At 52.4% G+C, this 55,928-nt stretch carries 46 protein-coding genes and 1 tRNA gene (1 of these 47 only partly in view); 29 read left to right on the top strand and 18 right to left on the bottom strand.

From position 1 onward, the window contains the following. The first annotated feature begins 29 nt into the window (after positions 1–29). From FH603_RS17605 to FH603_RS17535, 16 genes are all read left to right on the top strand, one after another. On the top strand, positions 30–626 hold the full coding sequence (locus FH603_RS17605; protein WP_186738892.1) for an RloB domain-containing protein: 597 nt from the start codon (positions 30–32) through the stop codon (positions 624–626). Between the two features lie 63 nt (positions 627–689). Then, on the top strand, positions 690–1,823 hold the full coding sequence (locus FH603_RS17600; protein WP_186738891.1) for an amidohydrolase family protein: 1,134 nt from the start codon (positions 690–692) through the stop codon (positions 1,821–1,823). A gap of 79 nt (positions 1,824–1,902) precedes the next feature. Beyond that, positions 1,903–2,610, top strand: coding sequence for a thioredoxin domain-containing protein (locus FH603_RS17595; protein ID WP_186738890.1), 708 nt, complete (start codon positions 1,903–1,905; stop codon positions 2,608–2,610). A gap of 10 nt (positions 2,611–2,620) precedes the next feature. After that, complete coding sequence (locus tag FH603_RS17590; protein WP_186738889.1) at positions 2,621–3,733, top strand: mandelate racemase/muconate lactonizing enzyme family protein; 1,113 nt, start codon at positions 2,621–2,623, stop codon at positions 3,731–3,733. Continuing rightward, a complete protein-coding gene (locus FH603_RS17585) occupies positions 3,730–4,410 on the top strand; it encodes a lysoplasmalogenase (protein ID WP_186738888.1) in 681 nt (226 codons plus the stop codon). Before FH603_RS17590 ends, FH603_RS17585 begins: the two co-directional genes overlap by 4 nt. Further along, positions 4,407–4,967 carry a GNAT family N-acetyltransferase gene (locus tag FH603_RS17580; RefSeq protein ID WP_186738887.1) on the top strand — a complete coding sequence of 187 codons (561 nt, stop codon included), beginning with the start codon at positions 4,407–4,409 and terminating at the stop codon, positions 4,965–4,967. Before FH603_RS17585 ends, FH603_RS17580 begins: the two co-directional genes overlap by 4 nt. Positions 4,968–5,024: 57 nt before the next feature. Then, positions 5,025–5,996, top strand: a complete 972-nt coding sequence (locus tag FH603_RS17575) for a serine hydrolase domain-containing protein (RefSeq protein ID WP_262891289.1) — start codon at positions 5,025–5,027, stop codon at positions 5,994–5,996. Next, a complete protein-coding gene (locus FH603_RS28970) occupies positions 5,890–6,297 on the top strand; it encodes a serine hydrolase domain-containing protein (RefSeq protein WP_262891290.1) in 408 nt (135 codons plus the stop codon). Before FH603_RS17575 ends, FH603_RS28970 begins: the two co-directional genes overlap by 107 nt. 282 nt (positions 6,298–6,579) lie before the next feature. After that, positions 6,580–7,356 carry an FHA domain-containing protein gene (locus tag FH603_RS17570; RefSeq protein WP_186738886.1) on the top strand — a complete coding sequence of 259 codons (777 nt, stop codon included), beginning with the start codon at positions 6,580–6,582 and terminating at the stop codon, positions 7,354–7,356. A 75-nt stretch (positions 7,357–7,431) separates the two neighbouring features. After that, positions 7,432–8,397: a hypothetical protein gene (locus tag FH603_RS17565; protein ID WP_186738885.1), complete on the top strand. Its 966-nt coding sequence runs from the start codon at positions 7,432–7,434 to the stop codon at positions 8,395–8,397. Between the two features lie 6 nt (positions 8,398–8,403). Further along, complete coding sequence (locus FH603_RS17560; protein WP_186738884.1) at positions 8,404–9,006, top strand: FHA domain-containing protein; 603 nt, start codon at positions 8,404–8,406, stop codon at positions 9,004–9,006. Between the two features lie 3 nt (positions 9,007–9,009). Continuing rightward, positions 9,010–9,816 (top strand): PP2C family protein-serine/threonine phosphatase, encoded by an 807-nt coding sequence (locus tag FH603_RS17555; protein ID WP_186738883.1) that lies wholly within the window; start codon positions 9,010–9,012, stop codon positions 9,814–9,816. Positions 9,817–9,826: 10 nt separating this feature from the next. Next, on the top strand, positions 9,827–10,609 hold the full coding sequence (locus tag FH603_RS17550; RefSeq protein WP_186738882.1) for a caspase family protein: 783 nt from the start codon (positions 9,827–9,829) through the stop codon (positions 10,607–10,609). A 31-nt stretch (positions 10,610–10,640) separates the two neighbouring features. Further along, entirely contained in the window at positions 10,641–12,866 is a 2,226-nt protein-coding gene (locus tag FH603_RS17545; RefSeq protein WP_186738881.1) for a serine/threonine-protein kinase, read from the top strand. A 14-nt stretch (positions 12,867–12,880) separates the two neighbouring features. Further along, positions 12,881–13,780, top strand: coding sequence for a tetratricopeptide repeat protein (locus FH603_RS17540; protein ID WP_186738880.1), 900 nt, complete (start codon positions 12,881–12,883; stop codon positions 13,778–13,780). Between the two features lie 48 nt (positions 13,781–13,828). Next, positions 13,829–15,490, top strand: a complete 1,662-nt coding sequence (locus FH603_RS17535; RefSeq protein WP_186738879.1) for a LamG-like jellyroll fold domain-containing protein — start codon at positions 13,829–13,831, stop codon at positions 15,488–15,490. Between the two features lie 8 nt (positions 15,491–15,498). Here the strand turns inward: FH603_RS17535 and FH603_RS17530 are convergent, their stop codons facing one another. Beyond that, the gene (locus FH603_RS17530; RefSeq protein ID WP_186738878.1) at positions 15,499–16,272 is read right to left on the bottom strand and encodes a hypothetical protein; all 774 of its coding nucleotides are present in this window, start codon (positions 16,270–16,272) and stop codon (positions 15,499–15,501) included. Next, a complete protein-coding gene (locus FH603_RS17525; RefSeq protein ID WP_186738877.1) occupies positions 16,269–16,856 on the bottom strand; it encodes an RNA polymerase sigma factor in 588 nt (195 codons plus the stop codon). Before FH603_RS17525 ends, FH603_RS17530 begins: the two co-directional genes overlap by 4 nt. Positions 16,857–17,205: 349 nt before the next feature. Between FH603_RS17525 and FH603_RS17520 the strand changes: the two genes are divergently transcribed. Both FH603_RS17520 and FH603_RS17515 read left to right on the top strand, forming a co-directional pair. Beyond that, positions 17,206–18,252, top strand: coding sequence for an aminopeptidase (locus FH603_RS17520; RefSeq protein ID WP_186738876.1), 1,047 nt, complete (start codon positions 17,206–17,208; stop codon positions 18,250–18,252). A gap of 29 nt (positions 18,253–18,281) precedes the next feature. Continuing rightward, on the top strand, positions 18,282–19,070 hold the full coding sequence (locus tag FH603_RS17515) for a DUF3108 domain-containing protein (protein WP_186738875.1): 789 nt from the start codon (positions 18,282–18,284) through the stop codon (positions 19,068–19,070). Positions 19,071–19,129: 59 nt separating this feature from the next. Here the strand turns inward: FH603_RS17515 and FH603_RS17510 are convergent, their stop codons facing one another. Continuing rightward, positions 19,130–20,107: a GNAT family N-acetyltransferase gene (locus FH603_RS17510; RefSeq protein ID WP_244968015.1), complete on the bottom strand. Its 978-nt coding sequence runs from the start codon at positions 20,105–20,107 to the stop codon at positions 19,130–19,132. A 31-nt stretch (positions 20,108–20,138) separates the two neighbouring features. After that, positions 20,139–21,548, bottom strand: a complete 1,410-nt coding sequence (gene dnaA / locus FH603_RS17505) for a chromosomal replication initiator protein DnaA (RefSeq protein WP_186738903.1) — start codon at positions 21,546–21,548, stop codon at positions 20,139–20,141. A gap of 411 nt (positions 21,549–21,959) precedes the next feature. Here dnaA and FH603_RS17500 point away from each other — a divergent pair, with 411 nt between their 5' ends. From FH603_RS17500 to FH603_RS17480, 5 genes are all read left to right on the top strand, one after another. Continuing rightward, complete coding sequence (locus FH603_RS17500) at positions 21,960–23,318, top strand: methylmalonyl-CoA mutase family protein (RefSeq protein ID WP_186738874.1); 1,359 nt, start codon at positions 21,960–21,962, stop codon at positions 23,316–23,318. A gap of 187 nt (positions 23,319–23,505) precedes the next feature. Continuing rightward, a complete protein-coding gene (gene scpA, locus FH603_RS17495; protein ID WP_186738873.1) occupies positions 23,506–25,701 on the top strand; it encodes a methylmalonyl-CoA mutase in 2,196 nt (731 codons plus the stop codon). Between the two features lie 170 nt (positions 25,702–25,871). Beyond that, complete coding sequence (locus tag FH603_RS17490; protein ID WP_186738872.1) at positions 25,872–28,532, top strand: TonB-dependent receptor; 2,661 nt, start codon at positions 25,872–25,874, stop codon at positions 28,530–28,532. Positions 28,533–28,673: 141 nt separating this feature from the next. Then, positions 28,674–29,402, top strand: a complete 729-nt coding sequence (locus FH603_RS17485; RefSeq protein WP_186738871.1) for a DUF4405 domain-containing protein — start codon at positions 28,674–28,676, stop codon at positions 29,400–29,402. 290 nt (positions 29,403–29,692) lie between these two features. Beyond that, positions 29,693–32,227, top strand: coding sequence for a DUF5686 family protein (locus FH603_RS17480; RefSeq protein ID WP_186738870.1), 2,535 nt, complete (start codon positions 29,693–29,695; stop codon positions 32,225–32,227). A 22-nt stretch (positions 32,228–32,249) separates the two neighbouring features. Here FH603_RS17480 and FH603_RS17475 read toward each other — a convergent pair whose 3' ends face one another. The 11 genes from FH603_RS17475 to FH603_RS17425 form a co-directional block, all read right to left on the bottom strand. Continuing rightward, a complete protein-coding gene (locus FH603_RS17475; protein ID WP_186738869.1) occupies positions 32,250–34,001 on the bottom strand; it encodes a HAMP domain-containing sensor histidine kinase in 1,752 nt (583 codons plus the stop codon). 46 nt (positions 34,002–34,047) lie between these two features. Further along, a complete protein-coding gene (locus FH603_RS17470) occupies positions 34,048–35,172 on the bottom strand; it encodes a sensor protein KdpD (protein WP_186738902.1) in 1,125 nt (374 codons plus the stop codon). Between the two features lie 32 nt (positions 35,173–35,204). Beyond that, positions 35,205–36,335 (bottom strand): porin, encoded by a 1,131-nt coding sequence (locus tag FH603_RS17465; RefSeq protein WP_186738868.1) that lies wholly within the window; start codon positions 36,333–36,335, stop codon positions 35,205–35,207. A 139-nt stretch (positions 36,336–36,474) separates the two neighbouring features. After that, on the bottom strand, positions 36,475–37,038 hold the full coding sequence (locus FH603_RS17460; protein ID WP_186738867.1) for a K(+)-transporting ATPase subunit C: 564 nt from the start codon (positions 37,036–37,038) through the stop codon (positions 36,475–36,477). Between the two features lie 58 nt (positions 37,039–37,096). After that, positions 37,097–39,151: a potassium-transporting ATPase subunit KdpB gene (gene kdpB, locus FH603_RS17455; protein WP_186738866.1), complete on the bottom strand. Its 2,055-nt coding sequence runs from the start codon at positions 39,149–39,151 to the stop codon at positions 37,097–37,099. Between the two features lie 50 nt (positions 39,152–39,201). Next, positions 39,202–40,920: a potassium-transporting ATPase subunit KdpA gene (gene kdpA / locus FH603_RS17450; protein WP_186738865.1), complete on the bottom strand. Its 1,719-nt coding sequence runs from the start codon at positions 40,918–40,920 to the stop codon at positions 39,202–39,204. 14 nt (positions 40,921–40,934) lie between these two features. After that, entirely contained in the window at positions 40,935–41,015 is an 81-nt protein-coding gene (locus FH603_RS28965) for a potassium-transporting ATPase subunit F (protein ID WP_186738901.1), read from the bottom strand. A 306-nt stretch (positions 41,016–41,321) separates the two neighbouring features. Continuing rightward, complete coding sequence (locus FH603_RS17440; protein WP_186738864.1) at positions 41,322–42,677, bottom strand: sigma-54-dependent transcriptional regulator; 1,356 nt, start codon at positions 42,675–42,677, stop codon at positions 41,322–41,324. A gap of 5 nt (positions 42,678–42,682) precedes the next feature. Further along, on the bottom strand, positions 42,683–43,339 hold the full coding sequence (gene pgmB / locus FH603_RS17435; RefSeq protein WP_186738863.1) for a beta-phosphoglucomutase: 657 nt from the start codon (positions 43,337–43,339) through the stop codon (positions 42,683–42,685). A gap of 85 nt (positions 43,340–43,424) precedes the next feature. Then, complete coding sequence (locus FH603_RS17430) at positions 43,425–44,975, bottom strand: sensor histidine kinase (RefSeq protein ID WP_244968014.1); 1,551 nt, start codon at positions 44,973–44,975, stop codon at positions 43,425–43,427. A 132-nt stretch (positions 44,976–45,107) separates the two neighbouring features. Next, positions 45,108–46,982, bottom strand: coding sequence for a glycoside hydrolase family 13 protein (locus FH603_RS17425; RefSeq protein ID WP_186738861.1), 1,875 nt, complete (start codon positions 46,980–46,982; stop codon positions 45,108–45,110). Between the two features lie 156 nt (positions 46,983–47,138). Between FH603_RS17425 and FH603_RS17420 the strand changes: the two genes are divergently transcribed. Genes FH603_RS17420 through FH603_RS17410 form a run of 3 tightly spaced genes read left to right on the top strand, consistent with a single transcriptional unit; the run spans position 47,139 to position 50,361 of the window. Beyond that, positions 47,139–48,866, top strand: a complete 1,728-nt coding sequence (locus FH603_RS17420) for an alpha-amylase family protein (protein ID WP_186738860.1) — start codon at positions 47,139–47,141, stop codon at positions 48,864–48,866. A gap of 20 nt (positions 48,867–48,886) precedes the next feature. After that, positions 48,887–49,750, top strand: a complete 864-nt coding sequence (locus tag FH603_RS17415; protein ID WP_186738859.1) for an N-acetylmuramoyl-L-alanine amidase-like domain-containing protein — start codon at positions 48,887–48,889, stop codon at positions 49,748–49,750. A gap of 32 nt (positions 49,751–49,782) precedes the next feature. Beyond that, a complete protein-coding gene (locus FH603_RS17410) occupies positions 49,783–50,361 on the top strand; it encodes a hypothetical protein (protein ID WP_186738858.1) in 579 nt (192 codons plus the stop codon). Positions 50,362–50,552: 191 nt separating this feature from the next. On the opposite strand, the gene FH603_RS17405 is transcribed toward FH603_RS17410, so the two are convergent. Beyond that, positions 50,553–50,816, bottom strand: coding sequence for a hypothetical protein (locus tag FH603_RS17405; RefSeq protein ID WP_186738857.1), 264 nt, complete (start codon positions 50,814–50,816; stop codon positions 50,553–50,555). Between the two features lie 640 nt (positions 50,817–51,456). Between FH603_RS17405 and FH603_RS17400 the strand changes: the two genes are divergently transcribed. Next, positions 51,457–51,666, top strand: coding sequence for a hypothetical protein (locus tag FH603_RS17400; RefSeq protein WP_186738856.1), 210 nt, complete (start codon positions 51,457–51,459; stop codon positions 51,664–51,666). A gap of 169 nt (positions 51,667–51,835) precedes the next feature. Further along, entirely contained in the window at positions 51,836–52,114 is a 279-nt protein-coding gene (locus tag FH603_RS17395) for a hypothetical protein (protein ID WP_186738855.1), read from the top strand. A 548-nt stretch (positions 52,115–52,662) separates the two neighbouring features. On the opposite strand, the gene FH603_RS17390 is transcribed toward FH603_RS17395, so the two are convergent. Both FH603_RS17390 and FH603_RS17385 read right to left on the bottom strand, forming a co-directional pair. Beyond that, positions 52,663–52,746: transfer RNA gene (locus FH603_RS17390), tRNA-Thr, on the bottom strand. A 126-nt stretch (positions 52,747–52,872) separates the two neighbouring features. Beyond that, positions 52,873–55,203, bottom strand: coding sequence for a DUF349 domain-containing protein (locus tag FH603_RS17385; RefSeq protein WP_186738854.1), 2,331 nt, complete (start codon positions 55,201–55,203; stop codon positions 52,873–52,875). Positions 55,204–55,296: 93 nt separating this feature from the next. On the opposite strand from FH603_RS17385, the gene pdxH reads away from it, so the two are divergent. Beyond that, positions 55,297–55,928, top strand: partial view of a pyridoxamine 5'-phosphate oxidase gene (gene pdxH / locus FH603_RS17380; protein WP_186738853.1) — the 5' portion only. The gene runs 10 nt beyond the window's last position; only the first 632 of its 642 coding nucleotides appear in the window; its start codon is at positions 55,297–55,299; its stop codon lies beyond the right edge, outside the window.

Genomic DNA, 55,928 nt, shown 5'->3' with positions numbered 1-55,928 from the left:
TTGACGGCAAGCAGTAGTTTGGCCAAACAGTGGATGGAGGACATTTTGTTAAGGGCATTACCACCCAAAAGTGCAATCAGTTTTTGCAAACCTTTTTCTTGACATCTATAATTGAAGTAACCATCGAGGGTACTGGTCGGAATACACTCGGCGTGATTGATAAAGCACTCAAGGTCAAAAGCCAGCTTGAGAAGCAACCGGGGCGGGTGGTCGATGAAGTGTGGGCTGTCTTCGACCGTGATAGCTTCCCCAATCAAGATTTCGATAATGCTATTGCCAAAGCGCGCGAACTGGCAGTACATTGTGCCTGGAGCAACGAAGCCTTTGAACTCTGGTATCTTCTCCACTTTCAAAACTTCGAAAACGCCATGAGTCGGCATGACTATAAGAAGCTACTGGAACGAGAACTAAGTCGATGTATCGGCAAACCGTATCAGTACGAAAAAAGTGACCATACTGTTTTTGATTTACTTATTCAGCACGGAAATGAAGAGCAGGCAATCAAGCGGGCAAAACAGTTGGAAGAACAATTTGCAGGCCGGACTGACTACGCCAGTCATAATCCCTGTACAAGAGTTTACGTGCTGGTTGAGAAGCTTCGCTTGCAGTCTCCACCTAATGCCTAATTGATACCCTGAACTCACTAGTAATAACCGGATTAAACAATACCGTACTCACAGTGCCGAGCAATGATTAAACAAACGACTATCTTCTTTCTGGCAACCAGCATTGCCATCACCTCAGCCTGTGGTCAGCCGAAACCGACCCAACCCGCCGAGCCATTGGGCTTCGAAGAATACGATCCTGTTTCGACGCTGAAAGTACCGGAGCATAAGTTGAGCCGGTCGAAGTATCCATTCATCGACGTACACAATCACCAGTGGAATATGGACAACGCCAGTCTGCGCCCGCTCCTGAGCCAGATGGATAGCCTGAATATGGGGATCATGATTAATCTTAGCGGCCGGGGATGGGGAAGCGTAGCCGAAGGAACGAAGTTCTTCGACAACTCGCTGGCTAACATCAGCAAGAATGACGCCAAGCGACTTGTACTCTTCACCAACATTAACTTCGACGATATCGGGCGCAAAGGCTGGACCGAAGAGGCCGTCAGCCTTCTCGCAGCCGACGTCAAAAAAGGGGCGAAAGGGCTAAAGATCTATAAATCGCTGGGTATCAACAATAAAGACGATAAAGGACAGCGGATTCAGGTCGATGACCCGCGCCTTGACCCCATCTGGGCCAAATGTGGTGAACTGGGCATTCCCGTGCTGATTCACACCGCCGACCCCAAGTCGTTCTGGGACCCGATGGACCGCTACAACGAACGCTGGCTGGAACTTAAGCTTCACGGTGGCCGCAAACGGGCCGCTAATGACCCGGTCCCCTGGGAGAAGCTCATTGCCGAACAGCATAATGTGTTCCGGAAGCACAAAAAAACAACCTTTATTGCGGCCCATATGGACTGGTTCCCAAACGACCTGACCAAACTCGACAGCCTGATGCAGGTATTCCCGAATATGAACGTCGAGATTGGTGCCGTTATCGCCGAGTTGGGCCGTCAGCCTAAAGCATCACGAACGTTCTTCGAGAAATACCAGGACCGGATCCTGTTTGGCAAAGACAGCTGGGTACCCAGTGAGTATGCCACCTACTTCCGGGTGCTGGAAACAGATGATGAATACTTTCCGTACCACAAAAAATACCACGCGTTCTGGCGGATGTACGGGATGGCGCTGCCCGACGAGGTTCTGAAAAAAGTTTATTATAAAAACGCCCTTCGTCTTATTCCGGGGCTGGATAAAAGTCAATTTCCAAACTAAGGCCCTTGGCGCGAAACGGTCGATTACCGATCAGACAGCGCTGCCTCTATCCTGTCACATATCCTAAAACACCCTGTGTATGCAGTTGCTTCGCCATCTTTTTGTCTATTCACTGCTCATCGCCGGAGCCTTGTCGGCTGGGGCACAAAGCCTTACTGCCGATGCCTTTGAGCAACAGGTAAAGCAGTTGCCAGCGGGACAACTCCTGGATGTCAGGACACCCGGCGAGTTTGGCGGAGGACACCTGCCCGGTGCCAAAAATTTGGATTTCCGGAACCCTGATTTCGGAAAGAACCTGGCGAGTCTCGATAAGAAAAAGCCGGTTTATGTTTATTGCCTGTCGGGTGGGCGCTCAACAGAAGCGGCCAAACTGATGCGTGAGCAAGGCTTTACGTCGGTTTACGAGTTGCAGGGCGGTTATCTCAAATGGACTACCAGGATGAAACCCATCGAAGGGGCCCAGACCAAATCGTCGGCCAAAGCGGTTACGCCCGCTGAGTTACAGACATGGGCCGCTAGTAATCGCCTGGTGCTTGTCGACTTTTATGCGCCCTGGTGTGCGCCCTGCCAGAAAATGATGCCGATTATTGATCAGTTGCAGACCCAGTATGCCGGTAAGGTACTCGTGGTGAAAGCCGATGCCGACGCGAGTAAGGCCCTGATGCAGGCCTACCAGATCGACGAAATACCAACGCTGTTGGTTATCAAGCAGGGTAAACTGTCCGAGCGCCTGATTGGCCTGCAAACCACGGCCTACCTCACCGAACTGCTCGACAAAAACCTGTGACATCTTTCCAATGACCATCACCCAAATTAATTTATACCGGTACGATATTGCGCTCAAAGCGCCCATTGCCATTTCTCTCGGCACCATTGAGCACGCCCGTAACCTGCTGGTTGAGATTCAGACAGAGGCCGGAATCACGGGCTGGGGCGAAGGGTCGCCCTTCTGGATGATCGTAGGCGAAACCCAGGCATCGGGCCTGGCTGCTGCCGGGGACATGGCCCGACTGCTGCTCAACCGGGATCCACTCGATATTGAAGGGTGCCTGAACACCCTGGTACGTTACCTGCCCGGTCACCCCACCACGCGCTCGGCCTTCGACATGGCCCTGTATGATATTGCTGCCAAGGCCGCCAATATGCCGCTCTACCAGTTCCTGGGTGGCAGTAAGCAATCACTCGTCACCGACGAAACGATCTACATCAACGCCCCCGAACGCATGGCAGAGGATGCCCTGCGCATCCAGGCGAATGGGGCTGAAGCCATAAAAGTCAAACTCGGGACGAATGCCCGGGACGATATCCGGCGCGTCGAAGCGATTCGAAACGCCCTCGGCGACACGATGCCCATCCGGACCGACGCCAATCAGGGTTGGGACGTTATTACGGCGCAGACGGTGTTACGCGCCATCGGTGGCTGGAACGTGCAGTATTGTGAGCAACCCATTCGACGCCATGACATTGCCGGGCTGCGTCAAATTCGCCAGTCGTCGACGGTGCCGATCATGGCCGACGAAAGCCTGTTCGATGCCACCGACGCGATTCGATTGATTCGGGAAGAAGCAGTCGATTACTTTAATATCAAGCTCTCCAAGAGCGGGGGGATTTTCGAAGCCCTTAAAATCAATGCGATTGCCGAAGCCGCCGGAGTGCCGTGCATGATTGGCTGCATGTCGGAGTCGCGCCTGGGGTTAACGGCCAACGCTCACTTTGCTTCGGCCCGGCAAAACATCCGTTTCTACGATCTGGATGGGTGTTTCGAACACGCCAGCGACCCAGTCCAGGGCGGTATTGTATATGATAAGTACCAAATTACGCTGCCGGATGCGCCCGGCATTGGCGCGGAGGTCGATCCTTCCTTTTTGAACGGGCTGGACAAGGTCTCTATTCACCGGTCGGCAGCATGAATACCCAGCCGCCCACTCGCCTGTTCAGGGCGGTATTTGTGGTCGTTACGCTGCTGGAAATTGCAGGCGATATGGGGCAACGTCAATGGCTGCATTATGGCACTAAGCCGCTGATCGTCGGCATGCTGCTGGTTTGGGCCTGGCGTCATCGGACGGTGGGTGGCCGTCCAATGATGATACTGCGCATCGGCCTGGTTTTCGCGTTGCTGGGCGATATTTTTCTCATGATTCAGGAAGTCGACCTGTTTGGACCGGGTTTGGCATCGTTTCTATTTATGCAGTTATGCTATTGCGCCGTCTTCGGTATGCGCGGTGCCTTCCAGTCCATTTCACTGGCCATGTTTGGGCTGATTAGCCTTCCGTTTGCGCTCTACGCGGGCGTTTTCCTGATGATTCTCTATCCTGCTTTTACAGCAAACCCCGCCCTGCAGGGGCTTTGGATTCCGGTGATCGTTTATGTCGGCTGCATCAGTACGATGGGGCTGCTGGCCGCCCTGCGCCGGGGTAATGCGGGTTATGGGCACGTACTGACCGGTGCGCTGTTGTTCATACTCTCCGACTCGGCCATTGCAGTCAATGGCTTTTTATCGCCCTTTCCCGGCTCAACGCCCCTGATTATGAGCACTTATGCAGCCGCTCAATACCTGATTGTTAGTTACATACATCCCAGACAATGACCATTATTACTACGGCTCAGACCGACGATGATTTACGCGGCATCCTCGCCCTGCAGGAGCAAAACCTGCGTCGCTTGATACCCGCTTCAGTAGCCGCCGACCAGGGGTTTGTGACGCTCCAGTACACGCTCGACCAGATGCGTCAGATGCACCAGGCGGGGCCAAGCGTTATTGCTAAAGATGGCGATGTTGTAGTTGGCTATGTTATTACCACACTCCCTGAAACCCGACAGTTCGTACCGGAGTTAGGCAACCTCTTCGATCAAATTGACGTGATCACCTATGAAGGTCATCCCCTGTCGACCTATACCTACTATGTGGCCGGGCAGGTTTGTGTGGCCTCCGGCTACCGGGGCCAGGCCCTGCTGGACCGGATGTACCAACACCACCGTCATCTGTATGCCGATCGGTTCCAGTTATTCATCACCGACATTTCGGCCCTGAATACCCGTTCCCTGCGTGTCCATGAGCGAATTGGTTTTTACCCCCTACAACGCTTCTACGAACCGACAGCGGGCGAAGAATGGATCGTGGTTGTTTGGGACTGGAAAAAGTAGACAGGTGAAATAATGCGCTTCTTCCGTTGTCGTCAGCTACTCCCAACTCTATTTTCCATGCGTTTACTTTTCCTGCTTTTTGTCAGTACGGCTACCCTGCTTGCCCAACCCGGACCGCAAACCTTTACACCAGCAAAATCAGTTACCGGTGCAGGTTTTTCGGCCGACCGGCTGAAGCGGCTCGATACGTTTCTACAGGGTCTGATCGATCAGGGGATAGCGCCCAATGCTGTCACGTTTGTAGCCCACCGGGGTCAGGTTGTGCATTACAAAGCGTTTGGCTATAGCAATCTCGAGAAGAAAACACCCTTGAAGCGCGACGACATCTACCGCATTGCCTCGCAGTCGAAAGCCATCACGACCACGACGCTGATGACCCTGTTCGAGGAAGAAAAATTCCTGCTCGATGACCCTATCAGCCAGTACATCCCGGCCTTTAAAAACCCGACCGTGCTGGTAAGTTATGACAGGAAAGACCCGGCAGGCGGTAGTTTCAAGACCCGACCGGCAAAAGGCGAAATCACCATCCGGCAACTCCTGAGTCATAACGCCGGTATTCCTTACGAACACCCGCTCGATCAGCGACCTGAGTTTATGTTGCCCTTCTTTAACTCGACGAAGCCCGACAAGCTCGAAGACGTTATCAATAAACTGGCAAAACGGCCGCTGTTGCGCGACCCTGGCACCGATTCGACCGGTGCCGGTTTTACCTACGGGTTGAACACCGATGTCATTGGGCGGCTGGTAGAGATTCTGTCGGGCAAGCCTCTCGATGTGGCCATGCGCGAACGGGTTCTCGATCCGCTCGGGATGACCGATACTCATTTTTACCTGCCCGCCAGCAAAACCAGCCGACTTGTCGAACTGTATAGCAAAACCAATGGGCCACTGTCCCTTCACCAGAACACAGATTATAGAAACTATGCGATATCGGGCGCAAAAACCTACTTCTCTGGCGGGGCTGGTGAGCACCGTCGAAGATTATGCCCGTCTCTGCCAGATGTTACTGAACGGCGGCACGTTCAATAACCGCCGAATACTGGGCCGGAAAACCATTGAGATGATGACCCGCAACCAGATCGGCACCGCCGATGTGTGGGACCGCCAGGACAAATTCGGATTGGGTTTTGAGTTGATTACCGCTAACTCACACTATGGCGACCAGGCTACGCCGGGTGCCTACACCTGGGGCGGCATGTACTGCTCGGAGTTCACCATCGATCCCAAAGAAGAGCTTATCATGCTGGTGTTTACCAACGTTCAGCCGTATTCATACTACAGCGATTTCGTCCGGAAATTTCGTATGGCCGTGTATCAGGCGCTGGAATAATCCAGCCGCGCAGTGTGATGAGCCTAGCGGCCGAACAGGTATCAACTTATTGCATCGACAAACACGGGAACTCTTCTTATAGCGATTAGAAGTAACATTACTTCCTATCACTAATTAATAAGGTTAGGCCAGAACGGATAGCCGATTACCAGGCAGCTAAACAAGCACAACCGAATAATAGATTAAGTAACTACTCATGAACTCCCGGGTGGTTGCTTAATCTATCGTTCGTATATTGCTTGTCTATTAGATTAGTAGTCTAAGTTAGTAGTCCGTCACACCATGTCTTTTTCTGCGTTATCTGCTCCCGATGATCAGTTAGATGAATTGATCAATCGACTGAGTCAGCTTCCTACCCATACGATTGGTCGACGGACAGATAACGTGATCGTTATTTCACATGGGAAAGTGAGTGGTCAACACGCCCGGCTGATTCTATGTACTCCCAGCAGTTTCGTTCTGGAAGATCTCGATAGCAAGAACGGGACGTTTGTGAACGGCGTACGAATTACCCGCAAGGTTATCGGTCAGCAGGATCACATTCAGCTGGCAGACTTTACGTACACAGTGGCTCAGCTTCTCGATCTAAGCAAGGAATCAGTCATAAAACCGGTTACTGCTTCTACCAATCAGTTGCCGCCTGCCGCTCTTCCGGCTCAAAAAGCATCACTTGATTTCACAAACCAATTCGCCGATCTACAACGGGTCTTTGACCAATACCCGAAACTCCGCAAGAACTGCCGTAACCGCGAAAAAATGATTCGCACGGGCAGCGTCATCCTCTCATCTATTGTTGGCATCAGTACTGCCCTATCGACTGGGGGCGGGGCGCTACCTGTCCTTCAACTTATGTCAGGCGCGGGGCTTAGTATGCTGGTGCCTACTCTCTGCTCAACACTTTTATCGACGGAAGAAAAGCTAGAGATTATTGACAAAGAATATCGGGAACAATACCGGTGTCCCAACCCGGCTTGTCGTGATCCCTTTGGCACACGTGAGTGGGAATTGCTGGCCCAGCAAAAGACGTGTAGACGGTGTCAGGCCATTTGGGTAAACTAATCTCAATTTTCAGACTCACATTTCTGACACTCGTTCGATTCATTCACATCATTCAACCCTTATTGCTTTACTATCATGACACAACTTCCCAAACAGGCTGATCTTGAATCGACCGACATGTTCGTACCTGTTCAAGAGACGACCCCTTCTTCACCTAAACCAGCCCTCATCACGAACAAAAAAAAGATGCTGGGCATCTCTGCCGCTACCGTACTGCTCGGTGGAGCAGTTGGTCTGGCGATAGCCAACAATGTTGGCGAAGGGGAAGAAACATTACCTTCAGGCACGGCGAACCTACCTTCTCCCACAGAGATAGAAACTGGCAGGCTGCCTCAGGATATTGATGTCGCCGGTAAAGTAACGGATGACATGTCGTTCGAGCAGGCCTTTAAAGCTGCTCGTGATGAGGTTGGCGAAGTGGGGGTCTTCAATTGGCACGGCCTCTGGTACAATACGTTTGAGAAAGAAGAATGGAGTGAGCTATCGCTGGAACAGCGTCAGGAATTTGTAGAAGCCGTTACTGGCGAGAAACTGCCGGTCAAACTTTACTCCCCCCAACAGACTACCCATGATACTACCTCGAAGATCCAGGAACAGCAGCTTGAGCCAACGATCATCGAAGGGTATCTTAATGGCCAGCGCGTGATGGGCCTTGATTTCAATCAGGACGGTGTTATCGATACATTGGTAATGGATGGACAGGACGGCAGCACCTATCGGGTAGTTGATGCGACTGGTGATGACGGGTTAGACACCGTGTATCGCTACGATTCCCTGAACGGTGACCTAACCGGCGTTGTTGGCCTCGGCCAGCCGTTTGTATTATCGAATGATGACTTCAGCCAGCAATTAGAGAACTCTATGTCGCAGGAAGTAATTGATTCGATTTTAGAACCGGAAACGACTGTAGCTTCCCCAATTCTAATGGCCGATCTGCCTACCGAAGCACCCGAGGAAGACCCCGATGAGTACGTAGCCAGTTCGAGCGAGCCAGACGACACTTACATCAACAATGGAGATGTACACGACATGGAAGACTAGGTGGCTATGAATAACTTCAAAACTACGCTTATCAATTGCCAACAGTGCGGCCGTCGGATTATGGTGCGGGCAACCGATGCTGAACGAGGATCGATCACCTGCTCGCATGTTGGTTGCGGTGCAGTTAATACGTTACAAACAGTTTTTCAATACGACGAAGCTATTGCCAATGGCCTGCCAGACATTGGACAGTTAGTCTACTTAGAGCAACCAGAAATAGTGTATCCGCTTCGTTTCGGGCCAAACGTAGTTGGTACGGGTGAGGGCTCCACTATCCGCGTCAATCGATTCGAACATGGTGGTCGTTGCTATATCAGCCGATGGCACTGCACCCTAACCGTTACGTTCGACAAATGGACCGGTCGTCTGCGTTACCATATTCAGGATGGAGCTGTTGAACCCGGTTCCGAGTCGGTCCGATTTAGCTTGAACGGAACCATGTTAAATGGCACTCCCCTGCTGAAGACTGAAATAATAGACGTGGCTGACGGTGATGTTATCACGCTGGGTGGTGCAGATCGTTTTCGTCTGACCCATGCGATTATCAACCCAGCCATGCTTGAAACGTATAAAATCGATCTGGCCTTCAACCCCGACCGTACCCAGTAATTCATGTATATCGAACCGACGTTACCGCTGGCTTTTTCACACATTGGCCAACGCGCTATCAACCAGGATAGCCTATTCCCTACGGTTGGAGCGGCCACGGAGCAGACCGGTCTTTTTGTCGTTTGCGATGGTATGGGTGGTGCTGATAAGGGCGAAATAGCCAGTCAGCTCCTATGCGATACGATCACAGAATATGCTCATTGCTTTAATTACCCAGCCTTTGATCTGGTCCATCTGCGAACGGCGCTCGGACTAACACTGGACAAATACCAATCTTACCTGCGCCAGCATCCCCTTGTTGGCCGGATGGGATCTACACTGGCCATCCTGCAATTTCATGAGTACGGCGCTACTGTAGCCCACATCGGAGACAGCCGAATTTATCAGCTGCGAGCGGGGAAAATTATCTTTCAAACGAAAGACCACAAGCAGGTAAACGATATGGTTGATGCGGGCATTATAACCGCCACACAAGCGTTAACCCATCCGTGGCGTAATCGGTTGAGCCGCGCCGTTGTTGTCGAGCCAGGTCATAACCCCGGGCAACCGACGCTACCTATACCAGACCTCACCGTCCTGACTGATATTCAGAAGGGCGACTATTTCTTCATGTGTACAGATGGCGTCCTTGAACAATTAGATGACTACGCACTGGAAACCCTGCTGGCAGGCAACATTCCGGATCAGGCTAAAGTACAATCGTTGGTAGCGTTGTGTGATGGTCAGACGAGAGACAATTACTCTGGCTACCTGATTGGCATTAGCCAGGTGCAGCAAATTACTACCGTTCCATTGACCGCACTTTCTTAGACAAACACATATGGTACTGATACTGCGTGTACTGATTGGACTGCACCTTGTAATTATCACCCCGACGATCGTTCGTGCTCAGCAACAAACCTACGCAGTGTTGGTTGGTGTCTCTGACTACAAAAACCTTTCTGATAAGACCGGGGATTTACAATTTGCCGACCGGGATGCGAAACAGGTACTGGCATTTCTAAGAAGTAAAATTGGCGGTAATGTACCCGCCGGTAACATACAACTTCTCACAAACCAACAGGCGACCCGGTCACGTATTGAAAAAGCCGTTATGTCATTTGGTAAGGCTAAATCGGGGGATCGGGTGCTCTTTTATTTTTCAGGCCACGGGCTTACCAATAGCTTCGCCCCCTATGACGCCCAATCCGGACGTGTATCTACGATGCTGACTCATCAGGATATCAAAACTGCGTTTCGGCACTCTTCGGCCTCAACCAAGCTATGTATTGTAGATGCCTGCCTGTCGGGCAGTATGACCCGGCCAAAGCAGGGTACGCCAACCCGGCTAAGTTCAACAACCGATAAAGGCAATGTGGCTATGTTGCTGGCCAGTCGCTCAACCCAGTATGCTATTGAGAGCCGACGCCTGACGGGAGGAACCTTTACTCACTACCTGCTGCTGGGGCTGGGAGGGCGCGCCGACCGCAATGATGACCAGATAGTAACTATCCATGAATTACATCAGTACGTAGCTCCTCAAGTGCGCCGGGCTACAAAAGGTCGACAAACGCCTGTTTTCTACGGACGATTTTCGGATAACCTAGCTTTAACGTATCTTTGAAAGAACTATTCGGTTACAACATACCGGCGTTATGAATCAATCGTTTACTTCTTTTCCTGACTTTAAAAGACGTTATCCAATACGTCCTAACGACGAAAGTTCCCTATTGGGGAGTGGCTCTTACGGTCGTGTATTTAAGGTTGAAGATCAGCTCGAAACCGAATGGGTCGCTATTAAAATCAGTGAGTTCAAAGGGAACGAAGCCAAATCGTTGAAAGCCGAAGTCGATCTGGCGCAACGCGTACCCCGGCAAGCTAATATTGCCCGTTACGATGCTTGTTATCGACTCGAAACAGATACCAGCGTCAGCGATTTCGCGATCATGAAGTACTACCCGGATGGCAATCTGGCAGACTTACTTCAACATAACTCATTGACTCCACCCCAGATTTATGATATCACGCAAGGTATCTTGCTGGGACTACAGCACCTGCACCGCCATCGTATCGTTCACCGTGACTTCAAACCAGCTAACATTCTCATTTCACGTGATAATGCGGGTCGGTTCATCCCTAAAATTGCTGATTTCGGTTTAAGCAAACTGGTTACCAGCGATGAGCTGGATAATTCTGATTTTGATCTCAGCGATGGTCGCGGTACCCCCTCGTATAAAGCTCCGGAACAGATTGAAGGGAGCCGGGTTAGTTTCAATCTTGACTTGTGGGCATTTGGCGTCATTTTGTACGAAATCCTGACAGGCGAGAAACCTTTTCGGGCCGATTTACGCAATAGTAGCGAACAGTCGGCACGACGTGAAATTGAAAAGAAAATCATAACCGTCACCTTACCGGAGCGTATCAATCAGGTTGCCGAGCCCTACGCCAGCATGATTCGACGCTGCCTGGTTCGTGACATTCACGAGCGGGTACGTCGGGAAGACGAATTATTGGATTTACTCGACGAAATTCCAACGCTACTGGCTGATGCCCGAAAATTAGTTAGTCAGCGTAAATACGAGCAGGCCATATCCCTGTTCGGGCAAATACTCATCAAACGGGAACACCATACCGAAGCGGAGAAGGAATTAGCTCAATGCCAACTGGATATAAAGCGCCAGCAACTAACTCAGTTGTTAACGAAAGCCAATGACCACGTAACAAGGCGACAATTTGAACAAGCAAAAAGCTATTACGAGCAGGCGTTGCAGGTAGACCCTACTCATTCAACAGCCATACAGGGATTAGCTCTGTGTGTGAATAAACTCCGGCCAGAACCGGCGGTCATTTCCAGAGTTGGGCATGTCTCAGACAAAACGGATGTGTATGAGGAACGCACTGACGTATATCATCCTCCTATCAAGCCAGCGGCTGTTCAAAACCGTCCGGTTATTGTAGATAAGACCATTTCTGTTCGTACCCCGAAGACCTCGGTATCAGGCACTGTTGAACAAACCGTCATCAATCAGCCGATTAAGGCGGCCGTAACACGCACCATTCCCTGGCGTATATTGGCCCCCGTAGCGATAGGGCTGGGCGGCTTGATTTTGTATTACAGTTATGGGCCTGAAAAGGTCGAGAAACTTACTAACAATGAATCGGGCGTTGCTGCCACGGAACAAAAGGCAGAAATCCTGCCCGCCCCTTCTATTAAAGCTGTCACTAAACCAACAACGCCAACGCTAACGAAAGTAACGAAGCCAGACCCAACACCACCTGTAGCCGTACCGTTTAACGCTAACTCCCTTAATAAGCGAATCGATGTTGCGATGGACAAAGCGCGGTTGGCTTACGAACGTAAAGACTATGCACTTGCGGTGGTGCTTTGCAAAAGTGCACTTCAACTCGATCCTGCCCGTCCGGACGTTATCGGCTTTCTAAATTCATCGATCAAGGCTAGCCAGCGCGCTGCATTGGCCGAAACTATTTCTCCAGTGGCATCGCTAAAAGAACCAGCCAAGAGCGCAGAGCCAACAAAAGTAGCGGTACCCGTAGTGGACGAGAAAGAGAAGGCACTTAAAGAAAAGCAGGAAGCCCAGACTGCCTATGACCAATTGATCGAAGAGGGAATCAAAGCAATCAGCAGTAGCAATAACAAAGTGAAAGCTATCGCGGAGTTTGGCAAAGCTTCTTCACTCGCTAAAGAACACAATCTGAGTACGGTCAAAGCCGAGGGTGCATACACAACCTATCTGACCAAGGCCAATAGAATCTTTGACAGTGAAGAATATGAGGGAGCGAAGGGCTGGTACAAGGTGGCTCAGGCCCTGAAAGACACCCCGGAGGTCCGAACAAAAATCAAACAATGCACGAATCAATAAACCATCTAGCTTATATGGATCGATTACTACGTCAGCTTATTTTTTCTCTTTTTCTTCTTGTTCCCTTAACCCCAGCGCTGGCTATCCATCGAGCCCCATCGGCCATTGTAATCGACGACGAATACGATGCATACAAAAAAAAGGGTGATGATTTCTTCAGATCAGGTAGATACCCTGAAGCCCGTCGGCAGTATCAGAACTGCCTGGAAGTACCTGGTTTTGAAAACGATCCGTATGCCAAAGCTCAACTCGACAAATGCGCTACGGCATTGGCGCTGCGGCAACAGGCCGATGATGCCCTAAAACAGGAAAAGGGGCAGGATGCACTCAACCTGTATGGCAAAATTCTTGCAATTAACCCCGATGACGCCATTACCAAATCCCAACTTGCTGACTATTACGAGCAAGAAGGCAATAAGCTCTACAACCAGCAAAAGTATGCTCAGGCCAAAGCCCGCTATGAGCAGGCACTCCCCTACTCGACCCGCCAGGAAACCCTGCGTCTTCAGATCCGGAACAGCGAAAAAAATTTAGTACCAGTCGTACGGAATCGGGTTGGCTTAAAAGTAGTGACAGGTGTGGTGGCTGTGGGAGCTGGTGCCTACGCCTTGCTGCTCCGTAACGATTTTCAAACCAAGCAATCAGCCCTGAATCAACTAAGCCAATCTACCGACCCTTCCGGCACAGGCATTATAGCCAATCCTGATTCATATCGGCAATGGAGTGAAGCGTATGATGCGGCTGAATCAGCTCAACAAAAGAACGGGCTGTATAAGGCCTGTATCGGGGTAGCCGCCGTTGCTACAGTAGCTGAGCTATACTTGCTGATCCACAAGCCCAAACCGCGTCTTCGCGCAATCAACTGGCATCCATCTTCTACCTCATGGGGCCTTGCCGTTTCGCTTGCCCTCTAATATATCCACACACTTAGGCGCACAGGGCGTCAATTACAGATATTCGTCATGAAAAAAAATATACTCTCTTACCTGATTGGGCTAAGCCTGATCTGTCTTGGTAGCCAACTACTGGTTAGTTGTGAATCCTGGGAGTTGCCCTCCCGAAAAACACAGCGAAACTGCGTTAAACCGACCGGAACGCTGAATGCAATAATCAATCAGAAGAAAGTCGACTTTTCGATCGGTAATACCGGCGGAACCATCGATCAGGTGAGTTGGGATTTTGGTAATGGCAGCACCACGATTACGAGTGGCATGACGGTAACCTACACGTACCCTACCTCCAGCACCTACACAGTAAGAGCAACCCTGTCGAATGCCTGCGATACAGAAACAACCCTGTTACGTACCATTTCTGTCAATGATGCGGTATCGCCCACAGTAAGCCTACAGGCAATCACTACCGTTTCGTTGAACGCGGCCACGGCAACTATGGCTGTGAGTTCTAATGGCAACGCCACCATAACCCGTTACGGCATCTGCTATTCGCGTATTAATCAGATGCCGACAATAGATACCGACCTGAATCAGACACTGACGGGTGCCCCAGCCATTAACACGCCGATTTCAATTGAGTTAAAAGACCTGCTGCCCAACACTACCTATTATGCTCGCAGTTACGCGGTCAACGGATCAGATCCAGGCTACAGCACTGTACAAACGTTCAGAACGGGACAAAGTCCGGCGGTTACAACCAGCGGCTCAACTAACGTAGCTATAACCACAACGACCGTTAATTTTGTTGTTAGTAGCCCGGGCAATCCGGCTGCGGTAGCCTATGGCATTTGTTACTCATCGACCACCAATTTGCCAGACATAACAAATAGTACTGCGGTAAACGTATCGAGCCCTACGGTGGGGGCTAATACGGCGGTTAACCTAACCAATCTCACGCCAAATACGACATATTATTATCGGGCTTATGCTAAACCGCCAGTGGGGGAGCCTATTTATGGACCGATTCTGTCCTTTACAACGCAGGTCGATGCTGTTACGCAGGACCTAATTGCATCGGTGTCATTCACGAACCGATCGACCCAGGACGCCAGTGGAAATAATAACCACGCTATTGTAGTCGATAGTCCGACGTTCACAAATGACCGGAAAGGAAACGCTAATTCAGCGATTCAGCTGGACGGAGTGAATGACTATTTCTACATGGCAGATAACAATACGCTACGTCCCGACGCCCTTTCGATCAGCGTCTGGATCAAACCTGCTGCGATTAATAACAATTCGAACCGGATACAGATCTACAATAAATCGCGCTGGAACGACAGTTCAGCAGAAATGTACAGTTCTCTGATCAAGCTGAACGAAAATGGTCCGGGATTAACGTTCATGACCAACATAAAACAGAATAGTAACTGTCAGGTGGCTGTTGGATGGCAGAACTTTGAATTCAGCAGCAACTTCCAGCTTAACACCTGGCACCACCTGGTATTTACCTACTCAGGTCGATCTGTCCGCATGTATTTTGATAATGTACTGGTAGATCAACGGGATAATCTACCGGCCAATGCAATCGATAGTTGCCCGGGTGGAGAATTGAAGTTTGGCGCTCAGCTCAGAGACTACCCAAATTATTTCAACGGGGCCATGGATGACATTCGGATATACCGCCGGGCCATTTCTGCCGATGAAGTAAGAACGTTGTACAACCAATAGAAAACACTTCAACTAATTTTCCGTAGCACCCGCTGGGCCAGCGATTGAAACGGGTTAGCCCTGTCTGCACTGATTCGCTTCAGTATAGGCAGGGCTTTTTCGTTTTGATTATTCTTCACATACGCTAGTGCCAATGACCACTCCGCTTTCTGATGAAGCGCCACCGAGGGAGTAGCCAGCGACTGGCTCAAAAACGGAATGGATACCGCTGGCTGACGGTTAGCCAGGTGGCTCAATCCCAATAAATAATTCTTGTAATGTACTGTTTGCTTATCGGCAGGAAGTGTTTTCAACCGCTCGATAACCACATCGTACTTGCCAGCCTTATAGTTCGTAAGCGCATCCATAAACTGGGTACGTATTTCTGGAGATAAGTTATCAGCCGGAAATCCTTTGGTCAGTTCCTCCGGCATGGTATCGGCATAAGCAATATCGGGTCGTTGCCCTACCGTCTGCCGATAAGTAACGTAACCAAGGCTCAACACAATTGCTATCGACGCGGCTATGGCTAGGTAGCGCCAGACGGGAAGCGACCGAACAACAGTTGGCTGCCTGATCTCCGCTACTGGTACTGTCATTTTGTAGTGTGCCTTTGCCCGTTCCAGAGCCCTTTCAATACCAATAGCCCGTAATCCAAGCCGAAGTTCACGTTGCCGGTTTACTTCCGTTTTTAGTTCGGCATCTGCCTGCATATCGGCTTCGAACAACGCCCGATCCGATACCGACAGCTCACTTTTGAGATAAGCCTCAATTAATTCATACTGTTCTTCTGTCAGTTTCATAGTCCTTGCCTGTGGGCGGTCTCCTGATAAAATGCCTTTAATTTTTCGGCACAGCTGTACCGTTTCGACCGAGCCGATGACTCTTTCATGCCTAACCGTTCGGCAATTTCCCGTAACGACAGTTCGTCCACGTAAAACCATTCAATCAGCTGCCGACAGTCGTCTTTGAGTTGTCCCAGCGACTTACGAACGGTGTTAACTACCTCCTGACGTTCCAAATCTTCGACAACGTCTGCCGTATCTGCCACATCGATAACTTCAGGCATAGCCCCGTGCATTCGTAACCGAGCTGATTTCAATTCGGTCAGCCAAACCCGTTTGCCATACTCAAAAATGACCGTTGTAACGCGGGTTCCTGGCTGATATTGATATTTCCCGGTTTCTATATTGAGTAAAAAACTCAGCATTCCTTTCTGAAAAGCATCTTCAGCGTCCATCTCCGACGCACTATTGTTCAGCATCCAATAGCGAAATGACGGGAACGTTTCAGTGTACAAGTGTTGATATGCCCGCTCATCGCGCTGCCTCAGTGCTGTATATAAATCCTGATCGGTAGGGTATGGACGTAGGTTCTGGTGTTGCATAAGGGCATAAGCTGAGCGAATATATACCCTGCCACACATAACTCCCCCCCGTTCAATCGGTATAGTACAAAGATGAATAGGAGATAACCAAGAAAGGTCAGTTCGTGGTAGTTAAAAATCCTTCTACTCCCTATTACCGACATGCTTATAAGCAAGTAATCCCTGTACTAGCAAGCTCAATCGTTTGTATCGTTAAAGCTGACCATTAGGCAACTAAATTAGCATTATAAGGTACATTTATGATGATTTTGTTAAATTTTGTAATCCTGTCAAAAACTACGTCCGGTCTACAGCCGTGAGTCGGGTATACCGTTGTAGGTTTGTAAGTAACGATTTTTGATTCCAACCAATGATCAAAAAAATTGCTCTTGTCATCGTAGGGGTGCTGGCGTTCCTGGTTGTCTGGCAATGGGAGTGGGTGAGCTACGGCTATATGCAGGCAAAAGGCCAGCTCAGGATTATGCTCAACACCCAGCCAGTTAGTGACGTTTTGAACGATCCGGCGTATCCCGACTCGCTGAAACGGAAGATAAAGCTTATCGGAGAAATCAAGCGATTTGCTATCGATTCGCTGAAGCTGGATCCGTCGGGTAGTTATGAAACGTTTTACGATCTGAAAGGCAAGCCATTGATGTGGGTACTGATCGGTTCTGAGAAATACAGGCTCGTACCAGTCGAGTATAAAGTGCCCATTTTGGGTGCATTTCCGTATAAGGGTTTTTTTGACGAGACCCGGTTGCAACAGGCCGATACGTTATTGCAACAACAGGGATTCGATACTCGTATCAACGAAGTAGCCGCTTATTCAACACTGGGCTTTTTCAGTGAACCGATCCTGTCGAATATGCTGAAGCGGTCTGAAGGCCAACTGGCGGAGCTGATAATTCATGAGTTAACCCATGGGACGTTGTTTATAAAGAACAGCCTGGAGTACAACGAAAATCTGGCTGACTTTGTCGGTGATTACGGCGCATTGCGGTTTTTGGCACAGAAATATGGAGAGTCGTCGGTAGCTTACCGTGACTTTTTAGCGGCAAAAGCGTTTTATGAACGATATGATCAGCACATCCTGCGTGGCACCAGCGTACTCAAGCATTTATATGAGACGTTTAAACCTGACACGCCCATTGCCATCAAAGATTCGTTGAAGTGGCAAACGATCGCCCAAATCGTTACTTCATCGGATACGATTACCGATGAACGTAGTACAACGGGGGCACGTTTAGTAAAAAAGCGACGGTTCAACAAACTAAACTTACCTAATAATGCGTACTTTATAGGCTATCTGACGTATAGGAACCAGCAAAACCAATTTCGTCAGGAATTTGAAAATCGGTTTCATGGCAACTTCAGGAAGTACCTGACATACCTCAAGCAAACCTATCCATCGCTATAAACGAGGCCCGATAAACGGGCGGATGTTGTATGAAGAAGTATTTGATTGGTCTGGGCGTTATTACTATTCTGGGCTCTGGATTCTCAGCGCTGAATACCTACCGCCGTGTGGTCAACACCAGTTTCGGGCCGGGCGAACACCTCGAATACCGCGTTCATTACGGCTTCCTGAACGCGGCCGAAGCCATTGTCGATGTGAGCCCAACGCTGTATAAAGTCAATGAGCGCCCCTGCTACCGCGTTAATGTCGACGGACGGACGGTTGGCGCCTTCGACCTCGTTACGCGTGTTCGTGACACCTGGCGTTCGTATATCGACACGTCAGCTATTCTGCCCCAGAAGTTTTATTCCAACATTCAGGAAAACAGTTACCGAAAAGAAGAGAATATTACGTTCAATCATAACGCCAATACCGTAAAAGCGGAAGAGCGTACCGAGCGGGATATCTTTAAAGTGCCAGACGACGTACACGATTTCATTAGCGGTTATTATTTCCTGCGCACAATCGATTTCAGTCACCTTAGCAATGGACAGGTCATTGAAGTCCCCGCGTTCTACGATGACACGGTCTATAACATGAAGGTGCGCTATCGGGGTAAGGACGTAGTTAAAACCAAAAGCGGTAAGCTCAATGTGATTCGGCTTCACCCGGTTCTGCCCCAGAACAAACTGTTCAAGGAAGAAGAGTCGATCCGTATCTTCGTTTCCGATGATGCCAACAAGATTCCGGTCAAAGTCGAAGTCGACCTTTTTGTTGGTTCGATGGTGATGGATCTTAAGCGAAATAACAACCTGAAACAACCACTCCGGTATTTCTAACTGATGCGACGGGCCATTTAACCAGTAAAGGCACCTGTTCAGACGGGTGCCTTTACTGGTTAAATGGCCCGTCGTATCAGGTTTAGCAACCGTCGGCCTATTTTCACTCCAACCGGCAATCGATTCCAGCGCACCTCCGTAAACTCCGATTCAGTAGCCCCAAAACTCGCGTAAAAATTGACGATCGATTTCTTTTGCGGGCTTTCGAAATCGAACAGTAGCGGTCTGTTGGCAACCCGGCACCCGGCATTGGCTCGTAGCTGCCGGTCGATCAGCAGAGTACGGGCATTGCCTTTGCGGCCTGTCTCCGTGGCTGCGTTGAACAGATAAATGATACGGTTCCCTTCTGTGACGAACAAAGCCCCCGCTTCCACCCTGTCTTCAAACCAGGCATACTGGATACTTGCCAGCCCCCGCTCCTGTAGAGCCAGAATCAGCTGGCGCAGGATAGCATAAGCCCACGCTCCTACACCACCCTCAATGCGGCTGGCGTGATTGGCGCGAAACAAAGCCAGTAGCGGCTCCGGATCAGTCGAATCTGTTACAGACCAGCCATAGCCCTCTGCCCGACGCAGGTTCAGTCTACGGTCGCGGTTGTAACGACGGGCCAGTGTCTCATAACCCATAGATAGATCAAGCAGGTGCGTTGTCCGTGGCCGGATAGTAGCGAAGGCAGGCGGTGAACGTAAGGGCGATTGCAGGCACAACACCGAACCATAGCCGTAATGCTGCTGAGCAGCCTCGTGGAAAGGGGCGGGATCGAGCGTTTCGTCAGATGAGAACACGTCCAGAAAGGGACAGAAGAGCGGTTGATGAACGACCCACACGCCCCATTTCCGGCGTAGCGGAATTGGCATTACGGCCCGGTAGCTACCCGTTTCGTCAGTCAGCGCCAACCCTACCCACCGCCATGCCGGGCCAGAGGTTACAGCATCCAGGTACCAGGAATAGCCGTAGATGATGGGCTGCCGGGAAGACGCCACACAGGCATCCCAGGCGACCGTATCGACTTCGCTTCTGGCGAGTAACCGTAACATAGTACGGAGAATAAAGTATGAAAGTCGTTGCCTACCTGAACCGCGCCTTCAGCTTATCCAGAATATCGCGGGTTTCCGGGTGCTTGGCGGCCAGATCGCTGATCGTCTGGATGGCGTGAATAACGGTACTATGGTCGCGCCCCCCAAAATGATAACCGATCGACTTAAGAGAGAGATCCGTTTTTTCTTTAGCCAGGTACATAGCCACCTGACGCGGGTGGACGAGTTCACGTTTGCGGCTTTTGGCTTTTAAATCAGCAATCGTCACATTATAATGGTCGGCTACGAGTTCCTGCACCGAGTCGATCGTTACTTCCCGCTCGGAGTCGACCACGATGGTTCGCAGCGTTTGTTTGGCTAGTTCAAGGTCTATTTCGCGCCGGTTCAGCGATGCCTGTGCCATCAGGGATACGATCACGCCTTCCAGTTCGCGCACGTTCGTATTGATACTGTGGGCCAGGTATTCAATGACCGCGTCTTCGATATAAACGCCTTCGGCCTGGAGTTTTTTCTGGATGATAACGATACGCGTTTCCAGGTCAGGCGTCTGCAAATCGGCCGACAGACCCCATTTGAACCGCGACAGCAGCCGGTCTTCCAACCCATCCAATGCCCTTGGTGCCCGGTCGGAGGTCATGATGATCTGCTTGCCCGACTGGTGGAGATGGTTGAAGATATGGAAAAATATCTCCTGGGTTTTCTCTTTCTTTTGCAGGAACTGCACGTCGTCGATCACCAGTACATCGACCTGCATGTAAAAGCTCGTGAAGTCACGGATGCCATCGGTACGGATGGCGTTCAGAAACTGATTGGTAAACTTCTCCGAGGTGACGTACAGGACAAACTTGTTCTGGTTGTTGTTCTTGATGAAATTTCCGATGGCCTGCACCAAATGCGTTTTCCCCAGCCCAACGCCCCCATGAATCATTAGTGGATTGAAGGAGGTAACACCAGGTCGCTCCGCTACGGCATAACCAGCCGACCGGGCCAGCCGGTTACAGTCGCCTTCTACGTAATTGTCGAACGTATAGCTCGGGTTCAGGTATGAATCGAGCGTGAGTGAATCGAGGTCTTTAAGCTGGAAAGGGCTTTTAAGAATATCGGGATTGACGTTGTCGGGTTTGGAGGTCTGGGTCGATTTTGTAGTCGGCACATTGACCGTCAGGGGCCGGTTCTGCTCGTTGCCCTTGTCGACGATAATAGAGTATTCGAGTTGGCCATCGCGACCAATGGCGGTATCAAGGGCTTTGCGAAGCGCATGGACGAAGTTTTCTTCGAGCCATTCGTAGAAAAATTCACTCGGCACCTGTATGGTCAGCACATGACCACTGAGCCGCATCGGCACAATCGGTTCGAACCAGGTGTTGAAGCTCTGTTCGGGTACGATTTCCCGGATTACGGCCAGACAACGGTTCCATACCGTTGTTACCTCACGCTGCATTCCTGATGGATTCGTTCCGTTCACGGGGTTATTGACTAAGTACGGTGTGTGTGCGACTGGCACGTTAATCGCTCAAAAAAAGGGAGACAAATGTAGCTAATTTATCTGACCCAACCGCGCAGGCCGGTCGGGGAAACCCAACCAAGACCTTCGTTCGATACCCGCTTTCCTGCCGGGCCGGGCGCTGGGCTGGTGGTTGGATCGCGTTGCATAGGCCATGAACCGCCGGGCGTCCTTGTCCTTTATCTCTGTTCAGTAAGCTAAAATTACGGCATTCGGGCAGAACGTCAACGCAGCAAAGTAATCCCTTCGAATAATGCAAAACGAAAGGCTTACAAACAACGACAGGACCGCTTTGTCCCCGAAAAGAGAAAGCGCTACTTTTACCGGTATATTATCACCCGTTGCCTGATGGATCCGCTTTTGAGTACTCACTTCACACCCACCGACAAATCGGTCTGGATGCTTCAGGTTCAGAAAGAGCTGAAAGATCCATTGGCCGTTGAAACCCTGCGCTGGAATACCCCTGAAGGATTCGTTGCTGAGCCGTACTACACGGCGGAGGACCTACAGACAGGCCCATTCGTGTTATCGCCGGAAGCAGGCCAGTCTGTACAGAAACATACCCCTGGCTGGCTCAATGCCCCCACCTATCCCTTAAGCAGCGATGCGCAGGCAGATAATCGTATGCTTCGCGACGCCCTGACCCGAGGAGCCGACGGGCTGGTGGTAACCCTGTCTGACAGGCCCGAACCGGGTGACGCAGCCATTCAACAGCTGTCCCGCCTGCTCAACGGCATCAAACTCAGCGATACACCGGTATTTTTCTACCCGGAAGCCGATGCTCTTTCGGTAGTAGAAGCGCTGAAAACGGTGGCCCCCTACCAACTCAAAGGCGGATTACTGAACGACTCAGGTACCGATGTGGCCGAAACCACCCGGCTGACAGCCGATTCACCCTTGTTTCGGACCGTATGTGTCAGCAGCCACGAATTTCACAATGCTGGCGCAACCGCTACCCAGGAACTGGCTTTTATGCTAGCAAAACTGGCCGATCTGTATGACTCCCTGACCGACGCCGGACTATCCATCGACCAGCTCATTCCTAAAACGATTCTGTCGGTATCGGTCGGAACGAGTTATTTTATGGAGATCGCCAAACTCCGCGCACTACGGGTACTAGTTGATCAGTTCGCCGGTCACTACCCGGTATCAGGAGCCTACCCACTCTTTATTCATGCGCAGACCTCAGCCTTTTACGACGCGGCTACAACGCCTTACACGAACCTGCTCCGGGCAACTACCGAGGCCATGGCGGCTGTCATTGGCGGGTGCGATGTGCTGACCGTACGCCCATATGATGCCGTTCTGGGGCAGCAGGCTACCCCTGCCAATCGTGAATTTTCGGACCGGGTTGCCCGCAACATATCGGTGTTACTGAAAGAAGAAAGCTACTTCGACAAAGTGGCCGATCCGGCTGCGGGTTCTTATTATATCGAAACCCTGACCCATCAACTGACTCAGAATGCCTGGACGCTATTTCTGGACGTTGAGCAACAGGGCGGTTTCGCCAATGCGCTGGCCTCCGGCTTTATCACCGCAGCAATCGACTCGTCGTACCGCACCAAAGTTGAAGCCGTCAAACAAGGCCGGGTCCTGGTGGGCGTAACAAAATTCCGGCATGACGAACCGTCGGCGCAATCGCCTGTAACTCCAGGCCCAGCAAATGGTCCATTACCCGACCGACGTTTGGCTGAAGAGTTCGAATAACGTAACTTAACCGTGTACCCTTTTATGAAACGATGGCTCGAAAGGTTCCAGTGATATCAGAAAGCTACTCATCCGCTTCGTTCAGCTGCCGGGAAGCGTGCGATTCACCTCGTGAAGCCAGTCAACAGGCAGCATAGGCTGAACGTATCAGCGAGCTGGAAAACTACTTCGTCACCGTCCCTATCCGATGAAACCAACATTCAAACCCTTGGCACCTTTCCAGAAAACGGATAGTAGCCCCATCGTTGAAAGCGTCAGTAAGCCCTATACAACGTCGGAAGGGATAAAGCTGAAACCCCGCTTTACGGTAGCCGACATAGCCGATGCAAACCACCTGTCGTACGGGGCAGGCATACCGCCTTATGTACGGGGCCCCTATGCCAGCATGTACGTTCGTCAGCCATGGACCATCCGTCAATACGCCGGGTTCTCAACGGCTGAAGCCTCCAATGCCTTCTACCGGCGTAATCTCGCAGCCGGACAGAAAGGGTTATCGGTTGCGTTCGATCTGGCCACCCACCGGGGCTACGACTCCGACCACCCGCGCGTGGTAGGCGACGTGGGGAAAGCGGGGGTGGCTATCGACACGGTCGAAGACATGAAGATCCTCTTCGACCAGATCCCCCTCGACCAGATGTCGGTATCGATGACCATGAACGGAGCCGTGCTGCCAATTATGGCCTTCTTTGTCGTAGCGGCCGAAGAGCAGGGCGTTTCAGCGGAAAAATTGTCGGGCACTATCCAGAACGATATCCTGAAGGAGTTCATGGTGCGCAACACCTACATCTACCCGCCGGAACCATCGATGCGTATCGTAGGCGACATCTTTGCCTATACGGCGCGGCACATGCCCAAGTTCAACTCCATCAGCATCAGCGGCTATCACATGCACGAAGCGGGCGCGCCGGCCCATCTCGAACTGGCCTACACGCTGGCCGATGGGCTCGAATATATTCGGACGGGTCTGCGGGCAGGTATGGGCATCGATGATTTTGCACCCCGCTTATCGTTTTTCTGGGGTATCGGCATGAATCACTTTATGGAGATTGCCAAGCTGCGGGCCGGGCGGTTGCTGTGGGCCAGAATCGTGCAGCAATTTGAACCCGGGAACCCGAAGTCGCTGGCGTTACGGACCCACTGCCAGACATCGGGATACAGCCTGACGGAACAGGACCCCTTCAATAACGTTACCCGCACAACCATCGAGGCTATGGCAGCCGTGCTGGGCGGTACGCAGAGCCTGCACACCAATTCGCTGGATGAAGCCATTGCCCTGCCAACCGACTTTTCGGCCCGTATTGCCCGTAATACCCAGTTGTATCTCCAGCACGAAACCGATATTACCCGCGCTGTCGACCCCTGGGGCGGCTCTTACTATATTGAGTCCCTGACGAAAGAGCTGGCCGAAAAGGCGTGGACGCTCATCGAAGAGGTAGAGCAGCTGGGTGGTATGACCAAAGCCATAGAAACCGGCTTACCCAAACTTCGTATCGAAGAAGCAGCGGCCCGCAAACAGGCCCGCATCGATGGCGGCAAAGACATCATCGTGGGCGTGAACCGATACAAACCCGAGTTCGAAACGATTATCGACCTGCTCGATATCGACAACCAGGCCGTTCGGGAGTCGCAGGTGAACCGCCTGAGAACCGTTAAGGCCGAACGCAATCAGGCCAGCGTAGCGCAGGCACTGGACGCGATCACGCAGGCGTGTCTAACCTTGCCTTCCTCCCCCGCCACTAAAGAAATCGGGAATACAACCAGCGGTTCTTCTTCGAACGAAAGCACCAACCTACTGGCCCTCGCCGTTGAAGCGGCCCGGCACCGGGCCACCCTCGGCGAAATATCAGACGCTATGGAAAAAGCATTTGGCCGCCATAAGGCCACGATTCGGGCGGTATCGGGAATTTATTCCGCCGAAGTTTCCGACGATGAAAACTTCCGGATAGCCCGGGAGATGAGTGACCGTTTCGCCGAACTCGATGGGCGTCGACCGCGTATTCTGGTGGCCAAGATGGGCCAGGATGGCCATGATCGGGGCGCTAAAGTCATTGCTACCAGTTTTGCCGATCTGGGCTTCGACGTTGATATGGGGCCACTGTTTCAAACGCCCGATGAGGTTGCCCGCCAGGCGGCTGAGAACGACGTACACATCGTTGGGGTTTCGAGCCTGGCCGCCGGCCATAAAACCCTGGTACCCCAACTAATCGACGAACTCCGCAAAATTGGCCGCGACGACATCATGGTCATTGCCGGGGGCGTTATCCCGGCGGGTGATTATCAATACCTGTACGATGCCGGGGTAAAAGGTATTTTTGGCCCGGGCACCGTGATCTCTATTGCCGCCCAGAAAATACTGAACGAACTAATGACGGAGAACTCATAACCTCCCGGCGGGGTTGGCTACCCCGTCAAACCCGTTTTTCAGCAACCTCTTCGTCACCCTTATTTTCCCTTTCGGCACAAAAAAAACGGCATTCGGCCAGATTGGTTTCCCCGCACAGGTACCCGGTTGCACCTTTGACTCATCAATCTGAAAGCACACAACCGACTGTCATGAAAACCCTGCTACTTTCCCTGCTCATCGTTAGCGCCACCACATCCTTCGCACAGTTTCCGGGTGGTGGGCCTCCGGGCAGTGGTACAGGCGAACGGCCGCAACGGGCTAACCCGGCAACGGCAACCATGCCGGAATCCGACCCGCTGCCTCGTGGCAATGGTAAGATCAGTGGTGTGCTGATCGATTCCACCTCCGGCAAACCCGTTGAGTTTGCCACCGTTGCCCTGATCAGCGCCGAAACCAACAAACCTATCGATGGAGCAACGTCCGACGATAAAGGCAAATTCGTACTCAACAAGCTGGCGGCCGGCAAATACCGGCTTCAGTATTCATTTATCGGATACCGGGACAAACGGACAGACCTGATTACAGTCGATCGCGGCACAGACCTTAACTTGGGTTCTGTAAAGCTGGCTGCCGACATCCGGACGCTGAGTGAAGTCAACGTCGTTGGTCAGGCCGCAATGATCGAGGAGAAAGTAGATCGGCTGGTTTACAATGCCGATAAAGACATTACCGCCAAAGGGGGCGACGCGGGTGACATTCTCCGTAAAGTACCGATGCTGTCGGTTGATCTGGACGGAAACGTCAGTCTGCGGGGCAGCAGCAACGTACGGGTACTGATCAACAACAAACCGTCTACCATTGTCGCCAGCAGTGTAGCCGATGCCCTGAAACAGATTCCGGCCGACATGATCAAGACCGTTGAAGTGATTACGTCTCCATCGGCCAAATATGATGCAGAAGGGTCGGCGGGTATCATCAATATCGTAACCAAGAAAACGACCCTACAGGGTGCCACGCTCGACGTAAACGGGGGGGTTGGCAACCGGGGCAGTAACCTGGGGCTTAACGGCAACTACCGCACCGGAAAAATGGGGTTCTCGCTCAGTGGTTTCGGCCGGGCGGAGTACAACGTGCGGGGTGCCTTCTCGAACGATCAGACGACAGCCTCGCCCAACGGCAATATCAGAACGCTGCAAACCGCATCTACCCTCAACCAGCGCCTGTTTGGCAACTACCAACTGGGCTGGGATTACGATATCGACAAAAACACCTCCCTTACAGCCAGCCTCCGGTATGGTGCCCGCAACGGAGTAACGAATCAGAATAACCTGCTGACACAGACGTTTCTGCCCAACGGTTTTTTCCCGATATATAACGACCGGAACGTAGAGACCAAAGACTTGTCGGGTACGGTCGACGGCAATATAACCTACACCCGAACCTACAAACCCCAGCAGGAACTGAGCGTTCTGGCCCTGTATAGCCGCAACAACCGCACAAACAACTTCGTAGCCGACATCCTGAGCGGAGCCGATTTCGAGACCATTACTTCCCGGCAGCGAAACGAGAACCAGAGCTATAACCAGGAGTCGACATTGCAAGTAGACTACCAGACACCGATCAAGACCAACCAACTCCTGGAATTTGGTGCCAAAGGTATTTTCCGGCAGGTAAACAGCGAATTCGCTTACTTTCAGGCCGATGGGGCCAACTCACCCTACATCGAGGATGATACCCGCCCCGGTAACACGCTGTTTTACGATCAGAACATTGCCGCTTCGTACCTGTCCTACACGCTGACGACTAAAAGTAAATTCACGATCAAAGCTGGTGCCCGGTATGAATACACGTTCATAAACGCCCGGTTCAGCGATGAGTCGACGGGCCAGACCAATGAAGCCGGTACGAATGCCATACCCAACTACGGCAACCTCGTACCAAGCATCAATATCTCGAAGAACCTGGGAAGCGGCCGGATCATTAAACTGGCCTATAACCGCCGGATTCAACGGCCGGGTATTCAGTTTCTGAACCCGAACGTCAACGCGTCCAACCCAACCAACATCACGGTCGGTAACCCTTATCTGTCGCCCGAACTGACCGACAACCTTGAGTTCAGCACCAGCGCCAACATTAAAGGACTATACCTGAACGCGTCGCTGTTTGCCCGTCGTACGGCGAACGAGATCACCGCCGTTCGGGATACCGCCACACAGTCGTTCGGTGATATCGTCAACCCGGTATTTCAGCAGGTTATCCGCACCAATTACCTGAACGTGGGTCGGCAGGATGCTGTTGGTCTTAACCTGTTCGGGAACGGTACGCTCTTTTCCAAATGGCAGATCGGGGGCGGTATCGATATCTACCACGTCAGCCTGACCAACAACAATGCAAATCCCATTTATTCGGCTTCCAACTCAGGCTGGGTCGTATCGGGGCGGTTGATGAGCAGCCTGACGTTGAAAAATGGCTGGGGCGTGCAGGTATTCGGCGGAGCACGCGGTCGGCAGGTACAACTGCAAGGGTACCAGAGCAGCATGTATTTCTACAACGTTGGCGTCCGGAAGGAATTCAAGGATAAAAAAGCAAGTATTGGACTGGCAGTAGAAAACTTCCTCAACCACCCATTCGTGATGACGTCTGAACTGCGCTCGCCTATCCTAAGCCAGAATACAACGACGAGCTTCTATAATGCCGGGGTTCGCCTGACGTTCAGCTACAAAATTGGCAAAATGAGTTTCGATGCTCCCCAGAAACGCCGGAGATCGATCAACAACGATGACGTGAAAGGTGGCGACGGTGGAGGTAACGATGCGCCACAGCAGGCCGCTCCGGCAACCGGCGGTGGGGGCGGCCGCCCACGTCAATAAGTTCTATGATACCAGAAGGCCCTGTAGACGTCAAAAACTACAGGGCCTTTTTTATAAGCAAACTGTATGCCTTTGATGGCCCGATAAACTACCTGATCACAGGAAATAGCCCGTATCTTACCACTTACTTAACTTGTTCGTATGAAGTCCAAAAATCTTGTCAGTCTCACGGTAGCGCTTGTCTTTCTGGTACTGTCCGTGACCGGGCTGCTCATCTATTTCGCTCAGGGTTCTCATGCCGTTGAGCACATTCACGCCTGGTTTGGCGTGATGTTCGTGGCCGCAGCCCTGTTTCACATCGTCAATAACTGGGCTTCGATAACGGGCTATACCAAAGACCGGCGAACAGGCAGTATCCGGCGGGAGTTTGTCATTCCGGCCCTGATCGCTGTCGTAGTGGCGGGTGGTATCGCAGCCGATCTGCCCGTTTTCGGTAAACTCGCCAATGCGGGCAAAACACTGGTACGGGGCGATCAGCCGAGGCAGGGCGGACCGCTGTCTAAGGCTTCGGTCGACTCGATTGCCCGTGCCACTGAAACAGCCTATGCCGACGCGCTCAGCAAACAGGACACCACAGCGATTAGCGCGGTGCTGGACAAAAAAACGGCGGTACTAGCCGAAGACGGAACCCTGCGGACAGGTGCCGATCGACTCAGTCCGACCACCGAGCCGATGCTACCAACCGTCGACCATGCCGAAGCCCTGACCGACAATGTGATCGTTGTTCAGGGTACCTCCTCCAATGCCGCTAAAACCACCACCTTGATTTATACCCACGTATTGAAACGTCAGGAGAGCACGTGGCGCATTGCCGCCATTCAAACAGCCCGGCCTGCCGGGAAACTGGTAGAAACAACAGCCTTGAACTAAGGTTTCGGAGCGATATACAGCACGGATTGCGGAGCGTTGAGGGCAGCAGGGTTACAATTACCCTCACCTCGGCGCTCTGCCCTTTTGCAACGAAACTGATTTTTATGACGTACATGTACGAAGAAGAGATAGCTGATTGTCAGGCATATGGATTATTATTCGATGCTTCCCTGTTTTAAGCTACCAAACCGAAAATCACATAACACAAACTTCCTATAGTACAATTATTTAGTAAACTCTGTTGACTAACAGTTGGTTAATGGTATGAGTTACGCGCAATCAACGGCTGGATGAAGTTACGACTATACCTTTTTTTTTCTTTTACTTTAGTACTGCTTAGTTGGCCGCTGTCGCTATTCGCGCAACCAACCACTTATGTTATCAGCGGTCGCGTAACGGATGCGGGTACTGGTGAGGGTATTCCGTTCGCCAGCATCGCTGTAAAGGGCCAGACAGTGGGAACTACCTCCGATGCTGCAGGCCGCTACTCTCTCCAGATCAGGCAATTATCAGATTCGCTGCTTGTCCTCAGCCTCGGCTACACCACCCGTTCCTACCCGCTCGCATCGCTTCCGAGACAAACCATCGATGCCCAGCTGAAACCCACCGCTACCAGCCTTCAGGAAGTACGGGTATATGCTAAAGGGGGTGACCCGGCCTATCGTGTCATACGGGAGACGATTCGTCGGCGGGACCAGTACGACCCTTCCCGATTAAGCGCCTATCAGTACGACAGCTACACTAAAATTGAAGGGTACATCAATAATTTCGCCGAGAAGCGAAAAAAGAATCGTCGACCCGGCCCCATCGGGCGGTTGCTGGGTAAGCTGCCCGCCATTATCGACGAGAATGGAAAGCCGGCTGTCCCTGTCTTCATCTCCGAAACGTTTTCTAACTTCTATGCCCGCAGCAAACCCGACAAAGCCAAGGAACGGGTACTGAAATCGCACGTAACCGGGGTGGGCGTGAGTGATGGAGGATTGATTGCACAATTGACCGGTGCGTCTTTTCAGCAGTATAATTTCTATCGAAATGCGCTCAATATTCTCCAGAAAGATATTCCCTCACCCATCGGCAGCCAGTGGGAAACGGTGTATACCTTTCACCTGAAAGATACCGTCTCGCTGGGCAACGCGATCTGCTACGAAATTGAGTTTTCGCCCAAACGGGCTACGGACCTGGCTTTTGTAGGAACCGTCTGGATCGATACCCTGCAAATGGCCCTGGCGCAGGTGGATGCCCGCGTCGACAAGCGGGCCAATATCAACTTCGTCGACGAACTGCACATTGAGCAGGAATGGGATAAAACCGCTTCGGGCATCCGTTTCCCAACCCAGACGCAGGTAACCATCGACACCGACGAGCCTGCCCCGCGGGCACCCGGTGCGCTGATTCGGTTCTTCGCCACCGCCCGCAACATCATCGAGAACGACCCCAAAGACGTTGGCTTTTATGACCCATCGATTGAACTGGCTGACGATTTCCGGACTGCCGATGCCGGTTTCTGGAAAAGCGTCCGGCCCGACTCCCTGTCGCCCAGCGAGTGGCAGGCCATGCGCGTAGTCGATTCGGTACGAAACGTTCCGTTTATAAAAGTAGCCGGTGAGATCATCAAGCTTGGGGTGCTGGGCTACAAACCCATCAACCAGCTCAACATCGACCTGGGGCCTATTCTGTATTCATACGCCTACAATACGGTTGAAGGAAACCGCTTTCGGATCGGCGGACGAACCAATACCGGGTTCAGCCGTAAATGGCTGCTGGACGGCTACGTGGCTTATGGAACCCGCGATCAGGCGTTTAAGTACAGCGCTGGCGTCGAATATGTACTGAACCGAAAACCCTGGACGGTCATTGGTGTCCGGAGGACGTATGACCTGGAACGCATTGGCGTCTCGGCCGACAACATTGGCAACAACTCGCTCTTTGCCGCTTACTCGCGCTTCGGTACCATCCGGCGTCCTTATTTCCAGGAAGATAATCTGGCCTATTTCCGGCGCGAGCTGGGCCGGGGATTCACCCAGACGATCGCTCTTCGCAACCGGACATTCGAGCCGCTGTTTCCCTTTGCTTTCCAGCCTCAGACCCGCGACCTGGATCAGGAAGTTCGGACGACGTACCGGACGACCGAGCTAAGCTCAGAAACCCGCTTCGCACCTGACGAGGTCATGCTCCAGAACGACAACGTTCGGGTAAGTGCCGGAGCTACCCGCAAACCTATCTACACCCTGCGCTATACCCTTGGCCTACGGGATGTGCTGGGCAGCGACTTTACGTACCATCGGGTGGCCGTGACCATGAAACACTCGTTTCGCGTGGGGGTGCTGGGCCGGACTTTTTACTCGCTGGGGGCGGGCATTATCCCGTCTACCGTTCCGTATCCCCTACTCTACACCCCACTGGGCAACGAGTCGTTCTTCTACGTGGGAAATGCTTACAACCTGATGAATTACTTCGAGTTCGTTTGCGACCGCTGGGCTACGGTACAATTCGAACATAACTTCGCCGGACTGCTGTTCAACCGGATTCCGCTGCTTAGACGCCTGAAATGGCGCGAACTGGTCACGGCTAAAGTGCTGGCCGGTAGTGTATCGGCATCCAACCTGGCTATGATCCCCGGCACTGACGCGCAGGGCAACCCGGTCGAGGGATTTAGCTCACTTACCCGGACTCCATATGTCGAAGTCGGCTACGGCATCGATAATATCTTCAAAGTTCTGCGGGTCGATGCCATCCACCGGCTTACCTACCGCGACAATGTCAGCCGCACCGGCATACCGGTCACCCCCTTTTCCATCAAACTCTCTGGTTGGCTGGCTTTCTGATCAGCGGCAAAACAGCGTCTCTCTACACCACCGCCAGCCGGAAGTAAAACGAAGCCCCGTCGATTACGCTCGTATCCAGCCCGATCTGGCCGTTCATACTCTGGATAAATTCGCTCGATATGGCCAGACCGAGGCCCGTACCGCTGGTTTGCTCGTTTCCCTGAGCGTGACCCATGGCCGATGCTTTGAAATACCGGTCGAACACGCGGAGCTGATGTTCAGGCCGGATACCCGCTCCGTGATCCCGCACCCGGAATTCTACGTAGCCGTCCCGTACCTGGGCGCTTACCTCGATGAGTGCCTCCCCGGGACTGTGACGAACGGCGTTGGACAGAAAGTTAATGAGCACCCACGAGGCTTTATCCGGGTCGGCCAGCACGGGCGGCAGGCCAGTCGGGATATGTACCTGGAGGTTAAGGCGTTTCTGGTCGACCTGCGTTTGCAGCGCGCTGATGGCATAGTGGATAACTTCAGCAGGTACGACCGGTTGCAGGTTCAGCTGAATCTGCCCGGACTCCACCTGCGCCATGTTCAGCAGTTCGCTGGTGAGATTCAGCAGGCGGTCGGCGTCGTCGCGAACGTTTCCCACCAGTAGTTTCTGCTCATCGTTCAACTGCCCGATCCGGTTATCGTTGAGCAAGGTCAAACTCATTTTAATGCTCGACAGGGGCGTCTTCAACTCGTGCGAAACGGTAGCGATGAAGTTGGTTTTGGCTAAATCCAGCTCTTTATAGGAGGTGATATTTTCGAGCACAATCACATAACCAGCCAGTTGTGCCTGCTCTTCGCCGGTACGCGTTACGTCTACGGTGTGAATCCGTTTATTAAAATAACTCTCCCGCCCTTCGTCGTAGATTTTCAGTAGCCCACTGTCTTCCGCCGGGGCCAGGGCGCTGGCCATCAACGGCTGGACCAGCGTCCGCATCAGGTCGTTGGACGCAGCTACGTCGGGCGCATATTTTCCCGTCAGTTGGTGCTCCGTGGTACCCAGCAGCCGACAGATAACCGGGTTGGCAAACAGGACCCGGCGGTTCTCATCCAGCCCGATAATGCCCTCGCTCATGATCTGGATAAGCGTATCGATGCGTCGCTTTTCAAACAACACCCGCGCCAGGCTGGAATGCTCGTACTCGTCCAGCTTTTGGGCCATCGAGTTAAAGGACCGTGCCAGCTCGCCATATTCATCGCTCGACCGGAAATGCAGCCGTTCCTCAAAGTTGCGGCTGGCAATCTGTTTGATACCCCGCGTCAACTCATGCAGAGGATTGGCAATGTAGCCGGGAAAATTGATGATAAACGACAGCAGGATGAGTACGCATAACGTCCCGACGATTTCCAGCCAGAGCAAGGCATCTTTCGCCGTTTGTTTGGCGGTTTCGTTTTTGCGAATAATGGCCTGCCGGTTGAAGTCGTCGATCCGAAACAGATTCTGCTGTATTCGACTGAGCGTTGCAGGATCGGTAGGCTGACCCGACCGGAGCCGGTTGAACTCCTGGCGTACAGCCTGCGTCGCTTCCTTTTCGCCTACCTCAGTCGTATTTTGCTCCTGCTTTTTGAGGTTCGTCTCAAAATTACTCATGGCATCAGGATCGGTGCGGTCGGCTATGGCCTTCTGCATATTGCTGACAAACTCAAGCGACACATAATTATCCGTCAAAATCGCCTGCGAATCATCGGCGAGACGATCGAGATAATAAGCGCTCAACCCACTCAGCAACAGAATGATCATGAACAGAAAAAACAGGGCTGATGATACTTTGGCTTTAAGGGTCATGGGAATTGGAAGGAAGTAAAGGTAACGTGGCCTTTACCGGTTTGTCCTAAGAAAGAATGATCAAATCCGTATCTGACTCCGACAGTTTGTTCAGCAGTTGGTTGAACGCAAAGGTCCGCAAAATAATCTGCGTCAGGCTGAAGTGGGGTTTGCCAATACAGACCGTGGTCACCTTACGCTTGTCGGCCTCATCCACGATGCAGTTGACGACGTTATTCCCTTTTGCCTGAATCACCTCGGCACCCAGCTCGGTAGCCAGCTTCAGATTGTTGATCAGATGCCGCTGGAGGTCGAGCCGTATCCGGTCGGGGGCTTCGTTGGGTGTCTGCACGTAGAGCACATACCAGCGCGACTGGTAATAGGCAGCCAGACGGGCCGTCTTCCGAATCACGCGCCGGGCCACTTCATGGTTCGTACTGATACTGGCCAGAAACCGCTCGCCCTTGGGCTGGGTACCGGGCGGTAGTGTACGGCCAATTTTACGCTCTACGGCCGAAGCCACCTCCCGCAAAGCCAGTTCGCGCAGTTGCAGAATCGTACCAGGCTGAAAAAAATTGGTCAGGGCTGTCTGCACGTTGGCCGGGTCGTAGATCTTTCCTTCTTTCAGGCGGGCAATCAGTTCGTCGGCAGTAAGGTCGATGTTGACTACCTCGTCGGCCATTTGCAGGATTTTATCCGGCACCCGCTCCGTCACGCCAACCCCCGTTATGGCGTGTACTTCATCATACAGACTTTCGATATGCTGAATATTGACCGCGCTGATCACGTTGATGCCCGCATCCAGAATGTCGAGTACATCCTGCCAGCGTTTTTCATTTTTGGAACCCGGAATGTTCGTATGTGCCAGCTCATCGACAATCACCAGCTCAGGATGGGTATTGATCACGGCCTGAACGTCCATCTCGTCCAGTTCCCGCCCTTTGTAGAACAACCGACGCCGGCTAATAGCGGGTAAACCTACCACCAGCGCCTGGGTTTCGGCACGCTGGTGGGTTTCAATAAAGCCAATGCGGGCGTCGATACCATTACGCCGGAGCGCATGAGCTTCCTGAAGCATCCGGTATGATTTCCCTACGCCCGCGCTCATGCCGATATATACTTTCAGCCGGCCGCGACGCGATTCGCGGATGAGGTTCAGGAAACGTTCGGCGTTCTGGTCGTTGGGGAGCATCGTGTAGGGCCGCATTGCCGGTTCGCGTCAGGTTAGAAGCTTACCGCCAGACTCGTTGTCAGCGATGTATTGGTTCTGCTCAACCCCTCCCTGCTATCGAAAACAGGGTTTTTGCTTTTGTATACTTTGCCTTCGACCCGGAACAGGGCGTTGGGCAGAATAGCGTAATCATATCCTGCCGAATAGCCCCAGGTCCGGAAATCGGGCGTGCCGATGATCACTCCGTTTCTATCGTCGTAAAATTCGACGCGGCCGTTCACGTAGCTTCGGCCGGTGGTTTTGTAGCGGGCAATCACCACGGGCGAATACCAGACATAACGGCCGCTACCGACGCGCCGACGATCACCGTTGCTGATTACGGGCTTACGATCGGAACCACTATCGAATCCTGCAATCAACCCAAACCGTCCGCCAGGATTGATGATCGCGTAGACGTTGTTGAAGAAGCGCCCCTGCCGCAGGGAATCGGCTCTGTCGGAGCCAATGAACGTGCTCCAGTTCAGCGTCAGCTTCGACGACGGTCGGTACTGAACCTGGGTACTCAACGAAGGACCGCTATAGCCATCCAGTTTCCTGACCCGTTGCCAGCCATTGACCACCGACCCAAGCCATGTCCATTTGCTATTCGGGGTCGTATAGGTCAGTTTCACACCCGACAGATAATAGGGCGAGTTCTCGGCCAGTATACTGCGGGTTAGTGTCCAGCAATCTTTGGAAATAGCACTTTCAAAGCCGATATGCGACGTAAAAATACCCACGTCGAGCCACAGATCACCGTTTTTGGCCAGTTTCACGCCAGCGTTGGCGTCAAAAATATTCCGGACCAGGTCCTGCTCGGCGGCATAATTATACTGGGCATAGGTACCAACCTGGAGGGCCAGATTTCCCCGTACACGGTCGGTGGTATAGGCCGCTTTCACGAATGCCAGGTTGATGTTTACCTCGCGGTTTCGCTTGTGATTATAGAGAAAAGCAGGCCGTTCCTGCGCCGTTTTTGGTGCCGTAAACTCGTGGGTATAATACGCTTCGATATAACCCGAAAGGAGTAATCCGGTATTGGAATCAGCGGGCAGTGATGCCGGGGCCGTCGTATCGGGCGTTTGTGCCATCGATGCGGTGAGGAGGCCAGCCACAAAGACCGATGTAGTTAAAAACGTTTTCATGTTGATAATTTTGTCGCAGGCCGTTTATTTCGTTCCCGGCCTAACGGATACGGCTTTTCGAGATCGATTACTGAAGCTATCGCCGGGATGAGCAGATTGTAGACAGGTATTCGGCAATAGGTTCAGGCGTCGGTACCGGCTACCTGAGTTGATCGAGCGCCACGTTTAAGGCAAGTACGTTTACGTTGGATGGTCCAAACAGACCTAACAGTGGCCCTTCGGTATGCTGATCGACCAACTCCGTTATCCGCGCTGCCGGTAGACCCCGAACGCGGGCAATGCGGGCTACCTGGACCCTGGCCCCGGCAGGCGACAAATCCGGGTCCAGCCCCGAGCCCGACGCCGTGACCAGTTCAGCTGGTATATCCGTTTTGCTTACACCGGGATTATGGACCAGAAATGTATCGATACGAGCCTGTACCGCAGTGAGGTAATCGGGGTTGGATGGGCCTTTGTTCGACCCGGCCGAACCGGCCGCATTATAGTCCACTGCCGAAGGGCGGCTATTGAAATAGCGATCCTGCGTAAATTTCTGACCAATTACGGCATACCCAACAACCTTCCCGTTGGCGGTAACCGTTTCTCCTTTGCCCGCCCCCGGTGCGAAGCGGGCTATGCCGGCCACCAGCAGGGGGTAAATAACAACGAGTAATACCAGCATGACAAGTGTCAGACGAATGGCTGGTCCAATATGAGATTTCATGATGTCAATCAGGTTTTTGCGAGGGTCGGGCCTGGTCCGCCAGGCCCGGCCCTCGCGGTTATACAAACAATCCGACAGCTAAATCGATCAGTTTAATGCCGATGAACGGCGCCACAATACCACCCACGCCGTAGATCAGCAGGTTTCGGCGGAGCAGGGCCGAAGCCCCGATCGGTTTGTATTCGACACCCCGCAGAGCCAGCGGAATCAGCATAGGAATGATGATGGCGTTGACTATAACAGCCGACAGTATGGCCGATTCGGGCGAGTGTAGCCCCATGATGTTCAACGCCTGCAACGCCGGAATCGATCCGGTGAACAGTGCCGGTACGATGGCGAAATATTTGGCTACGTCGTTGGCGATACTGAACGTTGTCAGCGTACCACGGGTGATCAGGAGCTGCTTCCCAATTTCAACGATCTCGATTAGTTTAGTCGGGTCATTGTCCAGATCGACCATATTACCGGCTTCTTTAGCGGCCTGCGTACCCGAGTTCATGGCCACGCCTACATCGGCCTGTGCCAGGGCGGGTGCATCGTTGGTGCCGTCGCCCATCATTGCGACCAGCTTGCCCCCCTGCTGCTCATGCCGGATGTATTGCATCTTATCCTCCGGCTTTGCCTCGGCGATATAATCGTCGACTCCTGCTTTCTCGGCAATAAATTTGGCGGTCAGGGGATTGTCGCCGGTAACCATGACTGTTTTTACGCCCATTTTCCGCAGCCTTTCAAAGCGCTCCGCAATACCGGGCTTGATGATGTCCTGCAACTCGATGACACCCATAACCACATCATTCCGGGCCACCACCAGCGGAGTACCCCCGTTGGCCGCAATTGTTTTCGACTGGGTATCGGTTTCAGCCGGAAAGGTATTTCCAGCCCTCGTCACTAGGTTGCGGATAGAGTCGGTTGCCCCTTTCCGGATACGTTCTCCACTGGTCAGATCGATACCCGACGAGCGCGTTTCGGCGGTAAACTTGATCAACGTCGCGCCGGTGGTCGATAGCCGGCTGGTAACCGGCGAACCGGCCAGCTCGACGATGGACTTGCCCTCCGGGGTTTCGTCGGCCAGCGAACTGAGCGCCGAGGCCCGGATCATGTCGGCCTCTGAAACGCCGGGCGCCGGGTAGAAATGGGTCGCCTTCCGATTGCCGATGGTGATCGTACCGGTTTTGTCGAGCAGCAGCGTATCGATGTCGCCAGCCGTTTCCACCGCCCGACCCGATTTGGCAATTACATTGGCGCGCAACGCCCGGTCCATACCCGCAATCCCGATAGCCGACAGCAAGCCACCGATTGTCGTAGGGATCAGACACACGAAGAGCGCGATCAGGGCCGCAATCGTGATGGGCGTGTTGGCGTAATCGGCAAAAGGTTTGAGTGCTACGCAGACGATGATGAAAATAAGCGTGAAGCCAGCCAGCAGGATGGTCAGCGCAATCTCGTTCGGCGTTTTTTGACGGGTTGCCCCTTCAACGAGTGCAATCATTTTGTCGAGGAAGGATTCGCCCGGCTGGGTGGTCACAATAACCCGGATCCTGTCCGAGAGTACTTTTGTGCCTCCCGTCACCGACGATTTATCGCCACCTGCTTCCCGGATAACCGGTGCCGATTCGCCCGTAATGGCCGACTCGTCGATGGTTGCCAGCCCGTCAATTATCTCACCGTCTGAAGGAATCGTGTCGCCGGGTTCGCAGAGGAACACATCCCCCTTTTTGAGTTGTGCCGACGAAATGATGTCGACCGCATCGGGTTTGTTGTTGCCCCCCGCCCGAATGATTTTAGCGGGTGTTTCCTGACGGGTTTTCCGTAGTGATTCGGCCTGCGCTTTTCCCCGTGCTTCGGCAATAGCCTCGGCAAAATTGGCGAACAGCACGGTAACAAGGAGTATGAACGTAATAAAGACGTTGTACCCCAGCGAGCCCTGTGCTTTATCGCCCGTCAGGGCAATGTAGCCGCTCACCAGCACCATGATCAGGGTACCGATCCCGACGGTGAACATCACCGGATTTTTGATCAGGATAGCGGGATTCAATTTGACGAACGACTCCCGGATGGCCGTTCCAACGAGTTCACGCTGGAACAGGCCGGGAGAAGATGATTGCTTTGCCATTAGTAGTAGGTAGTATGGACCAGAGGCCGTTGTTTCGGCATAGCCATCCGTTATTTCAGTGAGAAGAATTCAGCCAGTGGTCCCAGCGTAAGCGCCGGAAAAAACGACAGGGCGGTAAGAATGAAAATGACGGCGAAGATCATCAGGCCAAACGTTGGTGTATCGACCGGCAGCGTACCCGACGACGCAGGGACACACTTCTTGCGGGCCAGTAAACCGGCAATGGCTACCGGACCAACGATGGGAATAAACCGGCCAAAGAGCAGCACGATGCCGGTAGCGTAGTTCCAGAAGAAGTTGTTATCACCCAACCCTTCGAAGCCGGATCCATTGTTGGCGTTGGCCGACGTAAACTCGTACAGCATCTCGGTGAAGCCATGAAACCCGGGGTTGTTGAGCCAGGCCGACGGGGCCACGGCCCAGTCAGATGCACCCCCGTAGCGAACGAAGATCCAGGCCGAGAGGGCTGTTCCACCCTTCACAAGCAAGGCGCTGAGCAGCGCAACCAGGGAGGCAATCTTGATTTCCCGGGCTTCTACTTTCCGACCGAAGAGTTCGGGCGTACGGCCGACCATCAGGCCCGAGATGAAGACGGCGATGATGAGGAAGTAGTAGAAATTGAGCAGGCCCGCCCCGGCTCCACCGTAAAAAGCGTTGACCATCATACCCAGCAATTCCATCGTTCCCGACAAAGGCATGGAGGAGTCGTGCATGGAATTGACCGATCCGGTTGAAATAACGGTTGTAGCGATACTCCAGTAAGCCGAAGCCAGCGGCCCGAACCGTACCTCTTTGCCTTCCATGGCCCCGGTCGATTGAGAGATGCCCATATGGGTAATGGCCGGGTTACCGCCTAACTCGCTGATGATCGTGGGAATCAGGAGCAGGAAGAAACCAATCGTCATCACCGCATAGATCATCCAGGCAAACCGTTTGCGGTTGACAAAGAACCCCAGCGCAAAAATCATGGCCACAGGGATCAGCATCTGCGCCACCATCTCGACCATATTGGTCAGATACGTCGGATTTTCGAGCGGGTGGGCCGAGTTGGCACCAAACCAGCCTCCTCCGTTTGTGCCCAGGTGCTTGATAGCGATCATGCCGGCGGCTGGCCCGCGCGACACGCCAACGGTATCCCCCTGGAGGGTTATGATCGTATCTCTCCCGTCGAAACTGGCAGGGACACCGCTAAAAACCAGGACCAGCGAGATTACCAGCGCCCCCGGCAGCAGCAGTCGCGTGATGGCGCGGGTGAACAGCACGTAAAAGTTACCAACGGTCTCTGCTGTTTGCGGTATAAATGAACGGAACAGCAGTACGGCGGCAGCAATCCCTGTGGCGGCCGAGGTGAACATAAGAAACGTGATGACCGCCAACTGGGTCAGATATGTCAGTCCCGTCTCACCGGAGTAGTGTTGCAGATCGCAGTTCACCAGAAAGCTGATGGCGGTATTAAAAGCCAGATCGAGCGTCTGCGAGGGGTTTCCATCGGGATTGAGCGGTAAGCTTCCCTGCATTACCAGCAGCGTGAACCCCAGCACCAGCCAAACCAGATTGATAGTCAGCAGCGCACGTAAGTTCTGTTGCCAGCTCAGGTTAGCGGTTTCATCGACACCACCCAACCGGTAGATCAACCGCTCCAGCGGCTTCATAAAATCGAACGCGTTGGGTTCTCCTTTAAAAACGGTAGCAAGAAACTTGCCCAGTGGTATTGCCAGCAGGACCGTCAGGCCATACATGGCTATAACACCCATCCATTCGGTAGTCATTGTGTTGTAAAAAGTTAGAATTTTTCGGGCTTAATCAGCACGTACAGCATGTAAGCAAAAACCAGCAGAGCCGCGCTAAAAACGAGTGTGATCATAATAATTGAGTAACGACGTTAGATGTGTTCGAACCAGTCGATGACTTTGTAAAAAACGGCGAAGCAGAGCAAGGCCGAAACACTAAGCAACAGGAATGTAAGCATGGGATATTCTTGTTTATCGGTTATTGAAAGCCATATGCCAAGAACTGCTCCAGAGGAATGATTGTCCAAAATATTTACAGACATACCATTGGAAATCAATATATTATACATAAAAGGCAGTCAGACAGCCAAGGCATAAAAAAAGCGAACCCTACCATTTTGGCAGGGTTCGCTTTTCAATTTGGGTTGGTAGCCGTTCGATTAGTCCAGCCCGTACTCGCTCAATTTACGGTAGAGCGTAGTCAGCCCAATGCCCAGGATTCGGGCCGATTCTGTTTTGTTGCCGTTGGTATGACGCAGCACCCGCCGAATGTGTTGCTGTTCGATGGTGGCGAGGTCGACGATGGCGTTGCTATCCGGGGCGGTCCCGCCGTTCTGTATTTCGTAAGGCAACAGATCGGAAGTTAGCTCGGTCGTTCCGTCAGCCTGTGTGTCGGCCAGGATAACGGCGCGCTCGATTACGTTTTTCAACTCGCGGATATTGCCTTTCCAGCCATGCTGTTGTAATTTCTGGACAAAGGCCGGACTCAGGTGAACAGCCCGCCGACCCACCTTGACGGCATCCTGCCGGGCAAACAGGTTGGCCAGTTCGGGAATGTCGTCGCGCCGGTTGCGCAGGGGCGGCAACTCGATACTGAACACCGACAGCCGGTAATATAAGTCCAGCCTAAACTGACCCGCATTGGCCTCCTGTTCCAGACTCCGGTTTGTGGCCGCTACCACGCGTACATCGGTTTTCGTTGGTTTGGTGTCGCCCACCCGCAGAAACTCGTGCGTTTCCAGCACCCGTAATAACTTTGCCTGAAGGTCTAGTGGCATTTCGCCGATCTCATCCAGGAAAATAGTGCCTTTATCGGCCTCCGCAAACAAACCTTTCTGGTCGCGGCTGGCTCCGGTAAACGCCCCCGCCCGGTGGCCGAACAGTTCGCTTTCCAGGATATCTTTGCCAAGTGCCCCGCAGTTGATCGCCACAAACGGACCCGTCCGGCGCAGGCTGGCGGAGTGAATGGCCTGCGCAAAAACCTCCTTACCCGTGCCGGTTTCGCCCGTCAGCAATACCGTCGTATCGGTCACGGCTACCCGGCGGGCCAGGGCAACGGCCTGCTGGATAGGCCCCGACCGGCCAATGATGCTGTCGAAACCGTGGCGCTTGCTCACCTGCTCCTCCAGCTGCCGGATGCGAAACTGTAGATTGGCCTTGTCGACCGCCCGGCTTACGAGGGGAATGATTTTGTCGTTGTCGTCGCCCTTGGTAATGTAATCGAAGGCACCATTTTTTATCGCCGATACACCATCGGCAATGGTTCCATAGGCCGTCAGCACAATAACTTCAGTAGCCGGATATAGCTGTTTGAACCGCGCCGTCAGCTCCACGCCGTTGCCATCGGGGAGTTTCACATCACAGATGATAACGTGAACCTGATCGCGCTCCAGGGTTTTGAGACCGGCGCGGGCCGTATCTGCTTCAAGAACCATGTAGCCTTCAAGCTGAAGAATCCGGGCCAGCAACTGCCGAAGCCGTACTTCATCGTCGATAAGAAGAAGAGTAGCCGCCACGCCCGTTAACGCCCGCTTTTCGCCAGCACCTCGTCTACGGTTAAGTCCTGTAGGGAAGGGGCTACCAGATCGGCCTGAGCAAGTACATCGGGAGAGCCCAGTCCAACCACAAACATGCCACCCCGCTTACCCGCTTCTACGCCCGCTACGGCGTCCTCGAACACGACGCACTCATCGGGCTGAACACCCAGTTCAGCCGCTCCTTTGGTGAATACTTCCGGATCGGGTTTGCCTTTGCTAATTTTGTTGCCATCGATAATGGCGTCGAACACGTCGATCATACCGATGCGCTCCAGAATCAGCGGGGCATTTTTACTGACAGAGCCCAGCGCCGTTTGTAAATTCGCTTTCCGCACCTGCGAGAAAAATTGAGCCACACCCGGCAAAATATCGTCGGACGACATACGGCTGACGAGTTCGAGATACCATTCATTTTTCTGGGTAGCTAGCTGCGCCTTCTCCTCGTCGGGAAGTGTCAGGTTGCCATGAGCCAGGATAAGGTCGAGCGAATCGGTTCGGCTGACGCCTTTAAGCTGCTCATTGAACTCCTCCGAGATATCGAAACCAAGTTCATTAGCCAGGCGCTTCCAGGCCTGGTAGTGGTAGATGGCGGTGTCGACGATGACACCGTCGAGATCGAATAAAAAAGCCTTGATAGGCATGTCTTTTCAGGTTAGTAGTAGTGGTAAAAGTACGGGTTTTGACCGAGGAAATGGGCTTACCGGCCGCCATCAGGGACCGTTTCGATCACATCGGGAGATACACCGTAAAGGTAGTACCCACCCCCTCTTCGCTGCTAACACGAATGGCTCCATCGTGCTGCTCCACTACTTTTTTAACGATAGCCAGTCCAATACCCGTTCCTTCGAACTGTTGTCGGTTGTGTAGCCGCTGAAAAACCTGAAAGACCAGTTCGGCGTGTTTCTGGTCAAAACCAATTCCATTATCTGCAATACAAACGGCCCAGTACGATCGGTTTCCCTGAAGTTCCTGTCGCAGGTCGGCGGGCAAATCATCACCCCGAACAGGGTATGCCGACACCCGAACTACGGGCGGAACAGGCTTACCGGCGGTATCGGTACGGCAGAATTTGACGGCATTGGCTAACAGATTCTGGAACAAATGCCGCAGTTGTACCCGATCACCAACCAGATCAGGCAATGGCTGATTATGGGCATCGCCGAATAGAAGGCGGGCGTTGGTCAGCTGAATTGAATGCCACAAATCTTCGGCAACATCATCGAGTAATTTAGCCAGCGAAAAAGGCCGAAACCGATCACGCTGCGCTGATATCTGAGAATAATCGAGCAGATTACGAATGAGCGACGACATCCGTTCGGCTGCCGACTGCATCCGGCCGATCATTTTACAGCCCTCAGCATCCAGCAGCGGGCCATACCGGTCTTTGAAAATGTCGCCGAACGCCTGAATTTTGCGGAGTGGCTCCTGTAAATCGTGCGAAGCGATGTACGCAAAGGACTGTAAGTTTTCGTTCGACCGTTTCAGCTCTGCGTTCGTCGCTTCGAGCCGTTGCTGATACTGTTTGTTCTCCGTTATGTTGATATTGGAAATAACGACACCATCGCCTGATTTCGCCGTGATACGCAACCACCATTCATCGCCAATGGCGAACTCTGTCATATTGGGCTCCCCCGTTTCCACAACCCCTACGTATTTGTGAAAATCGCTCGCCACCTGATCGGGCGTTGCCACTTCCAGAAATGTTCTGGTCAGAATCGTGTCGGCGAATTCACCCCACATAGCTCTGGCCTGCCGGTTGGCCATGACCGTTCGAAAATTGACAATCCGATGCGTATCATCCCGGATAGCCACATGGAGTGAAATAGCGGCCTGTGCATGATCCAGCACTGTTTGAAACAGATCGGACTGGCGCTTCATCTCCAGTTCAGCCCGTTTACTATCGGTGACGTTTATAAAGGTCAGCACCACCATGTCGGTCCCCTGCCGAACGGCCGACACGGTGAACCAGGCTTCAAGTCCATTCGTGTCGACATAGTACTGGGTTGTCCGTTCAGGTTGCCCCGTGTCAACGACTCGTGCATAGGTAGCGAACAGGCCCGACTCGATGTTTCCGGGAAAGGTTTTCAGTAATCGGGTACCAATGATTTGTTCAGGGGTTAGAAACAAGCTCTGTTCAACGGCCGGATTCGCTGTTTCTATCAGGAAATCGACCACCTGCCCATCAGCGCTCCGAATAGCTGTCATGGAGATAATGCTATTCAGCGATGCATCAAACGCCGACAAGGCCAACCGGATGGCCTCGGGCGATCGATGCAAAAAAGGATCCGAAACGTTCTCAGAAACAGTTGGCGAGGCCATCTAGCTACCACTTAGTTACAGGTGTATCAATTTACTGGTTAAGGTAGCAGAAAGTTGGATGCCAGCCACCGTTCAGAATAGCCGGTAACCCTATTTCTGCAACTCCAGCACCACGGCTGTTTTAGCCGGTAGTTTAATTGTTTTCAACTCACCAACGGCCGCGTCGGTCAGTACATTTCGAGCCGATTTGAACCCACCCATGCGCTCCGAAAAACGAGCCGTATCGAGCAGAATTTCCTTGTCGCCGGTATTGGTCGCTACCATTACCGTCTTACTGCCATCATAGCGGAAGTAGACATAGGTGCCCTCCTGCGGCAGAAACTGCATCAGCTTACCCGTATGCAGCACGGGGTTCTCCCGGCGGTATGTTGCCAGCTTCCGAATGAACAGAAACGCGTTGTTTTCCCGATCGGTACGCCCGGCGGCTTCAAACTTATTCTGCTTGTCGCCAGGAAATCCACCCGGAAAATCAAGCCGGACCTCGGCATCGGACGGATCTTTAAAGTTTTTCATCAGAATCTCGGTCCCGTAGTACATACTCGGAATACCGCGCGTGGTCAGCAACCAGGTCAGCCCTATCTTATACTTGTCCAGATCTTCGCCAATGACCGACAGATACCGATCGGTATCGTGATTGTCCAGGAACGTCACCAGTTTATTCGGGTCTGCATATACCGCGTCCTGCGCCAGCGCCTGATAAAACCGATTGACCCCATCGTCCCAGGTAAATTTCTGTTTGAGGGCATCGAGCATCGCCGAATACACCACAAAGTCCAGCCCACCCGGCTGGTTCGACTTGAACGGAAAATTAATGTTGTTGCGGGTATAGTATGACTGATCCACCACGTTGTTGACCCACGACTCACCAAATATGTGGATCCTGGGATACTCATCCAGTAAGGCCGCATTGCAGCGGTTCATAAATGGCTGGTCGTTGTACATATAGGTGTCTATCCGCCAGGCATCGATACCAAACTCTTCGACGGTCCAGAGCGCATGCTGAATCAGGAAGTTGGCCAGAAACGGATTCGTCTGGTTCAGGTCGGGCAAGTGCGGCACGAACCATCCATCGAGCGTTACCCGCCGGTCGCTTTCGGCGCCATGTGGATCGGTAACTGGCTGGTATTTATAGGAGGTATTCGTATAGGAAGGCCACTGGTGCAGCCAGCTTTTCATCGGCATATCTTTCAGAAACCAGTGGTTGATGCCCACATGGTTGTAAACCGCATCCTGCACCACCTTCAGCCCGGCAGCGTGGGCTTTCCGGACAAAGGTTTTATAGGCTTCATTACCGCCCATCCGTTTGTCGACGGCATAATGGTCGGTAAATCCATAGCCATGATAAGCCGACCGCATGGCTCCGCCTTCGTTGGTGAGCGGCTGGTTGTTTTCGAGTACGGGCGTTAACCAGATGGCCGTTGCCCCCAGGTCTTTCAGGTAGTCGATACGCTGTCCGACGCCAGCCAGGTCGCCCCCATGCCGATAGTAGGGGTTGGAGCGGTCGGCGTTGGGATCGGCCATGTCAGCAAACTTGTCGTTGCTCTCGTCGCCGTTGGCAAAACGGTCGGGCATGGCCATATAGATAAAGTCGGCAGCCGTAACACCCTGCCCCTTAGGCTCACGATTGCGGTCTTTCAGCACAAAGGGCTGCGTGAGTGTCTGACTACCGCTCTTGCCCACCAGTCGGAGCGTACCAGGCCGGGCAGATGCCGCAATGGTCAAATCCAGAAAAGCGTAGTTCGAGTTTTCGACCTTATGTGTTTTTACGAGCTTCACCCCCGGGTAATCGACGGTATAGGTCAGGGTGCCCGCGTTGGGACCGTAAACGAGCAGCTGCACATTGGGATTTTTCATACCCACCCACCAGTTAGTGGGGTTTACTCGCTTAATATCAGCCTTTTGCGCAACAACTGCCGGGCTGATCAGGAGCAGGGTCGCAAAATAAAAAAAATAAATTCGTTTCATCGGTTCGTTTTGTTGTGGTCGACAGGGACAGCCGCATCCCGGCTATATACCCACTGACGCGGCAGGATTAAGACTTCGATCAACAAAAATAACCTAAGTTTTTCGACGGGAAAGGGCATAATTTTGTATCACCACCAGCCAGTGCCCGCCTACCCCATGAATACGACCTCTCATGTCCCGGTAATGGACAAACTAATAATCTACCAGATTTTCACCAGACTCTTTGGTAACCAGCGTACTAGTAACACGTATAACGGCTCCCGTGACGAAAATGGCGTTGGCAAATTCAACGATATCAATAACGCAGCCCTACAGGCACTCCGGCAGTTTGGTGCGTCGCACGTTTGGTACACAGGTGTTATCGAACACGCCACGCAGACCAGCTACGCTGAATTCGGAATTCATACTGACGATCCGGCTGTCGTGAAAGGCCGCGCGGGCTCCCCTTATGCTGTAAAGGACTATTACGATGTCGACCCCGACCTGGCCGTGAGCGTTCCCGACCGCATGGCCGAGTTCGAAGCCCTCGTTGGGCGCACCCATGCCCATGGCCTGAAAGTGATCATCGACTTCATACCAAACCACGTTGCCCGCCAGTATGGCTCCGATAGAAAACCGGCTGGTGCCGTCGACCTGGGCGAAAAGGACGACACAAGCGTAGGGTTTTCGCCAACGAATAATTTCTACTACCTACCCGGCGAGACCTTTGTGGCACCCGGTAACGTAAGCCATGCAGAACGACCAGCCGCGCCACCCTTACACGAGTTTCCGGCTAAAGTCACGGGTAGCGGGTCCATTACCGCCACACCGGACAGCAACGACTGGTATGAGACGATCAAACTCAACTACGGCCTCAATCTATTCGACGGAAGCCGCCATTTCGACCCTATCCCCGCTACCTGGCATCAGATGCTCGACATCCTGCTGTTCTGGTCAGCTAAAGGTATCGACGGGTTCCGCTGCGACATGGCCCAGCTGGTGCCGGTCGAATTCTGGCAATGGGCCATCAGCCGGGTAAAAAAACGCTACCCCGGTATGATCTTCATTGCGGAGATCTATGAACCCAGTCTGTATCGGTCTTATATTTTCGAGGGTGGATTCGACTACTTATACGATAAAGTAGGCTTGTATGATGCCGCCCGGCGGCTGATGGAGGGCCACGGCTCCTGCTACGAACTGAGCCAGGTATGGCAGCGCGAATCCGGCGGTTTTGCGAACCATATGCTCCGTTTTCTGGAAACGCACGACGAGCAGCGCATCGTGTCCCGCTTCTTTGCCAACGATCCCTGGGCTGCCATCCCGGCCATGACGCTGACGGCCACCATGCATACGGGGCCGTTTCTGGTGTATTTCGGGCAGGAGCTAGGCGTACGGTCCGAAGGCAGCGAAGGCTTCAGTGGCGATGACGGACGAACAACCATTTTCGATTACTGGGGCCTGACCGATTGGCAGAACTGGGTAAACGGAGGAGCTTATGACGGTGAGGCCATGACCGATGATCAGCGCAGGCTGCGCGCTTTTTACCAGCAGCTCAACCACCTCGTCAACGGGTCTGACGCCATTCAGAACGGTTATTTTTATGACCTTCAATATGCGAATGATAACAACCAGAGCGCTGGCTACGATGCCCATCAACTTTACAGTTACTTTCGGTACACAGACCGTCAAAAGCTTTTGATTGTCTGTAATTTTTCGAACCATAACACCTACGAAACCACGGTGCGTATCCCCCGGCACGCTTTCGACTCCATGGACCTTGATCCATCCCGGATGTACCGATTTACGGATATCTTCCTGAGCACCGTTCAGATCGAAACCATTGGCCGCGAAGGCGTACCACTAACGTTGCCACCGCGCAGTGTACGGGTACTGGAATTCAAATAATGCGCTCACTATACTAATCCATGATCCGATTTTTTACAACACTTTTCCTGCTGTTGACATCTTTGGCTGCGTTGCCACAGGAATTGCCACCTCACGACCTGAGCCAGTTGACCATCGTAGGGGGCAAAACACCCGTTGAAACGGCACTCAGCATTGGCCGCCAGTTCCTGGGAAAGCCGTATGTATCCCATACACTCGACACGACGCCCACGGAGCAGCTCATCATCAACGTGCGGGAATTCGACTGCACTACCTATCTGGAAACAGTGCTGGCTCTTTCGCTGGCCTGGCACGAAATGCCGGATAAGGGGGCTGGTCCCCAGCTTGAGCAGGCCTTCCGAACTTACCTGACCAAATTCCGTTACCGCAATGGTAAAATCGACGGGTATGCCAGTCGGCTGCACTATTTTTCAGACTGGCTCCGCGATAACGAACGAAAGGGACTTTTAACCGATGTAACGGGTGAGCTGACAGGCAGTATATCGGTGGCCAAACCTGTTTCATACATGACTACCGCTACCTACAAGTATCCCCAGTTAAGCGACCCCGCAACCCTTAAGCAGATGCAGCTGGCCGAAGCAGCGCTCAACCAGCAGGCATTTGCATTCATTCCCAGGAAAAATATCCGACTTGCCGAAAGCCAGCTTCAGGAAGGTGACATCATCATGCTGACAGCCGCCCGGCCGGGTCTGGATATGAAACACGTGGGGCTGGCTGTACGGCAGCCTAACGGGCGCATTCACCTCATGCACGCGTCCTCCGAGCAGGGAGAGGTAGTTGTCACCCCCTACCCCCTGAGCGACTATGTACTTTGGCACAAAAATTTGTCGGGAATTCGGGTCGCGCGGCTGCGGGGCAGTGGCGTATTTGCAGCAGTAAAGTAGCAGCAACCTCATCCACCCTCAAACGTAGCCAAATGAAGTATGCGCTGCTCTTCGTTATTTTGTTCCCCATGCTGGGCAGGGCTCAGTCGAAGGTGACCGGGTTAGGAAACTATGTCCTAGGTCTCACAATACCCGATTCACTCAATCGGCTTGGCTTCATCGAAGAAGATGTATCCTACGTTAAGGGAACCATAGCGCTTCCCTGCACCCATATTCGTACGTTCACAGCCACTACCGTACCAATTGCCGGACTGTTTGTGAACCGGGTTATTCTTGTCTTCTACGACAATATATTATTCAAACTATCCTGTGACTTCAGCGATTCATTGAGCATCGCCTTTGTAACACAACATGGGCCGGGTGTTCGCAAGACCATAAGTAACCTTCAACTTTGCTACAAGGAGACTGAAAAGCCAATGCAGCGTTGGAGCACGATTTGGACGAGTGGCGACATAATGGCCATTGCGCTTCATAGAAACGGCTATACGACTGATTGTCAGTTGGCCCAAAGCGCCCGGCTACTGATAACCAGTCAGAAAATCTCCGCCCTCTCGTCTGACTGCGCTATAAAACCTGCCGATTCCTTTTCTGAGGAGTTCGATAACCGTTAAAAGGAAAACCAGGAAACACAATCCCCCAAAAAAGAGCTACTAAACAGTGCCTTTGCCAGCACCTGGTTGCTCTTTCAGGTACAGCTGGTCTGGCTTTGCCCAAGCCTCTTTTCAGGCAAAAACAAGCGCCGTCTTCCGGCGAATCTGTTACCGGGGGTAATAGACTCCTGTAGCCGGACTGACCACTGGTTTTACCAGTCGTTCCACTCAAGCCAGGGCAAGTGACTACCAAACCCGCAGTTAATAAATGCTTTATCATTACCAACGGCGACATGGCCGGTAAGCAAAGACCAGATCAGGAGAATCGTTATACTCAGAAACAGCAGCAGGAAGAGCCCTTTAAGTACTCTGTTGACGAGATCTTTACCCGCACTCATCTCCTTCATAAAATAGATCGCCATATAAAATTGGAAACCTATCGACAAGGCAATTACAACGATCGTTACCAGTTGCATAAGATCCCAGGTTTAGAGCGCCCAAAACGACATATCACCAAAGATGTCTGGCTCAATAATCTATCAAAGCTATAGGGTATTTTATCTAATTGATAGCTATGTCTTGTTATCGATCCGGTTCAACGTATTATGGGCTGGACGGCAGAACTACCTGTGCATCCAATCTTCCAGCTTATAAGCCTATACTACATACAGCGCTAAACTTCTTCTGATACAAAGGCCTCGACCCGAGCCTTTATATTCTTCTCTACAGCAAACGTACCCGCACCACCAAAAAAGCCCGGATCGATCGATTTGGGCTTTTTTGGTGGCTTTTAATTGAGAAAAAAGCTTAAAATTTGAAAAAAGTATTACTTTTATCAAAGTGTCTATTATCTTTAAGGGCATCTGGCGACGTTGCCGGGGAGCGTCAAAACAGCGCTGATTTTGACTGACAACCTGTTGGGTGTGTGGCACAACATCGGTCATACGACCGGCGGTCATGCAGCAAAAGGGACTTGTTACGACGGGGCGAACCGACTTTTGTAGCCGGGTGAAATCAGGTATTGGAAAACGTATGGAAGGGAAAACGCTGGAGGTAATCAGCAAACTATGGGCGTAGTAGATCGCTGCTGCCAGTCAGGATTCAGATTCTATAGATATGGAAGCTAAGGAGCCCAAGGCCCGTGGCGGGTTTCGGCCTGGTTCGGGACGCAAGCCTATCTCGACCAAGAGCAAAATTCCCGTTTCGATCGATACGGATCTGGTCGCATGGCTAGCTCAGTTTGGCAGCCGGAAACGCAGTCTGATGGTCAACGACGCGGTCAAGTTGATGAGAGAAGAAATGACCAGACAAAGCGGCCTGAAATAGGCACCTTCTGTTCTTGAATGGCTGACCCTGATGACACTGACAGGTACCCGGAAACGCAACACGGGTATTGATCACTTCAGTAATACAGCAGGAAGCGCTACGGCAGACAGATCCATTGGAAAGGAGTGGCAAGAAATAATTTGTATAAGTACCCTTAAAAAGCAGAAGAATGGAAACTGTATTCGATTACAATCCAACCCAACAGGAGATCGATGCCCTGGGCTTTCTTGACGGCTGGCTGGTATTCAGACAGGGCGTACCCTTTACCCAGCCGGTCACTATTGAGTCATACCGTGCTACCATTACACCAAAATCGGCTCAATTCGATCTCGTGCTACTATTCGAGTACCGAGGTGATCAGAGTAGAGCGGATAAATACGCGGCTGGTATCTGGATGCGTACGAATGAGAACCGCCGGAGTAAAGAGTATGCGCGTATGGTAGCGTAATCCCAGCTTCTCTTTTACCTGCATTGATTGACATTTGACACCAAAGTCAGTTGTTTGTCCCTAATAGGACATAAGTTGTCCCTGATCGGCAAAGACCACCTTCAGAAAGCTACGAACTTTACGGTTAGCAGTAGGGCTTTTCTACTTCTATCCTCTGTACCCCGATTTGGCTTGTTTATAGCCAGGTTGGGGTTTTTCTATTGATTCAGTAAATTCCCATTCATAAGCTACAGACCGTATCGGTAGCCAGCCATTAAAGCATAGTAACTAACTACAACCTGACCTGGTAGTGCGTCGGGCGTCTAAAGTGATGGTCGTTTTCTGTTACGTTTCGTAACCAATCTGCCTGCTTCGGCAAGCTTTATTTCAGTGTCCTTTTCCTTAAAAATAGGAGGAGTAATGATTCTGTTCTTTCTTCATCATAACGTTAGTACGTCCAGGTTAGACCCGGTTTTCCGACTTAGTTTACGATAAATACGTATGAAAACAAAAAACCGCCAACATTACTGAAGGCGGGTTTTTGTTTGTAACTTGTTGATAACCAACTGAGCCAGTGGAGGGATTCGAACCCCCGACGCGCTTGCGCATCCTGATTACAAATCAGGCGGAATCGACCGCTATCCGACACTGGCCAAAACCAACAACCCGTTTCCGAATTGTGATGCAAAAGTAAGGCTTTTACTGCTTTTCTGCAAGATCAAGCCTGGATATTACTGACCGGATACCGTTTTTTTTGTTACCCGGTCAGTATGTGTCTGTTAAGCCTGTGCTACTTTCAACTGGTGTTTCAATTCATCCAGCTGTTTTTGCGCATCGGCAATTTTCTTATCGATATCAGCGCGCAGTTGATCTGCATTTTTTGAGCGGGCAAAGAATTCGATGTTGTTACGATACGTAGCAATGTCATTCTCGATGGCCGTCATACGCCGACGAATATCATTCTCCCGCTTGTTTCCGGTATCCGTGCCGCCCCGGTTGTAGTCGCGGTCGCCCCGATCGTCACGATCCCGGCTGAAACCACGATCACCACCGCGGTCCTGACGACCACCCCGGTCGCCATCACGACCACCATTCCGGGGGCCACTGCCCCGTGTTGCCTCAGCTTCGCTTTGGAGCATGATCCGCTCCTTGTCTTTGGCCGGGATCTTACCCGTTGCACTCACCAGGGCGTTAACCGCGTTGATGTAACGCTTCTGGGTCGACTGCATGTCTTTCTTCGGTACAAATCCGATGGTGCTCCACTCCTTCTTGAATTCATTCAATTGGGACAGATCAGCATTCTCGGTAGCAGCCGCTTCAATGCGCTCGATGAGGGTAATCTTCTGGGTTAGATTGCCTTCGAACTCCCGCTCGGTGTCCTGGTTCTTTGAGCGCTTCTTGTTAAAGAAGGCATCACAGGCCGCTTTGAAACGATCGAAAATTGAGTTCTTCTGTTTCTCCGGTACCTGTCCAATATTTTTCCACTGGCGTTGCAGCTCAATAACTGTCTGCGTCGTCTCGGGCGATTCTTCTCCTGAAGCCAGGATAGCTTCAACCTGTTCGCACAGTTCTGTTTTCGCGCGCAGATTCTCTTCCCGCTTGCTCTCCAGTTGCTTGAAAAACTCACCCTTATTGTGGAAGAACGTTTTCAGGGCGGCCCAGAATTTCTTGCTCAGCTCTTTACCTTCCTCGCGGGGCATAGGGCCTTTGATACCATTCCAGCGATCCTGCAAAGCCATGACAGCTTTCGTCTTGTCGTTCCAGTCGTTGATGCTGTTGGATGCAAAGGAGGTCAGTGGTACGAGCTCTTCGTAAATCGCTGATTTCTCTTCATACAACTGAGCCGACTCTTTCCGTTGCTCATTGGTCTGGCCCCGCCGTTTGTCATACAGCACATCGAGAGCCGCCTTCATGCGGGCCCACAAAACTTCCTGCTCAGCTTTGGGAGCGGGTCCAATATGCTTGTACTCCTCGAACAGTGCGTTGGCATCGTCGATGGTCTGGCGCGTAACGGGCGTCTCTTCCGACGCTTTCGCCATAGCTTCAACCTTCTCGATCACATCCGTTTTGAGGGTGATGTTGCGCTTACGGTCGAGTTCTTTTAATTCAAAATAAATATTCCGGTTGCTATAGTACCGGTCAACGAGCGCATGGTAAGTAGCCCATAACGTTGCGTTGTGGGGCGAATTCATATTTCCGGCCGCTTTCCACTCGTCCTGAATTTTCTTGAACTCGTTCCAGCTCGTTTTTGGATCGCCGGCGTTGTTCTCGTCGGTTTCAACCAGCACGCGCAGACGGGTCAGGAGCTCGGTTTTAGCCGCGAAATTGCCGTCCTTAGCTTTATCAAGATTCTGGAAATAGGTGTTTTTCTGGCTCTTGATCTGCTTGTACAGCTCGTCGAACTGCTGAACAGTTTCGTCGTTTTTGAACTCGAATCCTTCTTCGGACCCTGTCTCAGCCACATACCCCTGCAAAGCAACTTCGCGCTCGGCCCGCTTCATCTGGTCGAACAACGGCTTGACATCCTTGAGTGTCTGATCGGCTTTCTTGAAATCGCCGGGCGAGACTGTCGTGCCGCTGATAGATGCCAGTTTCGTCTCGAGTAACGTGACAAAATCCTGCTTCGAAAACTGACTGTAATCGACGGCGGGCTGTGCCTGCGCTTCCTCTTCAGACTCATCGGCCACATCCGCATACTGCGCTGTTACCTCCTCACTGACAGACGGAGCTTCGACTGGCGCAGCTTCTTCCGGAGCGTCAGACGCTGGTGTCTCTGCGGTTGGTTCAGCTACAGGCGTTTCGGCCTCAGATGTCTCCTGAGAAACATCAGCCGTTTCGCCCACATCGGCTGTGGGCTCTGACTGGTCGATTGCCGCAACGGGCTGGGGTTCCTCTGTCGGCTCGGCAGCAGGTGTTTGATCTGCTGATTCGGGCATGGCAGTTGTGTCACCGCTCGATGTGTCGGATTGCGATTCCACCGCATCTGTTGCTGTAGGCTCTGTAGCTTCAGCCGTGTTTGCAGTCTCTTCGGGTGTATTAACGGCCAACGCGTCGGTCAACGGCGATGCATTGTCCGGCTGCTGGTTAATTTCCTGTTCTTCGTTTGCCATGTTGGGAACGTACCGATTACTTTTGCAAAAGTACGACAAAATGCGAATTTACCTGTATTTCGGCCATTGAAAAGCCGGTAACTAACCTCCCCGATGCCGTCAGCAATCAGCGACTTACGAAAAGATTACACACTTCATGGCCTGGACAAAGGGGATGTATCTCCTAACCCGATTGAGCAGTTCCGGATTTGGTTCGAGGCTGCGCTGGTAGCTGGTGTTCCCGAACCGAACGCTATGCATGTCAGTACCGTTACCGCCGAGGGTCGACCCGACGGTCGTATTGTGCTCATTAAAGACGTTTCAGCGGCAGGTTTTGTGTTTTACACCAACTACCAAAGCCGCAAAGGCCGCGACCTGATCGAACGCCCATTTGCGGCACTCACCTTTTTTTACCCCGAACTCGAACGTCAGATCCGCATTGAAGGGCGTGTAGAAAAAGTTAGCGCCGAAGAGTCGGATGCTTACTTCAATAGCCGCCCGCGGGGTAGTCAGATTGGGGCATGGGTATCGAATCAAAGCACCCTCGTTGACAGCCGTGATGTGTTGGAAAGCCGTCAGCGTGAACTGGAAGCCCAATTTGACGGCCAACCTATACCCCGTCCACCCCACTGGGGCGGTTTTATCGTGATACCGGATGCACTGGAGTTCTGGCAGGGTCGTCCAAGCCGCCTGCACGATCGAATCCGGTACCGGAAAGAAGGACAGAACTGGCTCATTGAACGACT

It is taken from the genome of Spirosoma utsteinense (assembly GCF_014282275.1).
In the GTDB taxonomy this organism is placed as follows: Bacteria; Bacteroidota; Bacteroidia; order Cytophagales; family Spirosomataceae; genus Spirosoma; species Spirosoma utsteinense.
This window is presented reverse-complemented; position numbering and strand designations above follow the sequence as displayed.

What these genes read in the sequence shown, in the direction of transcription:
- FH603_RS17600 (WP_186738891.1), top strand. Translation starts at nt 690, where the DNA reads ATGATTAAACAAACGACTATCTTCTTTCTGGCAACCAGCATTGCCATC.
- FH603_RS17595 (WP_186738890.1), top strand. Translation starts at nt 1,903, where the DNA reads ATGCAGTTGCTTCGCCATCTTTTTGTCTATTCACTGCTCATCGCCGGA.
- FH603_RS17590 (WP_186738889.1), top strand. Translation starts at nt 2,621, where the DNA reads ATGACCATCACCCAAATTAATTTATACCGGTACGATATTGCGCTCAAA.
- FH603_RS17585 (WP_186738888.1), top strand. Translation starts at nt 3,730, where the DNA reads ATGAATACCCAGCCGCCCACTCGCCTGTTCAGGGCGGTATTTGTGGTC.
- FH603_RS17580 (WP_186738887.1), top strand. Translation starts at nt 4,407, where the DNA reads ATGACCATTATTACTACGGCTCAGACCGACGATGATTTACGCGGCATC.
- FH603_RS17575 (WP_262891289.1), top strand. Translation starts at nt 5,025, where the DNA reads ATGCGTTTACTTTTCCTGCTTTTTGTCAGTACGGCTACCCTGCTTGCC.
- FH603_RS28970 (WP_262891290.1), top strand. Translation starts at nt 5,890, where the DNA reads ATGCGATATCGGGCGCAAAAACCTACTTCTCTGGCGGGGCTGGTGAGC.
- FH603_RS17570 (WP_186738886.1), top strand. Translation starts at nt 6,580, where the DNA reads ATGTCTTTTTCTGCGTTATCTGCTCCCGATGATCAGTTAGATGAATTG.
- FH603_RS17565 (WP_186738885.1), top strand. Translation starts at nt 7,432, where the DNA reads ATGACACAACTTCCCAAACAGGCTGATCTTGAATCGACCGACATGTTC.
- FH603_RS17560 (WP_186738884.1), top strand. Translation starts at nt 8,404, where the DNA reads ATGAATAACTTCAAAACTACGCTTATCAATTGCCAACAGTGCGGCCGT.
- FH603_RS17555 (WP_186738883.1), top strand. Translation starts at nt 9,010, where the DNA reads ATGTATATCGAACCGACGTTACCGCTGGCTTTTTCACACATTGGCCAA.
- FH603_RS17550 (WP_186738882.1), top strand. Translation starts at nt 9,827, where the DNA reads ATGGTACTGATACTGCGTGTACTGATTGGACTGCACCTTGTAATTATC.
- FH603_RS17545 (WP_186738881.1), top strand. Translation starts at nt 10,641, where the DNA reads ATGAATCAATCGTTTACTTCTTTTCCTGACTTTAAAAGACGTTATCCA.
- FH603_RS17540 (WP_186738880.1), top strand. Translation starts at nt 12,881, where the DNA reads ATGGATCGATTACTACGTCAGCTTATTTTTTCTCTTTTTCTTCTTGTT.
- FH603_RS17535 (WP_186738879.1), top strand. Translation starts at nt 13,829, where the DNA reads ATGAAAAAAAATATACTCTCTTACCTGATTGGGCTAAGCCTGATCTGT.
- FH603_RS17530 (WP_186738878.1), bottom strand. Translation starts at nt 16,272, where the DNA reads ATGAAACTGACAGAAGAACAGTATGAATTAATTGAGGCTTATCTCAAA.
- FH603_RS17525 (WP_186738877.1), bottom strand. Translation starts at nt 16,856, where the DNA reads ATGCAACACCAGAACCTACGTCCATACCCTACCGATCAGGATTTATAT.
- FH603_RS17520 (WP_186738876.1), top strand. Translation starts at nt 17,206, where the DNA reads ATGATCAAAAAAATTGCTCTTGTCATCGTAGGGGTGCTGGCGTTCCTG.
- FH603_RS17515 (WP_186738875.1), top strand. Translation starts at nt 18,282, where the DNA reads ATGAAGAAGTATTTGATTGGTCTGGGCGTTATTACTATTCTGGGCTCT.
- FH603_RS17510 (WP_244968015.1), bottom strand. Translation starts at nt 20,107, where the DNA reads ATGTTACGGTTACTCGCCAGAAGCGAAGTCGATACGGTCGCCTGGGAT.
- dnaA (WP_186738903.1), bottom strand. Translation starts at nt 21,548, where the DNA reads ATGCAGCGTGAGGTAACAACGGTATGGAACCGTTGTCTGGCCGTAATC.
- FH603_RS17500 (WP_186738874.1), top strand. Translation starts at nt 21,960, where the DNA reads ATGGATCCGCTTTTGAGTACTCACTTCACACCCACCGACAAATCGGTC.
- scpA (WP_186738873.1), top strand. Translation starts at nt 23,506, where the DNA reads ATGAAACCAACATTCAAACCCTTGGCACCTTTCCAGAAAACGGATAGT.
- FH603_RS17490 (WP_186738872.1), top strand. Translation starts at nt 25,872, where the DNA reads ATGAAAACCCTGCTACTTTCCCTGCTCATCGTTAGCGCCACCACATCC.
- FH603_RS17485 (WP_186738871.1), top strand. Translation starts at nt 28,674, where the DNA reads ATGAAGTCCAAAAATCTTGTCAGTCTCACGGTAGCGCTTGTCTTTCTG.
- FH603_RS17480 (WP_186738870.1), top strand. Translation starts at nt 29,693, where the DNA reads ATGAAGTTACGACTATACCTTTTTTTTTCTTTTACTTTAGTACTGCTT.
- FH603_RS17475 (WP_186738869.1), bottom strand. Translation starts at nt 34,001, where the DNA reads ATGACCCTTAAAGCCAAAGTATCATCAGCCCTGTTTTTTCTGTTCATG.
- FH603_RS17470 (WP_186738902.1), bottom strand. Translation starts at nt 35,172, where the DNA reads ATGCTCCCCAACGACCAGAACGCCGAACGTTTCCTGAACCTCATCCGC.
- FH603_RS17465 (WP_186738868.1), bottom strand. Translation starts at nt 36,335, where the DNA reads ATGAAAACGTTTTTAACTACATCGGTCTTTGTGGCTGGCCTCCTCACC.
- FH603_RS17460 (WP_186738867.1), bottom strand. Translation starts at nt 37,038, where the DNA reads ATGAAATCTCATATTGGACCAGCCATTCGTCTGACACTTGTCATGCTG.
- kdpB (WP_186738866.1), bottom strand. Translation starts at nt 39,151, where the DNA reads ATGGCAAAGCAATCATCTTCTCCCGGCCTGTTCCAGCGTGAACTCGTT.
- kdpA (WP_186738865.1), bottom strand. Translation starts at nt 40,920, where the DNA reads ATGACTACCGAATGGATGGGTGTTATAGCCATGTATGGCCTGACGGTC.
- FH603_RS28965 (WP_186738901.1), bottom strand. Translation starts at nt 41,015, where the DNA reads ATGATCACACTCGTTTTTAGCGCGGCTCTGCTGGTTTTTGCTTACATG.
- pgmB (WP_186738863.1), bottom strand. Translation starts at nt 43,339, where the DNA reads ATGCCTATCAAGGCTTTTTTATTCGATCTCGACGGTGTCATCGTCGAC.
- FH603_RS17425 (WP_186738861.1), bottom strand. Translation starts at nt 46,982, where the DNA reads ATGAAACGAATTTATTTTTTTTATTTTGCGACCCTGCTCCTGATCAGC.
- FH603_RS17420 (WP_186738860.1), top strand. Translation starts at nt 47,139, where the DNA reads ATGAATACGACCTCTCATGTCCCGGTAATGGACAAACTAATAATCTAC.
- FH603_RS17415 (WP_186738859.1), top strand. Translation starts at nt 48,887, where the DNA reads ATGATCCGATTTTTTACAACACTTTTCCTGCTGTTGACATCTTTGGCT.
- FH603_RS17410 (WP_186738858.1), top strand. Translation starts at nt 49,783, where the DNA reads ATGAAGTATGCGCTGCTCTTCGTTATTTTGTTCCCCATGCTGGGCAGG.
- FH603_RS17405 (WP_186738857.1), bottom strand. Translation starts at nt 50,816, where the DNA reads ATGCAACTGGTAACGATCGTTGTAATTGCCTTGTCGATAGGTTTCCAA.
- FH603_RS17400 (WP_186738856.1), top strand. Translation starts at nt 51,457, where the DNA reads ATGGAAGCTAAGGAGCCCAAGGCCCGTGGCGGGTTTCGGCCTGGTTCG.
- FH603_RS17395 (WP_186738855.1), top strand. Translation starts at nt 51,836, where the DNA reads ATGGAAACTGTATTCGATTACAATCCAACCCAACAGGAGATCGATGCC.
- FH603_RS17385 (WP_186738854.1), bottom strand. Translation starts at nt 55,203, where the DNA reads ATGGCAAACGAAGAACAGGAAATTAACCAGCAGCCGGACAATGCATCG.